Source organism: Salibacter halophilus (genome assembly GCF_008806325.1).
Lineage (GTDB): Bacteria > Bacteroidota > Bacteroidia > Flavobacteriales_G > Salibacteraceae > Salibacter > Salibacter halophilus.
The window spans coordinates 230687-288357 of record NZ_WACR01000005.1 but is presented as its reverse complement, the minus strand read 5'-3'; the positions used below and the strand labels follow the sequence as shown (position 1 = coordinate 288357).

The following is a 57671-nucleotide window of genomic DNA, read 5'->3' as shown; positions in this document are numbered from 1 at the left end:
GTGACGAGCAAGTTACGAAGTCGGATCTGACCAAAGAGGAAGTAACAAAAGGGTTGAAAGAAGCACTTGGCAAAGGAGCTGAGTTTGCAGTAAGAAGTGCTTCACGAAAAGGAGGTTTTAATCAGAACCCATTGATCAGAATTCCATTCCCTGAAGAAGCGAAAGCCGCGAAAGATGTAGCCCTCAAAGCCGGACTTGATGATCAGGTTGAAAAGTTTGAAACAACCATGAACAGAGCTGCTGAAAAAGCATCAGCTGAGGCAGTCGACATTTTGAAGGAAGCAGTTGTGAACATGACGGTAGAAGATGCATTTGCTATTTTAAATGGCACTGATACTGCGGCTACTCATTACCTCAGAACTCAAACGATGAGCCAGCTTACCGAGCGTTTTAAACCGATTGTTTCAAAATCAATTGACGAAGTGAATTTGACGAAATACTGGGAACCGATTATTTCCACTTACAATAAAAATCCGTTCAAGAAGGAAAAGGTAAACCCAGATCTCGATGCTTATGTTACACAAAAGGCGCTCGATGGATTGTTTACTATGATCAAGAAAGAAGAAAAGAATATTCGAATCAATCCTAAAGCGAGAGCGACTGAGATACTTCAAAAAGTGTTTGGTTCATAAAATTGAATGTGTAATGGCCGGTAATACATTTGGTAAATTGTTTAAGCTCACCACATTTGGTGAGTCACATGGTGAGGCGATTGGCGGAATAATTGACGGTTGTCCGGCCGGGGTTGAACTCGATTTTGAAGCAATTCAAACGGAGCTCGACAGGAGAAAGCCAGGCCAAAGTAAAATCACAACTCAGCGAAAAGAAAGCGATACAGTTCAGTTTCTATCAGGCATATTTGAAGGTAAAACAACTGGTACTCCCATCGGGTTTATAATTCCCAACAGCGATGCACGAAGCAAGGATTACGATCATCTGAAGGATGTTTATCGTCCTTCACATGCCGATTACACTTACGACAAAAAATACGGGCATCGCGATTATCGCGGTGGCGGACGCAGCTCTGCCCGAGAAACAGCTACTCGCGTTCTCGCAGGAGCTATAGCTCAGCAAGTTCTCGCTTCTCAAAAAATTTCGATCAATGCCTACGTTTCGCAAGTCGGCTCTGACCGATGCGAAAAACATTATTCGAAACTCGATTTCGATAATACCTTTTCCAATATCGTTCGCTGCCCCGATGATGAAACAGCAACCCGTTTTATTGAGCAAATTGAGCAAATTAGGAATGAGGGAGACACAGTGGGTGGTGTAGTGACTTGCGTGATTGAAAATACTCCGGTTGGACTGGGAGATCCGGTTTTTGATAAACTCCATGCTGATCTCGGTAAAGCAATGCTCTCGATCAATGCGGTGAAGGGATTTGAGTACGGATCGGGATTTGAAGCGGTGACAATGCGCGGATCTCAAAACAACGATATTTTTGAGAATAACGAAGGTGAAATAAAAACCAAAAGCAACAACAGTGGCGGCATACAGGGCGGAATATCAAACGGTGAAGATATCTACTTCAATGTTGCTTTTAAACCGGTGGCCACGCTCATGAGCAATCAGCAGAGTGTTGACAAAAAAGGCGCCAGTGCTGAGGTTGAAGGTAAAGGTCGCCACGATCCTTGTGTCGTTCCGCGTGCGGTTCCAATTGTGCGCGCAATGGCTGCAATTGTTATCTTAGATGCGTTTTTAATGACTAAAACGACTGAAGTTTGAAAAGACTACTCCTTTATATCGCAATAATGTTGGCTTTTTTATCACGTTCAGAGCCAGTTACAGCGCAGTCTGATACGTTTTTCAAAACATACGGTACCGGCTCGTTTGATGAGGGTAACGATCTGATTCAAACCCAAAACGGAGATTTTGTAATCGTAGGCGCAACCGGTGTAAAAGGAGATGAATCATTTGGTGATATCTATGTCATCAGAACCGATACCGGGGGAAATGTCATTTGGACATCAGTCATTGGAACCGGAGAAAACGACAAAGCCCATGCCGTAACAGAAGCTCCCAATGGTGATCTTTTGATAGCCGGAGTTTCTTATGGCTTCATTGGCGGATATGACGGAATGGTAGCCCGGATTGATTCTCAGGGAAATTTACTTTGGATTCGTGTGTATGGTGGATCTGAATGGGATTTTTGTTATGACATAGGGAATGCGTTTAATAGCAATGGATTTATAGTTGCCGGATCTCGTGGAAATGAAACCACCGGCTTTAGTGACGGTTGGATTTTCAGGATTGACGATAACGGAGATATTCAGGAAAACCAGGTTATTGGAGGACCGGATAACGATGGCTTTAACGGTATGGATATTTTGCAGGGCTACTATGTTTTCGCAGGTTTTTCAGAACCGGAACCCAACAATCCTGATTACTGGGTGCACTTCACCAATTTTGAGTTGAGCGAAATTTACAGTGAAACCTGGGGATCAGACAGTGCTGAAAGATTCAATGACGTAGCAATAACCGGATCACTTACGAATAGAAATGTGACCGCTGTAGGCTCGTATCAAAGCGACCAAAAGCTCAACCCTGTTTCGTTTAATCTAGATCAAACCGGGGTGAGGGTTTGGAGTGATACAGTTTTTGGAGCAGACGAGGATGAATGGTTGGGGGTAAAAGATGGGATTGGTCCTGATATATTCATGTATGGATACTCTTATTCGAGTATCGGAGCTGGTAAAGAAGATATTTTATTAATGGTAAGGGATGATTTCAATAACATATCTGAACTAGAAACAACAGGAGGTGACAATTTAGATATAGCCAGGGGTGGTGTAGTTGTTGATTCTAATTTAGTTTTAGCGGGTGTTACAAAAAGTTTTAATGCAGAAGTAGAAGATGTTTTTCTCTTGAATTTAGACAGAAACTTCACTCAACTAACATTAACTGATGATTATAGAGATACAACTTATAATTATGTTACTGGTGTCGATGAACAGGATTTAAAGTATAATAAAAATCATATTAAAGTTTATCCTAACCCACTTTCAAATGGGCAGCTATCGATTGATATAGGTGATCAATATAAACAGTCAGTTAGTTTTAGAATCCTTTCTATTAATGGAGACGAAGTCCTAAATGGAGAATTGTCAAGTGGTTTAAATCAATTTGTTGTATCAGAGCTTAACCCTGGAGTTTACATGATATTGATAGAATCAGATAGGATGAATACTAAAAAAACCACAATCAAGAAACTAGTGATTAATTGATGGTTAAAAAATCTATACATTTCTATCTTGGCTTAATAATCCTACTCGCTTTAATGGTATTCAGCTTTCTTTTTGATAAAGAGCGAGTCAATTTTTTAGATACTTCATTTTTAATATTTCAAATTCTACAGGATGGAGCTAACTTTTTTGATCTGAGATTTGTTTCTTATTTTAATTTTATTCCAAGCCTTATCGGTGGACTTTTGGAGTTAGATTTAAAACTCATTCTTTTAGGTCAATCGATTTGGTTTGCTGGTTTTCATCTTGTGATATTTTTACTGATAAGTCTTGGATTGAAAAAGCCAATAATAGCTTTTGCTCAATCATTCGCCTTAGTTATATCTACCACAGTATCATTTTACTATCCTGTTTCTGAGGTCTTTCCAATGGTTTCACTGTTGTTCCTGTTCATTGCTCTAGTTGAATCCTCTGGAGTTGTGAAGTATCATATTTTTTGGATTATTTTCATTTCTACACTGATTGGAACATCTCATCCCATTTTCATTTTATTTTTTCCAGTAGTATTGGGTGCTATGCTTATTAAAAAAGCTTCGCGACAACGTGTCTTGCAGGTAGTTTTAGGATTGATTATATCAATTGGAGCATATTATATGCTTGGTGTGAATAGCTATGATGAATCTCGGGTTGACAAGTTATTTGGAAAATTAAATGTAACAGGATCTGAGTTCATCGACTCTTATCCAGTATATTACTTCTGGCACCATGTCTATGACTTTACTAATAATTACATGCCTGTATTAGTCTTATTTATCCTGTTAACAGTTGTATTAGCTTTTCAAAAAAAGTTTATTTCATCAATTTATTTCTTCGTTGCCGGTATTGTGGTGTTTGTGATTACCTGTTTTTCAGAGTTTGAAGGGAATAGTGGAGTAGTAATGGATAAAGCCTTTATGACGCTTGGAATTATTCCAGCTTTGATGTTCATTCATGTTGAACAAAAGAGACTTTTTGTAATCAAGAATCCTAAGCTGATAGTGACTATTATGATATTTCTTTTTGCCGGCTGGAAGGTCAGAGATATTTCGATGGCTTCTAAATATGTAGTAAAACGGTACTATGGAATAAAGAATCAGCTTTTAAAAAAACAATCAACTCCTCACCAAAAATTTGTAGCTACTGCAGAGGATTTGAAGCAAATTCCTCACCTGGGTGTTACCTGGAATCTGGGAGTTGAATCACTTTTTATTACAACAATGGAAAAAGAATTCGATGGTAATATTACACTTATCAAACAGGAGGATTACTTTGATAAACAGCTCATTGGAAAAGACAGTGTTTTTATCGGGCCGCCTTTTTGGGGAGAAATAGAAGATAATAAACTCAATCCAACTTACTTTGAGTTAGAAGGTGTCTATCAAAAATTTTAATTTGCAACCGCTAAAGAAAATCGACTGCAATGCTAAAGACTTTTAAATCATTACCACTTCATATCAAAATCATTATCGGGTTGGCACTCGGTACTATTTGGGCATTTGTTTCAAGCTATGCCGGATTGAGTGAATTTACGATGAACTGGATTGCTCCGTGGGGTGATATATTCATCAATCTCCTCAAACTCATTGCAGTTCCGCTTGTACTTTTTTCAATAATTCAGGGAATTACAGGACTGAGTGACACAACAAGCCTCGGCCGGATGGGGCTCAAAACAATCGGGTTGTACTTATTGACTACTATGTCGGCAATTGCAGTTGGGTTGATCATTGTCAATACGGTTAAGCCGGGTACTTTTTTAGATGAGGAGCAGCGAATTGTCAATCGGTTGAGCTATGAGATGTGGGCTGTCGATAATGATGTTGCGATTAAAGATGGAAAATCATTTCTTACAAACCCGGAGTACGAAGAATACGCTGATGCTGCACGCTCTAAGAATCAGGATGATACTAAAAATAGTGATTTAGATATTTCTAATAAATTAGAGACAGCCAAGGAGACTCAGGGACAAGGACCACTTCAGTTTGTGGTGGATATGGTTCCGAGTAATATTTTTCTCTCTTTCAATAACAGCCTGATGTTGCAGGTGATTTTCTTCGCCATATTTTTCGGGCTTACAGTGGTTTCGCTTCCCCGTGAAAAAGTAGAAACGGTTATCAATTTTGTTGATGGTTCCAGCGAAGTTTTTATCAAAATGGTTGACATCGTGATGAAGGGAGCTCCGTTTTTTGTTTTTGCTCTGCTAGCCGGTAAACTGTCAGAACTCGCGGGAAATAATCCCTCAAGGGTGCTTGAAATATTTAAGTCCCTCGGTTGGTACAGCTTGGCAGTAGTAGGTGGATTAGCCTTTATGGCATTTGTACTGTATCCTTTTATCATGATCGTGCTCGTAAAAAAACTCAGTTATAAAACATTCTTCAGAGCCATAAGTCCGGCTCAGTTTCTCGCATTTTCGAGTTCGTCATCAGCCGCAACTTTACCGGTAACGATGGAATGTGTTCACGAAAATTTAAAAGTGAGAGAAGAGGTGAGTAGCTTTGTGCTTCCAATTGGTGCAACTGTCAACATGGATGGTACGAGTCTTTACCAGGCTGTAGCCGTTATTTTCCTCGCTCAGTTTCACTTTGTGGATTTAGATTTTGTTCAACAACTCACGATAATCCTTACAGCAACTTTAGCTTCAATTGGATCGGCTGCTGTACCCAGTGCCGGCTTAATAATGCTTATTATTGTATTAGAATCGGTAGGGTTAAATCCTGCGTGGATTGCTATTATTTTCCCTGTCGATCGTATTTTAGATATGTGCAGAACCGTTGTCAACGTTACAGGTGATGCAACTGTAACGAGCATCGTTGCTGCATCTGAAGAAAAACTTGACTATAACGAATCAACTAATAGTACACCGTCATGAAAAAAAATCTGAAAATATTAGGGATCATCATTGCATTGCTAATCGTACTCGTATTGGCTCTTCCTTTCCTTTTTAAGGGAAAGATTTTTGATATGGTTCAGGAAGAGGCTAACAAAAATCTCAATGCTGAGGTGAAAATTGAATCGTTGGATCTGAGCATAATTGAGAACTTTCCAAATTTCTCACTCACTATTTCAAATACATCAGTTAAAGGTGTTGAGGAGTTTGAAGGTGTAACGCTGGCTGATGTAGGCGAAGTTTACGCGTCAGTTGATGTGATGAGCGTGATTAGCGGTGACCAATTAAAGATAAACTCTTTTGGAATAGAAAATGCAGATTTCCACGTTATCGTGACGAAAGATGGAAAAGCAAACTGGGATGTGATGAAAACATCTGACACCGCTACGGAAACTGAAGAGCCGGCTGATTCAGGCTCTGACCAACAGACAGGAACTGAAGAAAGCGGAACGTTTAACATTAATGTGAATGAGTATTATTTGCGCAATATCAATGTCATTTACGATGATCGCGAAGGTGATATGTATGCGAAAATTGATAGTTTGACTCACGAGGGAAAAGGTGATTTTGATCTGGAACAATTCCTCTTTGAAACAAAGACGACTATTAAGTCTATCACGTATGCGATGGACGGAACGGAATATATGAAGGATGTAAGTGCTGAGGCTATTTTCAATTTTGAAATGGATATGCCGAACAGCAAATACACTTTCAAGGAAAACAGCGTTTCACTCAATGATTTGACACTCGGTTTTGATGGATGGGTTCAAATGCCTGAAGATGATATCGATATGGATTTATCATTTGAGTCGAAGGAGACGAGTTTTAAGAGTTTGCTATCACTTGTCCCCAATGCTTATACTGCCGATTTCAAGGATGTTGAAACAAGCGGAACTTTAAGTCTTGTGGGTAACGCAAAAGGGAGTTATTCTTCATCTGAGGAGTCGATGTCGTTACCGGGTTTTGACGCTGAGTTGATCGTGAATAACGCACGTTTCCAGTATCCTGATCTTCCAAAATCTGCCGAGAATATAGAAATTGATGTAAGAGCCTCAAATCCGGGTGGATCTGAAGATAACACCGTTGTAGACGTAAACCGTTTTCATGTTGAACTGGCTGAAAATCCAATCGATTTGAGCTTACACCTCAAAACACCAATCAGTGATCCTGACGTGAAAGGAGACTTTAAAGCACAAGTTGATATGGCATCAATCCAGGATGTGATTCCAACTGAGGAAGGCGAAAAATACACCGGAACCATTACGAGCGACATTCACTTTGACGGTAAAATGTCGGCTATTGAAGAGGAACGTTATGGCGATTTTAAAGCTGAAGGAAAGTTGATTGTTCTCGATTTCCTATACAGCAGTCCGGCATTTAGCTATCCTGTTAAGTTGCAAAAGATGTACATGGATTTTTCTCCTCAATATGTTGATCTCACCACATTTGAGGCGATGGCCGGTAAAACTGATATTTCAGCAAAAGGAAAAATCGATAACATGCTCGGTTACTACTTTAACGATGAGGTTTTGACCGGAAATTTCAACCTCTTTTCAAATTACATGAATATCACCGAACTCATGGATGAGGAAGAAGGATCTGAAAGTGAAGAAACTGAGGAAACGGAAGAATCACAGTCAGAACCAGCCGACACAGCGTCAATGGAAGTGATTCCGGTTCCAGGCAATATCGATTTCACGCTGGATGCCAAGATAAAGGAACTCATCTACGATAACATCAACATGAAAAATGTGAAAGGTGAAGTTGTTATCGCAAATGAAGCTATTGATATGACTGATTTGTACATGGAACTTCTCGATGGAAATATGACCATGTCAGGTTCTTATGCTACAACTAATCCTAAAAGTCCGGATATTGATTTTGCAATGGATATATCACGATTCGATTTAGAGAAGACTGCAGCTACATTCAACACGTTTGAGAAACTGGCTCCGATCATTGAGTCGGCTAAAGGAAAATTCTCGACTGAAATGACGATGAAAGGGAAGTTGTTAGAGAATATGGATGTGGACCTTAACAGTTTAAATGGTGGAGGTAAACTCAAAACACATAAAGTTACCATTGACAACAAAACACTTGAGAAACTCGACAAAGCATTGAAATCAGATAAATTTAATCCGCTTGAGGCTAGCGACCTCAACATCAGCTTTACGTTTAAAGATGGCAAAGTGACAACTGAGCCGTTTGAACTTGAAGCAGGAGGTATCAACAATACAATCTCAGGTTATACCACTTTTGAACAAAAAATGGATTACACAATTGACTCTGAAGTTCCTTCGTCAATACTCGGTGGAAAAGTGAATGAGCTTGCCGGAGATTTGATGGGGAAACTGAAAAACTCAGGCGTTGATTTAGGATCTGGCTTGCCTGAAACGATTGAAGTGAGTTTTAAAATTACCGGTGATGTGACTGATCCTGAAGTTAAGCCAAACTTCAAAGGAGGGAAAGGCGCAGCTTCATCAGTAAAAGAACAGGCTAAAGAGAAAATCAAAGAAGAGATCGAAAAGAAAAAAGAAGAAGTTAAAGAGGATGTGAAAGAACGCGCTAATGAAATCATGAAAGATGCGCGAGAAAAAGCTGATCAAATAAGAACTGAAGCTAAAAAGCAAGCTGACAAGGTTAGGGCAGAAGGTAAAAACGCTGCTCAGCGAATTAGAGAAGAAGCTGCTAAAAAAGCTCAAGATTTAATTGATGAAGCGAGTAACCCTCTTGCTAAAGCCGGAGCTAAGAAAGCTGCTGAAAAAATTAATGATGAAGCAGATAAAAAGGCAAAGAAGACAGAACAGGAAGCGAATAAACGTGCGCAACAAATAGAAGATGAGGCAGATAAACGCGCACAACAAGTTATTGATAAAGCTCAGCAACAAGTAGATGAATTGTAGTAGATTTTCTAAAATATGTTTGAATAAGAGTAGGGCTCTGGCCCTACTTTTTCTGTTTTATGGATTGGCGTCTTTTGCTCAGGAAACAGATTGTGGTACTGAGGACAGGAAAGCTGAAAAATATTACGAAAAAGGAACTGACCGTAAAAACAGTAAAGGTGAGCGCATAGAATACCTGATAAAAGCGTTAGAAAGAGATCCCGATTATCCTGAAGCTAATTTTGCGATGGCTTATATACGCATTCGCGATAATGTTAGGAGAGGGAAACCTTTTGATAAAGCAAAACCAAAATTGATCAAAGCTGTAGAGGGATGTCCTACAGTCCATGCAGCAGCATTTTTTTACCTCGCAGAGTTGGAAATGCTCGATGGAAATTACGGTGAGGCCTCAAGGCATTACAAGCAGTTTCTCGATTTCAACGAAGAGGGAGATGATAAATACGACATGCATCACGATGAGCAACTCGTCAAAGCTCGTGAGCAGTATCAGCTCGCTAGATTTTTCGAGAGCGAATACAACAACCCCAAGTCATTTGATCCTGAGGTTGTAAAACCAGTAAGTACAAATGAAAGTGATGAGTATTTGCCACTCATTAGTCCCGATAATGAATTGATGCTCTTCACGAGGAGAGACAAATTGAAACAAAACCCTCGTGGAACAGCAGTTAAATCAGCGCGTGTCGATTACATTGAGCGTTTCAGCTCAGCTAAATTGAAAAACAGCAAACTGCTCGATCAGGGGTCGCCATTGCCACCACCATTCAACGAAGAGAAAGAACAAAACTACGGTGGAGCAGCAGTGACAATCAATAACAAAGAGATTTTCATTACAATTTGTACACCAGGGCGAAACTACGTCAATTGCGATATTTACACTGCAGAAAAAGTTTATGGAGTCAATCCGCGAACGAAAGAAAAAGAATGGTACTGGGACGAGCTCAAACCACTCGATGAAACCGTGAATACACCAAAAGGGTGGGAGGCACAACCCACACTTTCCAGAGATGGTAAAACACTCATTTTTGCCAGTCTGCGTGAAGGTTCAAAAGGTATAGACCTCTATCAGAGTAAGCGTCAACCTGATGGCTCGTGGGGTCAGGCTATGAACCTCGGGTTGCCACTCAACACTGAGGCAAATGAGAAAACCCCATTTTTTCATGCAGATAGCCGAACACTCTACTTCTCCTCAACAGGTCATTTGAATTTTGGCGGATACGATGTATTCTACAGCAAGCTAAACGATGATGGCTCATGGTCAGAACCGATAAACCTCGGTTACCCGATCAATACAGAAAGTGACGAACACGGCTATGTGGTGAGCACAGATGGAAAACGTGTTTATTACGCAGCTAAAGAATTTGAAGGACAGGTTCAGGAAAAAGTCAACATCTACAGTTTTAAGCTCTACGAGGAAGCACGACCTGAGAAAGTTGTCGTGATGAAAGGTTCGGTAAGGAATAAAAACGGGAAAGTTCCTGAAAATGCTGAGGTTAACGTTCGTAATTCGGTTACAGAAGAAGTTGAAAAATTTGAGGTCGACTCGATCGATGGAAATTATACAGCAATCGTTACCATGGAGGAAGATGCCGATTATGTTTTCAATATTGAGGGAAAAGATGTGGCGTTCAACAACTACACCATAAGCGGTGATATCGATACAAGCTATATGGATGTTGACATGGAAGTTGATGAGGTTTCGCTCGATAAGCCCTACAGAATTGACAATATTACATTCAAGACAAATTCAGCATCGTTGTCTGGTAATTCAAAATCAACACTAGATGCCTTTGCTCATTATCTCGATCAAAATCCCACGATGAAAGTCTCAATTGAAGGTCATACCGATAATGTGGGTGATCCTGAGAGTAACCTCACTTTGTCAACAGAACGGGCTTTTACTGTGATGGAGTATCTTCAGAGCCAGGGGATTTCATCTGACAGACTTTCGTTTAAAGGATGGGGGGCTAAAAAGCCACTCGCTTCAAACTCCACAGAAAAAGGTAGAGCTAAAAACAGGCGAACAGAGTTTGTCATAAAATCGAAATAAATTACTCAGGCGGTTGAGTTTTAAACGGCACCTTGAGTGACCACTTGTATCGGATTGACAGGGTTCTGACCAAAACGATGAGCAATACACTGAAAATGGCATTGACTTCATGACTCATTTCAGTAATGAAATTCAATAAAATATACAGGACACCGCCAGATATACTGGCAAATGCGTAAATCTCTTCGCGCAATAAAAGCGGTTTCTCGCTACTCAGGATATCGCGAATAACACCACCAAAACAAGCTGTAATAACCCCAAGTAAAAGCCCAATTACCGGGCTCAAGCCAAATTCCAGCCCTTTTTCAATTCCTAAAATTGTAAAAAGTCCCAAACCAATTGCGTCAAAGAAGAAAACCCACCATCTCAGTTTGTCCATAAACCGGTAAAACAAATACGTGAGGATAACCGTGACCGTGATTGTTGAGATCAATGTAAAGTCACTCAGCCATTCAACAGGCAGGTTCCCGATGAAAATATCTCTAATCGTTCCACCCCCAATGGCTGTCACAAAACCGAGTACAAAAAGGCCAAACAAATCGTACTGTTTGCGAATAGCACGAGTTGTACCGGATGAGGCAAAGGCGATTGTCCCCAAAATTTCGATGATATTAAACCATGTCAATTCCACACTGCAATATTCGAGGAAAAAAAATTGTGCAACAAACCTTGTCGGGATCAGTTACATTTGAAATGAATATTTAAATATCAAAAAATGAAAGTTCCATATACGCTCGTAGCTGTTGCTGTAGATAAAAAATTGGGTTTTAGAGGCAATATTTCAGCAGTTGTATCACTGTCAGAACCACTCGAAGAGCAAACTTTACAACGTATTGCGAATGATTTGAATCAGCCGGCAACAACATTTCTATGGGAAGAAAAAGAGAAAATGAGAGTGAGATGGTTTGCTCCGGATGCTGAAATAGGACTTTGTGGTCATGGTTCGCTCGCAGCTTTTTCTGTTCTGAACCAGGAGCAGGAACTCAGCTCGTCAATTGATACTATTAAAGGGAAGCCTTTATCAGATAATAGAGTTGAGATAGAGTTGTCAGCTATTCCAGTAGAGAAAAAGCTGGAAGTTCCTTCGGTTCTGACTGAAGGACTTGGAGTAGAAGTGCTTGAATACTATGAAACAAAAAACAAGAATATTGTTGTCGTTAAAAATGAAAATGTTCTTCGCAAAATGAAGCCAAATTTTCAAAAACTGAGGGAAAGTGAAACTTTTGGCTATACTGTTACCACCAAAGGAGATGAAGTTGACTTTGTAAGCAGAACTCTTGTTCCCCATGTTCAACAACTCGAAGATCACGCTACTGGAAGCTCTCATGCAGTGTTAGCACCATTTTGGAGTAAACGGCTGAACAAAGAATTATTGAATTCATGGCAGTTGAGTCCAAGAGGAGGCGCATTTGAATTGTCAATACCTGGAGATAAACTCAGGTTGACATGCACGAATAGCATATTGGGAAAAGGAGAGATCGAAGTGTAGATTCTAATACCCAAAAAACAACAATTAACGAGTGTAAATAATACACGTATTATTGTTTAGTGTTTGGTATTCAGCCAAGTAGTAACTGGTACAATTTTCTCGATATATAGTTTAAAATTGTACAGTTATGAAAAGATTAATGATCATTTTAACAGCGTTTTGTTTTATTTCTAATATTCAAACTACTCAAGCACAAGAAGTCTCTGGAGGTATCAAAGGCGGTTTAAATATGAGTAATCTATACATCGATAATGTTGACGATGAAAATATGAGAATTGGTTATCATGCAGGTTTTTATGGTCAAATCCATATTGACGATAAGTTTCTCATTCAGCCTGAGTTGCTTTTTTCTACAAAAGGTGCTCATGCCTATTACAATGGAATCTTTAACCAGGATGTGAGATTCAATTTGAATTACATCGACCTGCCTGTTCTCGCATCAGTAGAACTGGGAGAGTTTTTGGTTTTGCAAGCTGGTGGATATGCCTCTTATTTGATATCAGCCAATACAGACTACAGCAATAGTATAGTAAGTGGATTTCAGGAATTAGATAGAGATAATTTTCATTCTGTTGATTATGGATTAGTTGCAGGAGTTGCAGCTAATTTTGAACCCATTCAAATAGGAGTAAGATACAGTAGAGGCCTAAGTGAAATTGCACAAAGTAATGTTGCAGAGATTCAGCTAGGTGACTCAAAAAACTCAGTTGCTCAACTCTACATTGCTTTTGGTATAACCTGAGTTCGATTATTATTTATAGATTCAAATATTCAAAGAAGCCACTAGACAAGGCTTTTTTGTGAAAATTTAGCGGGCTAAATTGAGCAAAAGAAACGCAGTATTAGTGACTTCTTTGGAAACACCACATATAAACAGCCATTTTCTTCCTAAAAAACTCGTCAATATAGCCCGCTATACTTTCCTTGCTTTTAGTCGAAACTCACTATTTATATGTGGTTTGAATCCTAAACTATAAAGCGAACTCAGGTGTATAGGAAATGAAGAGGATTAAAAGTTTATTACAAACTAAAAAAGCCGATCAAAACACTTTGATCGGCTTTTTAGTTTGAACTCTATTACAACTTCTTACATCTTAGTGATTTTGAAGTTTGTTAGTTCTTCATTGTCAAGTTTTACGTTGATAATATACATTCCACTTTCAACCTTGTTGAGGTTAACAGGAATAATCTGATGACCTGCATTAGCACCAACTTGTTGTTGATCTAATAACTGACCAGAAAGACTGTAAACTTCAACAGTCATTTCTCCGCCCTTCTTAAGGTTTACATCAAGATTTACGTTATCACGAGTTGGATTTGGGTAGATAGAAATATCTCCTTCAACTCTATCACTGATACCAGTGTTTGCATCAATGAAAATTAGATCAGCATTTACACATCCATCAGCGCTTTCAACCTGTACAGAGAATTCACCGGGAACATCTTCCCAGGTAATAGTCTTAGTTGTATCTGTACTACCATCAAACCATAGATAGTTTCCTGCGTCACCTGCATCAAGCGTTATAGTGTATCCAGGAGCTAACATTGTATCATTTCCAAGATCAACTTCAGGACTAGCATTCTCAACAACTGTAATTGTATCAGAATTCACACAGTTTTGAGTACTGGTCACTTCAACCCAGTAAGTTCCATTAGAATTTACCAGTAGAGTTTGATCGTCAGATCCATCATTCCACCAGAAGTCAGCCGTTGGATTGTCAGCATCTAAAGTGATATTGAAATCTTCAGAATCACAATAAGATGTATCATTTCCGAGGTTTACAACTGGTAATGGATCCTCAATGATATCCATTGTATCAGCATTAGTACAACCATTAATGTCAGTAACCTCAACCCAATACGTACCAGCTGTAGTAGCTGTGAATGTTTGGTTTGTTGAGTTATCCTGCCATAGATAGCCTGTAGCTAATGGATTTCCTGCGTTAAGTGTGTATGCAATAGTTTGATCTGCGCAATAGTCAGAATCTGCAGGTAGGACAACATTTGGTATTTGATGTTCTACAACATATACACCATCTGTTGCTGAACAGTTATTACTATCTGTAACAGTTACAGAATAGATTCCAGCAGTGTCTAAGGTGTAAAATTGAGAAGTAGAACTATCTGACCAAAGATAACTAGCAGTTGGGTTTTGAGCGTTTAACGTAAGGTTGATACTTTCATCTGCACAGTAGCTTGTGTCAGGACCTAAATCAAGGTTGATAAATGGATATTCAACAACATTAACTGTATCATCAACAATACAACCGTTATTTAACGTCTTTTCAAGCCAAAAAGTACCAGCAGTATCAATTGTATCAATTTGTGCTGAAGAACCTGTTGACCAGTTAAAGCTTGAACCTGGACCAGCATCAATTTCCCATGAAATTCCATCGTTAGCACAATATGTAGTATCGTTACCTAAATCTAAGCTAAATGTAGAACAAGGAACACAAGCATTCACTTCAATTAAATCAAGTGACATATCAGCTTCATACGTCCCAACACTAGTGTATGTGAATTGTAGATAGATCGTTTGTCCAATGTATGAACTTAAGTCAATACCTACACTTTGCCATGGAGCAAAACTGCTGTTTTGCAATTGGCCAGACCATGAGAATTCATTTGTGTATGGGCCACCTGGAGATGTAGCTACACTTACATCAAGAGTTCCCATATCACTACCGTAAGCATGCATCCAAAATGAAAGTTCAGCATCGTTCACTGCATTGGTTAAATCAATAGCAGGTGCAAAAATTGAGTTAACAGTACCGCTTCCACCAGAGCCTTCAAAATGAATGTAGCTGCTACCACTGTAAGCTCCTGAAGGACCTGTATTAGATGATGATGTACTTCCTGTATTGTATTGCCATTGACCTGTGGATGAGCCAATATCACCTGTCCATTGTCCCTGAGAGTTCATTTCATCAGAAAACATTACTGTAGCATTACCTGTAGTACAGGAAATTCCCTGAGCAGGTTGAATATCAGTTTGGAAGAAATGAGGTCCGTCCCACAATGAAGTATCGTTAGGACCACATATTTCACGAACGTAAAAATCATAACCCGTAGCAGGGTTTAATTGTGAAATAGTAGTATTAGTTCCTGTAACGGGATCTCCAGAACCGGGCAAAGGATTACCAGAAGGAACAGCAACAACCTCATAGTTATTAGCTCCACCTGTCCAAGAAAAGTCAGCTGAAGAAAAGGAAATATTAGTGATGCTAATATTGTCTGGCGCTGGACAAGTTGGAGTTTCTCTAATCTCAATATCATCTAATAAGATATCATTATAAAAGGTAAATCCTGATGCGTTTCCTATTACTGTAAATCTTACCTGAACATTACCAGAGATAGTAAATGTTGATAAATCAACTGTTACTTCATGCCATGCAGGTCCTAAATCTGATTGATTAGTATACACATTAGACCAACTTGTACCGTCATGAAATTCAACCTCAAGCGTGTTGTAGCCTGTAGAGTTCGTGTTATGACTAAATACATAAAAACGTAGTTGAGGAACATTTAATGTAGACACATCAATCATCGGTGATGTCAAAGTACTAATATCATTAGCGCCACTGTTAGACGATCCGTCCATCCATGCATAATTTCCTCCATTGCCAGTGTGATCACCTGCACTTCCTGAAGCATAACCGGAGTTTGTTGAATAATCCCATGATGTAGAACCACTTTCACTCCAGCATGTTGGGGTTGAGCTTCCGTCAAATGATTCAATTACCGGTGCAGTTTGTGTACATTGGGAAATTAAATCATTACCAATGAACATAGAGGCAGACAGAAAAGTACTATATAGAATACCTTTCTTCACCTTTTTGAAGAAGTTGTAACTTGTTCTCATACACAATTAAATTTTAGAATTTTTGCTAATCTATGAAAGATTTTATTGAATATTATAATTCTGTTTTACACTAGTTAGACGGAATATCTTTTTGTTTAGTTGCAACATAGAAATATTAAAATTGTTTTAAATAAAAAAGGAGCCATGATTCCATGGCTCCTTTTAAAAGAATAATATATCACTCAATTACATCTTTGTGATGTTAAAGTTTGCAATTCTTTCGTTATTTAACTTTAAGTTAATAATATACATTCCACTTTCAACTCTTGAAAGATCAACAGGTACAACTTGATGACCTGCAGTAGCACCAACTTGTTGTTGTTGTAATAATTGACCTGATAAGCTATAAACTTCGATCGTCATTTCACCACTTTCTTTGAGGTTCATGTCGATATTAGCATTATCTCTTGTTGGATTTGGATAAACCTTGATATCACCATTTACAACTTCTTCAATTCCTGTATTAGCATCTATGTAGATGAAGTCTGCATTAATACAACCATCATCACTGATTACCTGTACAGAAAACTCACCTGGAATATCTCCCCATGAAACTGTTCTGGTAGTATCAGTACTGCCATCATTCCAAAGATAATTTCCAGCATTACCGGCATGTAAGGTAATTGTGTAACCTGGTGAAAGAACAGTGTCATTACCAAGGTCAACTTCCGGACTCTGGTTTTCGATAACAACAAGTGTATCAGAATTCACACAGTTTTGAGTACTGGTCACTTCAACCCAATAGGTTCCATTAGAATTTACCAGTAGTGTTTGATCGTCAGATCCATCATTCCACCAGAAGTCTGCCGTTGGATTGTCAGCATCTAAAGTGATATTGAAATCTTCAGAATCACAATAAGATGTATCATTTCCGAGGTTTACAACTGGTAATGGATCCTCAATAATCTCCATTGTGTCAGCATTAGTACAACCATTCATGTCAGTAACCTCAACCCAATACGTACCAGCTGTAGTAGCTGTAAATGTTTGGTTTGTTGAATTATCCTGCCATAGGTAGCCTGTAGCTAATGGATTTCCTGCGTTAAGTGTGTAAGCAATTGTTTGATCTGCACAATAGTCAGAATCAGCAGGTAATACAACATTCGGAATTTGGTGTTCAACAACATAAACACCATCAGAAGTAGAACAACCATTTGTATCTGTAACTGTAACAGTATAGATACCGGCTGTATCTACAGTGTAGAATTGGGATGTTGTACTATCAGTCCATAAAAATGATGCAGTTGGGTTTTGTGCATTTAATGAAAGGTTAATGCTTTCATCAGCACAATAGCTTGTATCTGGACCAAGATCTAAATTGATAAATGGGGTTGTGAACAACTCAATAGTATCAGAAACAGGGCAACCTGCAACATCTTTTGTTACTGAATAAGATCCAGCAGTATCAACAGTTATAGATTGTGTTGTTTCATTTGTACTCCACATATAACTATCAGCTGCACCGGCATCAAGCGGTAAAGAGATACCCTGATTAGCACAGTAAGTAGTATCATTACCTAAATCAACTGAAAGATAAGAGCAGTCAAAGCAAGCGTTCACACGTACCTGATCAATAGCGATATCACTTGTAAATGACGAACCTGATGTGTAAGAGAATCTCACATAAATATCCTGCCCAACATAAGAGCTCAAATCAACACCAATGTGTTGCCACGGATCTGTTTCATCAGTTTGAAATTGACCACTCCATGTAAATTCTGTCGTGTAAGGACCAGATTGAGAAGTAGCAATATCTACATCTAGAGTTCCAATTTGAGCACCATAAGCGTGCATCCAAAAAGTCAATTCTGCGTCACCACCAAAATTACTCAACTCAATGAGAGGCGAAGTTAAGTCAGTAGTTGAATTGTAGAAACCTGATGTTTCAACGTAGGCATAACTAAAGCCGCTTTGAGCTCCACTTGGACCTGTATTACTTGAACCGGTAGTACCACTGTTTGTATTCCATTCTGCAGGTGAGTTAGTCCAGTTTGTCAAAGAGTTAAACTCTTCTTCAAAAAGCAGTGAATCATAACCTACAGTACAATTAGTTCCTTGTGGAAACTGAATTGCTGTTTGGAAGAAGTGCGGACCTGACCATGCAGAATTCCCGGCTGGACCTCCACATACTTCTAGCACATAAAAATCATAGCTTGAAGCAGCTGACAATCCAGTAGAAATTGTTACTGATGAAGATGTAACTGCTGTACCAGAAGTTGGTGCAGGGCTACCTGCCGGAACAACAGCATATTCAAAATTACTTCCGTTACCTGTCCAAGAAACTGTTGCAGATGTTGAAGTTATGTTTGAAAATGTAATGTTAGATGGAGCCGGACATTGAGGACAGGAAGCATTAGAAGAATATGCTATACCTGTACTTGGTCCTGATGGAGAAGCGTAAAGCGTTCCGCCACTAGCGTCAAACAGTGAAAATGATACTTCACTATTAAATGATCCACCACCTAAATAGTCAAGAGTAATAGGAAGCCCAGTAGATACAGTTATATTAATTGAAGTGAATGAACCTGAACCAAGAGTGTAAGTTTGACTATTACTACCGGTAGTCACTTCAATATCGTTTCCATTCCATCCATCTCCAAAAGAATCGTATAATTCTAAAGTGTATGTACATGTCGGACATCCAGAAACGTTTTGTGAATAAGCAATTCCTGTGCTTGGTCCACTTGGAGAGGTATATAAAGTTGTTCCTGCATCGTCAAGTAATGCAAATGATACTTCACTATTAAAGCTTCCACCACCTAAGTAGTCCAATGAAAATGGCATTCCATTGTAAACAGGGACCATGATTGTATCAAAACTACCTGATCCCAATGTTACTGTTTGATTATTTGAGCCCCAGTTGATTTCTAAATCGTTACCGTTCCATCCGTCACCGAATGAATCATAGAGCTCCACTGTATAATAGCATTGGCTAAAACCTACAGCAGACAAGAACAGAAGAGCTGAAAGAACAGTTCCTTTTAACAAGGAAGATATTCCCAGCCTTTCTCGATTAAAGTAATTTTTTCTTCTCATAAACATTATTTTAGGATTTGTTAACGCTGCAAATTATTAAAATAAAACTATACACCAAAATAAAATTTTACGAAAAGAATATATTCAGAATTAAAACAGATAATTGTTGAATTTAAAAAAATAAAAAAGAGTTGTATCTAAGTGTCTGAGAAATAAAAATCTATAAGGCTATTGTTGTTTTTAATGCCACTATTTGAAATATAATTTGGCGTAATTCGTTGTGGGGAATATTTATATGTTTTTTTGGCTACAATTATTCTAACCCAAATTTTATTCCAGCAAAATAAGTACGAGGTCTGGAAGGCCCATATACATATCCTGCATCACGATTAGGACCTTTATCAAAATCATTTTGATAGGAGTTTAATATGTTTTGCACTCCGGCAAAGAATATAAGGTGTGTGTTTTCTTTATCACTAAAATGAAGATCATAGGAGAGTTTTAGGTTTATTTCTGTGAAATCAGGTGTTTTTTCCAGTATGGTGTACTCGTTTGACGGGTTGATAATATGCGGGGTAAGCATCGAACCAGTGTACACACCGCTAACTGATCCAGTGAAAGATTGGGTGATGTTGTAACTGGCTGATAGGAAGCCGTACACGCTTGGTGTTCTCAGGATCTGACCAGTTGTTACTGCTTCTTGTGTTTGATCACTTGATGTTGGGTCCCAAATAACTTCCTGACTTTTATATGTTGCTTCCTGAATAGTTGCACCAGTTTGGATTGAGAATTTATCGGCTAATGCAACATTGGCTTCTATGTTTGAGCCATAAACGTAGGCTCCATTCCCGTTTCTTTTTGTGACAATTGCTACTCCGTTTGGCAATTCTCTTTGGTTAGTGGTTATAAATTGGTTTTTTAGATCAGTTACAAAACCTTCTAAAACAAAATTTGCCTGGAGGTTATCTTTAAAAATGGTGTAATTCAAACTCGCTGTATAACTGTTTGATTTTTCTGTTGCGAGGTTAGGGGAGATTCTAGTGAATCGGGCTGCGCCTCCTACTGTTTCAATGTGGAGGTCTTCATCAAATGCTTGTGGAGCTCTGTATCCCTGCGCATAGCTCAAACGAAGTTTAAAGTTTTCGAGAAAGTCATATTTTACGGATAACCTAGGAACCAGGACATTGAGGTTTTCGGTATTGTCAAGAAGGTATCCATTGAAATTGTAATCTCCATTTATATTGATAATATCGTATCTGGCACCGGCAAGGATTGCGAGTTTTGATATTGGGTTGTACTGGATCTGACCGTAATTACCAATTGTTCCAACTGTTTGATTAATTTCGCGGTTGTAGCCAGGCATATTATCTTCTACATTGTTGTATTGATATTCAGATCCGGCTATAATCATCCATTGATCATTTGGATCGAATGTGTACTGGGCGCCTCCAACGGCTGCAATATCGTTGCTGTTCCCGTATGCATTTATTGCCAGGAGATCACTTTCAGTTAGCGTGTCATTATTACCGATTACTCTGCCTCCAGCTCCATAATAGCTATCTCTGTTGGTTAGCTGACCACTTCCATAAATTGATATTTTGTGCTCGTAGCTCTTTGAAAATCGTTCATAAGATAAACCGCCTCCAATGATATTGTGATCGAGTTTTTCAGCTACATCTGCCTGATGTGGCATTAAGTCAAAGTCATTTCCTCCTCTTCTGTATTCTCTAATACTGAATAGGTTAGCTTTTATTCGTGTTTCAGAGGTTGGTTTGTAATAAGCGTCAAATCCAAATGTTGTGTTTTCAATCTCGGTTATTTCAGAGAAACCATCTCCATTTGCGTCCCAGTGATCTCTACTGCGATCCATTGCGTAAAGACTTATGCCTTTTTTATAGTCTTCACTGACTATGGTGCCGTTAGCGTGAAATGTTCTATCGGCAGATTCACCATTGATTAAACCGTAATTTGTACCAACTTCAAAGGTGTTTTCATAAGGGTCTTTTGTTATGATGTTGACTGTTCCGGCAATTGCATTTCCACCATAAAGAGCACTTCCGCCTCCGCGAACAACTTCAATTTTTTCAACCATGTTTGAGGGAATCATATCGAGTCCGTATACTCCGGTCAGAGCCGAAAAAATGGGGCGTCCATTTATCAGTATTTGGGAGTATGCGCCATCCAGTCCGTTCATTCGTAGTTGGGTAAAGCCACAGTTTTGACAATTGTTTTCAAGTCGTAATCCCGGAGAAAAACTGAGTCCTTCAGAGATACTTAGCGATTGGGTGTTTTCGAGGACTTTGGAGTCGATTTGGTTGACGATTACTGGTGCTTCATAAACTGGGACTTCTGATCGTGTAGCGGTTACCGATACTTCATTGAGTCCTAAAAGATCTCTTTGGAGTTGAAAGTTTACTTCAATAGGAGAGTTGTTGATTTGAATTTCTTTTTCAACCTTTTTATATCCCATGAAACTAGCCGCGAGAGTCCATTTTCCTTTCTCGAGTTTCAGATTGAAATTTCCGTTTTCATCGGCTGTTGTTCCCTTGTTAGTTTTTACTACCTGAATGGAAGATAAGGGTAGCGGTTCGCCCTTTGTATTGCTAATTTGTCCATTGATCGTGATCTGACCGAAACAGTTAAATTGACTTGTCAATAGTAATACTGCAACAATTATATAAGATCTCATTACTTACCAAATTCTAATTCTACGCAAAGGTAAAATTAAAATTAGATAGAGCTAAAAATAAAAATAAATAAGACTAAATACGCTTTTTTAGCCAAAAAAAGCCGGTCGATTTGACCGGCTTAAAATGGTTTTGAGAAGAAAATTACTCTACTAACCACATTGAATTATTGATATTGTCCCCGCCCGGAGGTACAGCAGCCTCAAAGTTTTCACCGTTCAGGCTTTGTTCACTACCTGGGTAGAGGAAACGATTAGGTAATTCATCATTGTTGACATTACCAGCTGGAGGTGAGAGGAATGAAAACTCATCCCAGTTTCCATTTTCTTCAAATAAAAACCTGCGAACAAGGAAATAAGGTTCGTGGCCTGCGAAGAAAGTTGAGAACCACAATTGCTCGCGTATTTTATCAAGTCGATCTTCTGGTAAGGTCAACAAACCTAGATCAATACCTGATGTTGTGTAAAAATCTGAAAAATCAGAATAATTAGAATCAGCATCGAAGTCAACATTGTAAAAGTCAAATGTACTTTCTATACCGGCTCTGTAGTGCGTTTCTTCAGTTGCAGCACTTATGAGCCCTTTGTTAGCAGCCTCAGCGAGTAGGAGTTCCTGCTCTGCGTGGGTCATGATTACACCTTTTGCGTTTTGAGGAGACTCCTGGTAAAAGTATCTGTCACTTAGATTGCTGCCAGAAATGCTACCCACTTCAGCATCACTGCCATTAGGCTTACCACCTGCAACAGGATTTGCGGCTACTGCTGATAGCCTTGGATCGTTGTATTGATTGAATACTGTGTCTAACTGGCTTCCTAAATTTACAGCATCAATATCACCTTGTTTCATGTTGTAAAGTGGATATTGATTGGGAGATGAAGATAAGTAAGAAAGAGCAGCATTTTCTCCAATCGTAAAAAGTGGTCCGTCAGCTACTATATTTTGTAGTCTTGATGCCGCATCATTGAGTTGGTTTGAAGCTGTCATGATCAATCTTACTCGAAGTGCATTAGAAAGCTTCTTCCACATCGTCATGTTTCCTTCAAACAGAATATCGCCATTTACAGTTTGGCTTTCATCAATAATAGTACCGGCATATTCAAGTCTGGAAAGCAAACCATTTGCACCGGTATAAATTTCGCTTTGAGATTCATAACCGGGAAAAAAGTTTCCGTTTTCACCATCGATAGCTTCAGTATAAGGAATGTTACCATAAGCATTGGTGAGTGTAGCGTAAATATAGCTCTGCATTATGATGGCTATAGCTTCCTGATTTGCATTTCCTTCTTCCTTGGCTAATTGCTCAAGTCGTTCTGCATTCCTGAGTGTGTTGTAGAGTCCTTCCCAGGTATTTGGCCAAGACCCCCAGTTGTAAATATCAACTTCTACACGAAGGGTTTTAGCTGTCAATTGAGCTGCATTGTTACCTACCAGATAAGCACCATCAGTGTGAACATTGACAGCGTCACGAATAACAGCCGGGAGAACTACTTGCGGCTCAACTTCTTCAGGTTGATTTGGGTTTTCGTTAACCTCTGTGAGTGATCGCTCGCAACTGGTGAAGGCTAATGCTCCACCAATTAAAGCGAAAGATATATATTTCGATAAATTCATAATTTTCTCGTTTTAAGATTCTTAAAAGTTTGCACTTACTCTAAATCCGTAACTTCTTACAGATGGCAATGAAGTACTTTCAAAACCCTGGATAATTCTACCGTTCCTGATTGAATAAGTTTCAGGATCAATGCTTGGAACTTTTGACCAAAGTAACAGGTTACGACCGTATACACCTACAGTTAAACCGTTTACCCAATCAGCTTTAAGTTGCTCAGGCTTAAAAGTGTAGCTCAAGCTAACCTGACGAAGTTTAAAGTATGTAGCATCATATGTTGCGGCTTCAATGTTATCTCTTCTAAAGCCGTTACCGTAATAAGCGTAAAAGTAGTCACGAGTAGAAACTCTCTCAGTATTTTGAACATACTCACCGTTGTCGTTAAGTGTTACGCCATCACCTATAAAGCTTCCGCTATCGATTTGATTCCAAACAGGGTAGCCGTATTGATCATATTCTAAGTCGTACTCTTCACGACCTTCAAGTGGATCAAGACCGTTTGGATCATCTTCATTTGTGATAGAACCACCTGTGTTTAACATTGCGTGAGTCCTGGAATAAATTTTTCCTCCAATTCTACCGTCAACTAAAACATTCAAATTCCATTGCTTGTACTTGAAGTTTTGGTTGATTGAAAGGAGGAGATCTGGTTGGAAAGTACCGTTAGAAACTTTTTCAGTAGTCAGAACCGGAAGTCCGTCTTCGTGAATGATTTCACCATCGTGGCGTTTAAATCCAAGTCCTACCATTTGTCCTAATAGTTCACCAGGTCTCGCTTCAAATGAGAGGCCAAGGCCGTTATCAGCCGGGTACATGTTTGGTACAATTTGATAATTGTCAATACCATCAGCCAATTCAACAACAGTGGCTCTGTTGCGAGATGTATTCACATCAATACCCCATGTGAAATCCTTTGTTCTAACAGGTTCACCATGAAGAACGATTTCAAATCCTTTGTTTTCGATTTCACCGGCATTGGTGAGTCTTGAAGTATAACCAGAAGACGTGGCAACCGGTACATTCAGGATCTGATCAGTAGAATTCATTTGATAAACTGTCGCGTCTAAGCCTAAGCGGCCTTCAAAAAGTCTAATGTCAACACCAGCTTCATATGAAGTAGTACGCTCAGGTTTTAAATTTGGGTTATTGAGGTTAGGATTAACCGTAGCAATTGCGCTGCTTCCCCATGGAGAACCGTACTGGTAAGTGTTGCGAAGGTTGTATGGATCAGTATCACCACCAACCTGTGCGTATGCTGCTCTCAGTTTAAGGAAGCTGATTTCTTTTGGCAATGTTAAGGCTTCGTTGAGAACACCACTCAAGGACACTGAAGGATAGAAGAATGAATTGTTTTCTTCCGGTAGAGTACTCGACCAATCGTTACGTCCTGTAATATCTAAGAAAAGGAAATTTTGGTAACTCAAGTTCGCAACTCCAAATACTGAGTTGATTTGTTTGTCGTAAACAAATTGATCAGCAATAACATTTCCTCTTGCGTTAGACAGGTTGTAAATTCCAGGAATCAACAATTGAGGAGCTCTCGTTCTGTTGATACGTGTTTGCTGTTGCATGATATTACCACCCAATTTAACACCAAAGTTGAAAGCTCTGTCGTAGTCTAGATCATCGTAAGATAGTAACAGTTCATTGTTGGTCTCAGTAAATGTGAGAATATCTTCTCTGTAGCTACCGTTCAGAACCTGCTTAGTTGAGAACGCTCTTCTGAATTGGCGTCTTTCATTGTTGATGTCAGCTCCTGACCGAAAACGGATATTAAGCTTGTCTGTGATGTCGAAAGACATTCTCGCATTTCCGTAAACTCTGTGGTTTTGAAAACTGTTTGTGTTTTCTTCTACTACTAACCAGGGATTATTTGACCACAGTTCTTCAAAGTTTTCTTGTTGGCGATCTTCCTGTCCGGGTTTCCAGTAATCTGTCAATTCATCAGTGTGAACTGTTCTGGGGAACCATAGCCAGTTGTACATTACAGATGAAGATTCATCATATCCAGCGTTTGGAACGTTATCTGAGTTACTGTTTGCGTAAGAAACATCAACACCAACATGGAATCTGTCATCAAACATGTGTTGATCACCACCAACATCAATGTAGTGACGTTGCAACCCTGTATTTGGAAGGATACCTCTATTTTCTTTGTTGGTATATCCAAATCTGAAATTTCCTTTTTCCTGATTATTGCTAATACTAAATGAGCTAACCTGGTCAACACCTAATCTGTAGAAGTCGCGAATGTTGTCCTCTTCAGCTTCAAATGGCTGTAGAGTACCTCTTTCATCTGGGTCCTGGTTGTATTGTTTGATCATTTGGCCATTTGTTCTGGGGCCCCAGTTTTCACCAAATGCATCGTAAAAGTCATAAGATTGTGTGTTCCCTGTATTACCTTGTTCTACAGTTGCACTTGTATAATTAGCGCCATCTAAGTAGCTGTATTTACCATATCCGCCAAACCCATATTCGTTTTGGTAATTTGGCAGCTTAAGTACAGAGCTAAAAGTTGTATTACTGGTAACATTCACATTCCAGCCTTCTTGCTCAGAGCCGTCTTTTGTAGTTATGAGAATAACTCCGTTTGAGGCGCGTGTTCCGTATAGTGCTGCTGCTGCAGGACCTTTAAGTACTGACATACTTTCGATATTATCAGGATTGATAACTTGAGCAGCATTACCAAAGTCAATTGTTGATGATCCATTAAGACCATCTCCAGAACTGAACATGCCATTTGTAATAGGAACACCATTTACTACGAATAGTGCCTGATTATTTCCTGTCAATGATGTTTGTCCTCGAATAACAACATTTGCTGAAGCTGTTGGTCCGTTTGCACTTCCCACAATATTAACCCCAGCTGAGCGTCCTGCTAACTGATTGACGACATTATCTGTTTTAACTTCACTAATGTCTTTTCCGTCAACTTTTTGCACTGAGTAACCAAGTGACTTCTCTTCTCTTTTAACACCAAGAGCTGTAACAACAACTTCATCGAGTTCTACACTTGATGACATTGTTACATTGATTTCAGTTCTTCCTTTAAGTTGAACAGTTTTAGTTTTGAAACCAACAAATGAAAACTTCAGGGCTTTTGCTTCATCTGATACTTCTAGTTCAAAAGTACCATCCATCCCTGTTGTAGTTCCGTTTGTTGTTCCTTTTTCAACAACATTTGCGCTGAATACAGGATTCCCCTTATCATCAACGACTTTCCCTGTAATTGTTTTTTGTGCAAATGCAGCACCTGTTATCAATGCAAAAAGCACTGTGAACGAGAAGGCCATAGAAGCTTTTCGCCAACAGTGGCTCATTGATACACTCCGTAGCTTTTGTCTCATAAGTATTTCTTTAAGGATTTTTAACAGAAGCAAATTAAATAGTTTCTATACAAACTAAAAAGGCCTGCGAATTGGTTTTTATTAAAAATTCAGATGAATTGAATCGAGTATTGAAAGAAATAACTCTGAAAAACAGCTTTTTTATTTAAAAAATGATGGTAGATTCTATTTTTTAGAAATAAAGTTTCTAATGAAACTAATAAGCTTGTGTGTAAAAAATCCCCTTTGGTTATGTGGTTGATTTGCCCATTATTTTGTTTTTGAGTTGTTTATCATTTAGGAATGATTTTTTCTTGATTAAGGAAAATAATAATCATGGATAGGAAGACGGATAATATGAGTAATTCAACGACAAAACAGATTTCTCTTTATCTCGACCCTGAGTCAAACAAAGGAAAACAAACTTTAGCTTATGCTCAGTCTGAAGGGCTGAATATTAAAGCAATAGACTTTACCAAAACTACATTAACACCTACTCAAATAAATAGGGTGTTGGAAGGTAGTGGTTACGAAATGAGAGACCTCATTGACTTGTCAAAATTGAGTGAGGTGAAATTTCCTCTTGAGGAAGCGTCTCCACAGGATTGGGTGAAGTTTTTAAAAGCGAATCCCTGCTCTTTGAGGTTCCCAATTGCTTTTAAAGATGATAAAGTTGTAATTGTTAAGACTCCAATGCATCTAGTTGATTTGTAAATTATTGTTGGTATGATTCGTTTACTTTTAATTGAGGATGAAAACGATTCAGCACAGTTGATTTTATCGTTTTTCAAGAGAAAAGGTCTCGATGTGCAAAGAGCTTCTAAACTTGAAGAAGCCAGAGAACTGTTAGAAATCTTTTCCCCAGACTTTGTTTTGTTAGATTTAAATCTGCCTGACGGCTCGGGCTTTGAATTCATTCCTTATTTAAAAGATAGGTTTCCTGATTGTGAGGTTGTTATCAATAGCGCTTATGATACCGATGAAGAGAAAAATAAAGCTAAATCTTTAGGTGTTGCTTCATTCATTTCAAAGCCCCTCAATTTTTCCAGACTTTCAGATGCGTTAGGTGTGTAGTTTTTTTTCTACACTTTGTACATTTGGACCATGGAAAAGATATTGATTGCTGATGACGATCCAGATATTGGATTGTTATTAAAGAGGTTTTTAGAACGTAACGATTTTAATGTATCTGTATCTGAGACTGGGTTAGAAGCTCTTAAAGCAGTCACTGCAGACAAACCAGATCTCGTTTTACTCGATTTTCGATTACCTGATTTTGACGGTGAAGAGGTACTTAAAAAGATAAAGGAAAAGCATCAGGATGTTCAGGTGATTATCATAACCGGTTATGGAGATGTTAAAACAGCTATCAAAACAATTAAAAGAGGAGCCTTTGATTATGTGACAAAACCTATTCAACCTGAAGAGATTTTGATGCGTATCAAAGAAGCTCTCAAAAACAAATCTTCTAATAATAACGATGTTACTTCAGCTCAAAAGGTCAAGTCTGCGAGTAAAACGAATACCCAAAAAGAACCCAAAAAGCAGGCTAAATCTGGATCTGACCGAAAAACGATTTATGTAGTGGGTGACAGCCCGCAAGCTCAGCAAGTTACAAAGCATATAGATTTGGTTGCGCCTACTGATATGTCGGTAATTATTACCGGTGAAACGGGATCGGGAAAGGAGTACGCTGCAAGGAGAATTCATTTTAAAAGCAATCGATCTAATAATCCATTCGTTGCTGTTGACTGCGGTGCACTTCCTGAGAACCTATCGGGGAGTTCGCTTTTTGGTCACGAAAAGGGGGCTTTCACGGGAGCTTTACAAAAAAAGTTAGGATCATTTGAACGTGCTCATACAGGAACTCTTTTTCTTGATGAGGTTGGAAATCTTTCTTATGATAATCAGGTTAAGTTACTGAGGGTTTTAGAAGAGCGCAAAGTAACACGTTTAGGATCTGAAAAACCGGTTGATGTAGATGTTAGGGTGTTGGTTGCCACAAATGAGGATTTATCAAAATCAGTTGAAAAAGGGGAGTTTAGAGAAGATTTATACCACAGATTGAATGAGTTTAAAATTGAAATTCCTCCATTGCGTAAACGTCAGGAGGATTTAGAATCATTTCTCAATCTGTTCATTGAAAAGGCGAATAATGATCTTGAAAAGTCGATAAAAGGAGTAAGTGCAAAAGCACTGGATCAACTAAAAAAGTACCCCTGGCACGGAAATTTACGCGAGCTCAAAAATACAGTGAAGCGTGCTGTGCTATTAGAAAATGAAGATAGAATTACACTCAATTCATTACCTGATGAAATGTGGAACCAGGAATGGGAAAACGATAATGAAGACCAATCTCCTGTAACTTTAAAGGAGGCGGTTGCCGTTGCTGAAAGAAAAGCTATCGTAAGAGCTATTAAAAGAGTGAACGGAAATAAATCAGAGGCTGCCAAGATCCTTGGAGTAGATCGCAAAACACTCTACAACAAAATGAGTCAGCTCGATTTAACACTATAATGAGTATGAAAGATAAGGATAGAGACGTTTTTTTTGAAGCATATAAACACCTGCCAATTCCTGTTCTGGTTCACAGAGATCAAAAAATTGAAGTTGTCAACCAATCTTTTGCTGATGTCTTTGGCTATGGAGTTGATGAACTGCAAAACCTGTCAATTAAAAACTTAATAAAATCGAATAGAGGTTCTGTTAGTTATGGTCAGAACCAAAAGCTAATTACCATAAAGCCAAAATCAGGTAGGCAAGTATGGTGTACAATGCGTGAGAGCAAACTCGATAACTCTACAATATCTGTTATCACTCCCACAACAAGAGAAGAAGTAAACCTCGAAACTGTAAAGGAAAAAGAGAAACAATTGCGTTCACTTGCTGAGCATATTCCCAAAACATTCTTTGTGCTTTTTCAAAACACGATGGATATTGCTGTTTCTCAGGGTCCCGGATTAAAAGCGTTTGATTGCTCAAGGACTAAGTTAGAAGGTAAACAGTTGAGCGAAATATTACCACCGAATAAACTTTCAGAGATAGAAGGTTACCTCAAGCGAACATGGGAGGGAGAGGAAGTCAAGCTTTACAAAAAAATCAAAAACGTCCAGTTTAAGATCGAGTTCATACCAGTTCTCGATGACAATGGAAGAGTGTTATCCTCATTGATGATTTCACAGGACGTTACAAGTGAACTTGAAGCAGACAAAGAAAATTTAAGAGATGAAAAGATGTTACTTACTTCAAGGATATCAAGAAGTATTGCACATGAAGTGAGGAATCCGCTCACCAATATTGATTTGGCTCTCGATCATTTAAAGGAGAATGAAAAATCAATTTCTGAAGAGGCAGATTTGTATTTCGATATCATCAGTAGAAACTCAAAAAGAATCAACAACCTCATCAACGAAATTCTTCAATCTACCAAGCCAACTTCTATTCAGTTGAAGGAAGTCGTTACGAATGATCTCATCAAAGCTGTTGAGGAATCTACTAAGGATCGGTTTGAATTGACGAATGTCAAATTTCACAAGCGTAATTCATTACGCGATAAAACTGTTTGTATTGACTACCACAAAATGGTTATGGCTCTCACCAATATAGTGATCAACGCTACAGAAGCAGTTCCAACAAATAGTGGTGAAGTTTGGTTGAGCATTTGGGAAAATGAAGGGAATGCTGTAGTGAGTATCCGTGATAACGGGAAAGGAATGAATGAGGAAGAACTCGAACGAATATACGATCCGTTTCAAACAGGTAAGCGTGGCGGAATGGGCCTGGGACTTACCAGTTCCCTGAACATAATAAAAGCCCACGACTCCAGGATTCACGTTAAAAGTAAACCTGGAGAAGGGACTACATTTTATTGTTACCTCAAATTAGATTCGTGTTAACGAAACATCTTAGCAACTGCCGGAACAATCTTTAAGGCTTTGGATAGGAAAGGGACGAATGAGGAATTTTTTAACTCTGGTTTTGCTTCCAGCAAATTCGATATTAATCCCCTTATCAATTTAAATCCATCAAATCGATTAGAAGATATTCCGTATTTCTGTTCTACTCTTGCATACACTAAATCTCGTCTCAGTTTAAGTTGCTGTTCTTTGAGCTTTAGTAATTGCTCTTTTTCGTGAATCATAATTTCTAAATCATGATAATCACGAATTTGCGATAATTGAGCATTTATTTTTTCTTCTTGATGATCCATCTCAATAACAATCTTCTAAAAGGTTTAATAACTAATGCTTCGTTGAAGATTACTCCAATAATGGTCAGAACCAGAATAATACCGGTTACAATAAAAAAACCAATAGAGTAATTATCAAACACTGAGCCCAAATAAAAGGCTAACCCAAAGCCTGAAAAAATTAGAATTCCCAAACAAACTAAAGCTAAAAAGAAGGCCGCCATTAAGCGAGCCCCCGTATTAGATGCGAGATCGATAGTCTTCAATTGAAGAAGATCATATCGAAGCTTCGCATATTCAGTAGCTTCAGATTTCAAGGAATTCAAATCCTCTTTAATATCTTCCATCATTGATTATGATTTTACTTCAGCTTCTTTTTTTGCTGTTTCGTTAGCAGAATTGGTAGCATTTTTGGCCATCTCTGCAGTTTTATCTTTTAGTGAATCAAGCTCCTTTACCAAATCATCAACTTTATGACTGATTTGATCACGAGTTTCTTTACCACTTTGAGGAGCTAGTAAAATACCTGCTGTAAATCCTACTGCTAATCCTGCAATTCCTGAAATTAAAATATCTGTTGATCTACTCATAATGTTTAAATCTTTTAATGGTTAAAAATACAAATTCAATTTATACTAAGGAAGTTTCATGCCATACCTATATATATGACATACATATGGGGATGACAAAATAAGTGTTTCTTTTTTCACACGATAATTCTAGAAGGTGTGTAATAAATACCACGGTATTTTGAGATTGTTACTTTGTTAATTTAACTTGATATGCCTTTAAGTGTCTGTAAATGATGTTAATGTATTGTTTTTATTGAATTTGTGGAATAGTTCTTTCACTTAATGGGGCGAATTTAAAAGAGAATGATTTATGAGTACGAAGAGTAAAACAGTAGAATTAGAAGAGATGAATGTTGATAGTCCAAGTCCAATGACTTTGAAAGTAAATACTGGAATGTCTAAAGAACATAGAAGTGAAATTGCTAACGCAATGGGTAAAGTATTAGCCGATACATACTGCTTAATGTTAATGACCCAAAATTATCACTGGAATGTTCAGGGTTCTTTATTCAGAGATATACATTTAATGACTGAAGAACATTATGAAGACATTTTTGATGCAGTTGATGAAATTGCAGAAAGAATTAGAGCATTAGGATTTAAGTCGCCAGGTACAATGTCAGAATTTAATGACATGACATCTGTAAATATTCCAAACAGTAACCTAAGTCAGATGGAGATGGTGGCAGATTTATTAGAAGCTCATGAAACGGTAACACGTTCATTGAGAAAAGCATTAGAACCGGCTGATAACGCCAGCGATGAAGCAACAATTGATCTTATTACTGAAAGACTTGATTTCCACGAAAAAACTTCATGGATGTTGAGAAGTATGCTTGAAAAGTAATTAATAGAATTTTAAAGAACGGAGGATTTATGGTAAGTGAAGAGACAAAGAAGGGAAGAGGACGTAAAGTAAGAAAATCTTTAAGCGTGCTATTTGGTACGGTAATACTATCAGCAGTAATTGCCAGTCTAGGTTTAATGGTAGAAGAAGAAGCTGATATTATACCAGAACAAACTGAACAGGCAACGCTCAGCACAAAATCTGATATCAATAAATCGATCGATGACAAAATCAATGCTATCGACACCAAAGTTGCTGATATTGATGAAAAAATGAATGTTGCTGGAGAAACTGAGCTCGAAAAGTTAGAAGTTAAACGAGCTAAGTTGATCGAATACAAAGATTTACTTGTGACAGAAAAAGATCAGTTACGTTCTCACGACAAGGAGGATCTTACCATAACCAGGAAAAATCTCGAATCATTAGATAAATCGTACAGAACTTATTTGAGTTCTGACCAAAAATAAAATAACTGTATGTCAAATAATCAATACAACACGCTAGTTGAAGCTATTCAAGAACTCAACAAAAGAGGATACAAAGATGAATTGAAAATTCACGAAGATCTTACTGTTGAAGACAATAACACAAGAATAGATAGTGATGAATTGCAAATAGATGAACATCATAGATTTGAGGGAATGACAAATCCGGCAGATATGTCTGTGGTATATGCAATCTCAAATCAAAACAAAAAGCTAGGTGTTGTTGTTGATACTTATAACCCAAAGGAAGAGACAGCAGTTAGCAAGCTTATACAAAAGCTTGAAGAAAAATAAATTTCATAGTTCAGTTGATTTAGGGTTAGGTTTAGTGAGGCCTCGTCAAAAATGGCGAGGCTTTTTTTATACTGAGCTTTTACCAAGGTATCTCACGATCAGAACCAACATTCCGATGCCCACAGGGAACAAAATCCATGATGGTATTCCGAATGCTGCGGGGAGCGTTCCAAAAAATATTGCCACACCACCAACACTCAATGCATATGGAAGCTGAGTCCTAACGTGATCAATATGATGACAATCAGCAGAGAGTGAACTCAAAATGGTTGTATCTGATATCGGTGAACAATGATCGCCCAATACTGATCCAGCTAAAATACACGAAACAACATTATAGAAAAGAGGCATTATTTCTCCATGCTCAAATCCTGCACTGGCAGCAATTTGGTAAGTTGCCGGTAAAAGGAGCGGATACAAAATAGCCATTGTTCCCCAGGAAGAGCCGGTTGAAAAAGCCACAAGAGCAGCTAACAAAAACGTAATAGACGGAATAAAAACCGGTGATAATTCTGGTGACCACAATTGCTTTAAAAAGGCTGCTGTATGCATGTCCTGAGTGATTTGGGCTAAACTCCACGCCAGCGTCAAAATCATCATCGCTGTGATCATGCTTTTGTAACCTCCCACAACAGAGTCCATAACTTCCTGTAAGGATAAAAGGCGCTGTCCTATAGTCATGAGAATCGATACAACAAGCCCGGTTAGTGAGGACCAAAGCAATGAAGTGTAACTGTCACTTTGCCCAATTATGTATGACAACTTTCTAGTTAACCCCAAACTTTCATCTTGCCAAATTTGAGAATCCCACCCTGTGTAAAACAACCCGATGATGGTTCCCAACACAATAATCAGAACCGGAATTATCGCATTTATGGGTCGCATCGGGATTCCTTCTTTTCGTTCAAACTCCTCGAGTTCAGAGTTCGCCATATTGGAGCTTTCGCTTAATACCTCACCTGTCTTGCGTGCTTTGTTTTCGGCTTTGAGCATGGGACCAAAATCACGCTGGAACAAGATGAGCATCAACACAAATACGAGAGTGAAAATCGGGTAAAAGGAATAGCTCAACGAATTGAGAAATATACTGTAAGCTCCTTCGCTCAGTTGCGGAATTGTATTCACACCATCCTGAATATATCCCAGCTCAGCTCCAATCCATGTTGTGACAAAAGCTACTGCCGCAATTGGTGCTGCTGTTGAATCTACGAGATATGCCAGCTTTTCGCGACTCACTTTTAGCTTGTCGGTCACGGCTCGCATCGTATTTCCCACAACCAATGTATTGGCATAGTCATCAAAGAATATTGAAATTCCCAGGATATATGTTGCTAGTTGTCCGCCTTTTGCTGTTTTGGCTTTTTTTGAGATCCTGTTCACAACTCCCTGCATTCCGCCATTTTTAGAAATGACAGTTACAACAGCTCCAATTGTCATGGAAAACAAAATCACCGCTAAGTGATCCCATGAGTTTAGAGCGCCAATAACATATTCATCAAAAATGGAGAGAAACCCTGATCCAATTCCGGCCAAACCGTCATTGTGGTAACCGATGATAGCTGTACCGGTAAAAATCCCCAGGAAAAGCGAGGTGAGTACTTCGCGAAAAATCAGTGCCATTAGAATAGCGAGTAGAGGAGGAACAATACTCAGCCAAAGCGAAATAGGGTTGATAGGGGATGTTTTAGTTGTAGTGCCTGCCTGAACTGATAATTGTTCGTCATCAGAGGAGAACTTGTGTTCTACAACAGCGGTTTTTTCATTTGAATTGATAGTGTATTTAGATCCGTTGATCAGAACCGTATTTGAAGTGGGTAAGTCATCAAAATGCAGACTGATTTCAGTAGGAACACCTTCAATAATCACCTCCGGTTTTTCTACGGAGAAATCTGGCTGGCTAAAGGCTCTGACCGTAATAAAAAGAAGAATGAGGACATTCAAAATTTTTCGCATGGCGATAAAAGTAAGAACTTTTGGAAATTGTGGTATTAAACACAGCGTTTTGAGCAGATTCATTATTCTTGCACAGCCAAACCAATTTTAAAACCATTCGTAATAAAACGTATGCAAAAAGATAAAGAGGCGTTTTACAAGGATTTGAAAAAGAAGCTCAAGAAGCAACACAAGTTTCCTTCAGTTTATATGTTCAAGTTTATCGTTCCTAACGATAATAAGCTTCACGCTCAGGTTGAAGCGCTTTTTGGATCTGAGGCTCAAATAGCTATACGAGAAAGTAGAAATGGCAATTTTGTGAGTGTTACAGCAAAAGAAATGATGCTGAGTGCTGACAAAGTTATAGAGCGTTACCGCGAAGCTGAGTCTATCGAAGGGATTATTTCACTTTAATTACACTTCAACTTCAACAAAATAACCGCTTTGGTTACGGATATTGGTAACGAACTTATTGTCCAAAATTAAATACTGACCTTTAATTCCGGTAAGCGTTCCGCTGATTGTTGGCTCTTTATCGAATTTCACGCTTTTTACTTTATCAGGTGATTCGAGCAATGGATATTCTATCGAGATAATATCATTTTCATCGTAGAAAAAATCAGACATTTCATCAGGGATGAACTTCCTTGCTTTTTCTTTTTCTTCGAGCAGATCAACGTCTTTGATATCACCTTTTAGCATCCTTTGCCAGGATGTTTTATCGGCAAAGTGTTCTTTTAGAGCCACTTCAATAACTCCGGCTTCGTAGCGGTTTGTCGTTTTGGCTAATATGATTCCGGCTCTGGCACCCTGATCGATCCATCTGGTTGGGATCTGAGTTTCTCGTGTTATACCAACTTTTAATCCGCTCGATACCGCGAGGTAAACGAAGTGAGGCTGTACGTGATGTTTTTGTTCCCACTCGGGATCGCGGCCTTCACCCAAATGTCCCCGGCAGCGTTCAGGATGAATGATGCATTCTGATGCCTGTGGAGCATCCCTAAAACAAGGGAAACAAAAGCCCTGTCCAAATGTTTTCTTGATTTTCCTCCCACAATTGACACAGTTGATTTGTCCGGTGAAATGCAGGTTGATTTTTTCGCCAAGAGCCCCGTTGAGGTCTCCTTTTTCATCATTTAGTTCAAGAGTGTAATGCGCCTTTCCATCGAGAAGTTTGACAGGCATTTTGTGAAGATTTCCGCTCAATTCCATTTGTGCTTAGTTTTGCGTCATGGAGTTTACACTACAAGACGATTATATCGAGTTGATAAAAGTTTTAAAAATTGTCAATTTAGTCGCATCAGGCGGTGAAGCAAAGCTTGTTGTAGCTGACGGACTGGTAACTGTTAACGGTGAAGTTGAACTTCGCAAAAGAAGGAAATTACGCAAGGGTGACGTAATCAACTTCGAGGGCGAGGAAGTTACCATTGTTTAAATTTCTTACTTATCGCTTTTGGAACAGCATCTTTGTGAACCATTACAGCAATTGATTTCAGCTTCATGTAAGGAATCGAAATGTACTGGTATCCATCAACACCAGCATCAGTTCCCCAACTGTTTTTCACGAGGTAAAAGATATCTCCATTTTGATTGTGGCTGCGGCCTACGATATGCATGAGGTGATCATCAGTAGTATTGTAGTTTTCAAATTCTTGCTGACGGTATTCCTGAGTAATTTCTTTTTCTTCCTGCACACTGTCAAAAAATACATCTCTGTCAGATCTCGATAGTGAGCTGTAATCTGTTTCCGGGATAATTGCCACGCCTTCTTTTGTCGACCACGTTTTTTCGCTCACATCAGCATCCCATGCCAGTGAATAACCATTTTCAAGGGCGTGATCGATCAGCTGAATGAACTCGTCTAACTTGACGTTGTAATAACTTCCATTTGACCAGTTATCGGGAACTTCAAGAATGAATTGCTCATAAAATGGGTGATGGTTAAATGAAGTGAAAGTCACATAATCCTCAGTGTTGATTTTTAACTCATCAGCGAGTTCTTTTGGTGAGTAAGAATTACCGTTGTAATCTATTTCGGTCGGAGCCGAGCCTAAATATGTATCCAACGAAGCTGTGTATGCATCCAGCCAAACAGGAGTGAGTTCGCCATTTGGATTCTGAACGATAGCATCTAAAATATTACTCAAAACTTTTTCCATTTCACTGTGATTGTGAGTCTCGGTGCCGTAATTCAATCCGTCATAAGCACTTTGCGGTACAACACCGTACTGCTCTACAGATTTCATTACATCATGACTCAGGCTACCCTGACTGAACTGAGTTTTACCCTGTCTCAATACATAGTTCTTAGCTTTTTCAATATAAATATTGCGCACCTGGTACATTTCGCTCAAGTCAACTGGTTTTCCATTGATTCGTTCAACTTCAGATTCAAGGAAGGAAGTCGTGGAATAACTCCAGCAAGTTCCGGTTATATCCTGGCTGATGACTTCAGTAGATTCAATTTTAATGTCATCGTTAAAAAGGTATCCTTCATCTGGTTTTTTCTCCTGTGCCTGAACAGTTGAAAGAAATAAAAAGGCAGAAATGCTAACTATTAAATATGTGCGCATGATTATTGTAATTTGGTTCAAATGATTTTCAAATCTACAACAGCAAAATGTTTTTGAGAATAAAATTGACACTTTCAGCAATTGTCTTGCTATTACTTTCAGGATGTGTTGAAAACAAAAACACATTAGAGAGTGAGACTTCAGCTATAAAGCAATTAGCTTACGAAATTAATTACCAGCTTGTTCAGGAGTCAAAGCGCCTAAAAAGCCTTGTAGATGAAGGTGTGAATGATAAAGGAGAGGATTATTCTGTCAATGAGTTATTCTCTTATTTTAATATAAACGGAGATTTGAATTATCCATCAAATTGGGATGCAGTACCGCAAAAATTGGGTAGAGAAAACTTGAGAAACACTTATGAAAAGTCAAAACTAACTTCGAGCTTGATGGTTGTTTCTCCACAAAAAGGGGTGCTAATTTATCCCAAATTGAATAGGGTTTTCCAAAAAATAGAAAAGGGATGTATTGCTCATATATTGAATGAAGCCAATAATAGCAAGGAAACACCCTCTGGTAATTGGGTCACAACTCCGTATTGGTCACCTGTTGAATCAGGCTGGTTGATGTCATGCATTGTGCCTTCAAATGACATGTATCTTCAATTGAATATACCTGTTCAAACTATAAAGGAAAAGTATCTTGATAAACAATCAGGGTATTATTTTATCATGGACTCTGAAGGCAGGTTAATTTCGTTAAGAGAGAATACTGAGACAATAATTGCAGTTGATACTGAGACTCAAAAAATGATTAAAAATTCATTCGAGTTTCCTGAATCTCGAAATATTTACAGAAGTAAAAACCAGGGCTTTAAAGAAGCTTGCAGGAAAATACTGACAGATGGAGAAAAAAAGGTACGTTTTAATTGGAATGGATCTGACTATATGCTGCTCAACGCTGAAATATCAGAATTAAAATGGCAGCTTGTGCAGGTCATTAAGCTTTGATCGTTAACTTTAAAATGAAATTGATGTATTTTCACTAACTCTTAAATTGACACATGAACTTAACCAAAAAAGATATTGGAGTTATCCTTACCATCGTTTTGCTGTTAATAGCAATGGTGGGAGGTTCGTTGTTTATATTCAATTTGTTGTTGAAAGACAGGGTTGAGAATGAGCAAAATTATTTGTCAAGAGAGTCACAAATATGTGCTGAGCAAATTGAGCGTTCCTTCAACCAGTTTCGGTACGATGTTGAGTTTCTTTTCTCTAATTCTGAAAATAATTTTTTCGGTCAGAGCCAATTGTCAACCTCAGAGCTCGCGGATATAAAATCATTGATGGTTGAGCACCGTGATCTTATCAAGTCAATGACAATCAGTAGTGAAGGTGGCAGTAGGCGAGTAAAGTGGTATGGGAAAGGAACATTTGAAGTACAGCAAATTGATACGACTTTACAATTTGAAGATTCTGCTAATCAGCTCAAGTTTATCAACGGCTACAATAATGCGTTCCTAACTACTGAAAATGGTGCTGTTATCTTCGAGTTGAAAACCAACGAATTCGTCAACGATCAATTTAGAAGATACTTCAGCTCTTTAGACTCCTATAAATCATTACTCGATGCTAGTGGTGTCATCGCGTCAGATAATCCCGGAGGAAACAGGCTTTTTACAACTAACAATATACTTGAAACTCCATTAAAAGAAGCCTTTGAAGCAGAGGTTGCTACTTCGTTAGAAGTTGATTTAAAAATCAACGAAAATGGTGAACAAGAATCTTTTGTAACAGCTTTTTATCCCGTAAATATTTATGGTGAGTCAATAGGCCTTGTATTTGCCATGCCTAAAAGTGTAGTGGTAGATTCTATCAGGCAAAATCTATTCTTTGTGATAGCTGTAAACCTATTAGTAATTGTACTAGTAGTATTTGTTTTTAGTAGAAGTATTCAGCAATTGAGGAAATCTGCTCAGGAACTGAGAGAGAATAGACAAAACCTCGAAAAACTAATCGATCAACAAAAGCTTCTTTTTGAATATTCAAGAGATTTCACATATCGTCATAATGCCGATTACGAGTATGATTACGTAAGTGAAAATGTTCAAAAAGTGCTCGGTTACACACCTGAAGAGTTTGAGAAATCTGAATACCGACTATTCACGCAAAATCCATTGAATCGAACTGCACACGAAACAACATCAAAAGTTCTTCAGGGTGTAGACGATGGCAATCTTTTTTATGCTGAGGTTCGCGATAAAAACGGAAACCCCATTACGCTTGAGGTTAAAGAAAAACCTTATAAAGATGACGAGGGTAATGTTGTTGGGGTTATAGGAATAGCTAAAGATGTGACGGATAAGTTCATGAGTGAACAAAAGTTCCGCATCCTGTTTGAATACTCTTCAGATCCACACCTCATTTTCAACAGTGATGGAATATTAGATTGTAATGAAGCAGCCTTACAGATGCTCAATATCAGTAGAAAAGACGACTTCATAGGGAAACTACCGTGGGAGTTTTCCAAGGATCGCCAACCTGATGGAAGACGATCTGAATACAAGGCTGATGAGATGCTCAATGCCGCTCTTGAAAAAGGAAAACACACTTTCGATTGGACTTACAGGAAAACCAGTGGGCAGGAAGTGCCAACTGAAGTTACCTACACAGCTGTAACCCTTAATAATGAACAGGTCATTTTGGCGGTGTGGCACGATCTAACTGAGCGAAAACGAGTAGAACAGGCTCTGATCGATGCAAAACAAAGAGCTGAGGAACTCGCAAGATCAAAACAACAGTTCCTATCCAGTATGAGTCACGAAATTCGTACTCCTCTCAATGCAGTGATTGGCTACACAAGTTTCCTACTTGAAGAAGACCCAAAAGACGATCAAATAGATAAGTTAAAATCTCTCAAGTTCAGTGCAGATAACTTGCTTGCATTGGTTAATGATATCCTCGATCACAGTAAAATTGAATCAGGAAAGATTTCATTCTCCAATGAGCCCCTGCAACTTAAAGATATTGTGAGTCAGGTTGGTGAAATGATGCGTGAAAAAACTGATGAAAAAGGTGTTGAACTGGCGATCGAAATTGATTCAAGAGTGCCGGTAAAGGTGCTGGGAGATGAAAACCGACTCAATCAAATACTCATCAACATTGTGGGGAATGCCGTAAAATTCACTGATGAAGGAAAAGTTGAAATGAGGGTGTCTCAAATTAGTGAAACACGTGATCATCATGAAATTGAGTTTAAAATAACCGATACGGGTATTGGAATACCGGAAGATAAAAAAGAAGCAATTTTTAATGCTTTTGAACAGGCTGATTCTAGTATTCTAAATACCTATGGTGGAACTGGTTTAGGACTGTCGATAACCAAAAACCTTGTAGAAATGCAGGGAGGGAGCATCAAAGCTGAAAGTGAGCAAGGCAAAGGATCAGAGTTTACTGTTATCCTGAGTTTTGAAAAATGTTTAGAGACTGAAAAAATTGAAGACGATTCCACAGGACAGCAACATGAAGGGAGAAAGAATCAATCAGGAAAAGATGATCTCAAAGGATATCACATTCTTTTAGTTGAAGATAATCCAATAAATCAAAAAATTGCAGCTCAGTTCTTAAACAAATGGGGAGCAAAAGTTACAGTTAGCGAAAACGGAAAAGATGCGCTTGATGTAATAACCTCCAAAGACTTTGATCTTATCCTAATGGATTTGCAAATGCCTGAGATGGATGGCTATGAAGCTACTAAAGCGATAAGGTCAATTGATGAAGAATATTTCAAAAACATTCCTGTTGTAGCCTTAACAGCTGATGCATTCAATGAAGTGAGAGATAATGTACTGGAGGTTGGGATGAATGACTACGTAACTAAACCAATCAACCCTGAAGAATTCCTCAAAGTAATGACACGCTATCTTAAAGAGGAAGCCAAAACTTAGGCTCTAGGGTGAAAATTGAAAATGGCATCTTGTAAGTCGCTTTGGTCGAGGTGGGTGTAGATTTCGGTTGTCGTAATGGATTCGTGCCCCAGCATTTCCTGCACAGCTCTCAAATCTGCACCACGTTGTACTAATTCTGTAGCAAAGCTGTGACGCAAAGTGTGCGGACTAATCTTCTTTTTAATTCCGGCTGCTTTGGCTAAATCACGAACGATGTAGAAAATCATCATTCGCGTAAGTCCTTTTCCGCGTCTGTTTAAAAACAAAATATCTTCGTGGCCGGGCTTTATATCCTGGTGAACACGAACTTCATTAATGTAGAGTTTGATCTGTTTTGTTGCATGTTTACCTACAGGAACAAGTCGTTGTTTATTTCCCTTTCCCACAATTCTCAAAAAACCATCATCAAATGCACAGTCGCTCAGTCTCAGTGAAATAAGTTCTGATACGCGTAAACCACATCCGTACAAAACCTCAATTATCGCGCGGTTTCGTTCTCCCTCAGGAGAGCTGCGGTCAACAGCGTTGATCATCTTTTCAACTTCATAATCGGCAAGAGTATCTGGAAATTTCCTGCCAACTTTTGCTGATTCTATCAACTCAGCCGGATTGTGATCCATGTAGTTTTCCAGCACCAAAAACTTGAAAAACGCCTTAATGCCCGATAGAATTCGGTTCTGACTGTTAGCGCTCAAACCAATTTCGCCAATCCACTGCAGGAAATTCGATAGATCATCCTCAGTATAATTCTCCAGCTTTTTCGATTGATTTTCACTTTCATTGAACAATTCCAGCTTATCAATATCGCGCAAATAATTGAGCACTGTGTTTTCAGCCATCGAACGTTCTAGCTGTAAATACGACTTGAAATCCTGTATGTACGGTTTCCAATTACTCATTTTTATCGGTCAGATCCACTAAAAGCCGGATACGAATCCTCGAGATGGAATAAAGAGCCAAGTACCCGAACCATCCATCTGAGCGTACCTACTTGAAAACGGTGTAGCCCCGCAGGATATTTACCGGTGAATAAAACGATAAAGAAAGCGATCAAAACACCAATTAATGAAAGAATGTAACCCAGGAACCACACGATAATATGTGGAATAAAGATGTAGAACAACCCGAAAATCGTTCTTAAAAGTGTTTTCTTTCTGTCTGGATCGTATTTATCAAAGTCTAAAGTTAAATAGGGATCATTTTGTTTAATACCGAAATTTGGATAACCATCATTCATGTTGAAAACCCTCAGGTGGAGCCTGGCAGCCCAATGGAGGTAAGAAGTCAAAAATGAATGAGAATCTTGAGGATATTCACCAGATCGCAAAATAGTAAAGGTCGCTTTGAGATAGTGAAAAAACGCAGCTACAGAAACAAAAGCGAGAACAATGACATGTGGTACTGCAATGTAGAGAGGACCAAGAATTGATCTTGCCAGTAATTCTAATCTGCTGTAACGTTGTTGATGTTTGACTTCAAGTCGCATAGGATACGCTCTTTCTTTATTTTACACAAATATCATCAGGGTATTGACAGGCTTAACGCGATAGTAAAATAAGTTGTTTACTTTATATTGTGAAAATGTTGGCTGTTCATTGTTTTCCAAAACTTTCCTAATTCAGTGCATTTCCTTTAAATTCGCATCAGAATTTCTCGACATAAATTCAATTAAACTCAAGAAATAATGGCTTACGATTTAGTAGTTTTAGGAAGTGGTCCTGGCGGTTATGTAGCTGCCATTCGCGGCTCTCAGTTAGGAATGAAAGTGGCGGTTGTTGAAAAAGAATCGCTCGGTGGAATTTGCCTTAACTGGGGCTGTATTCCAACGAAATCTTTACTCAAAACAGCAAATGTTTACGAATACATGAAGCATGCTGATGAGTACGGATTGTCAGGAAAAGAATTTGATAAAGATTTTAGCAAAGTAATTTCCCGCAGTCGTGGCGTAGCAGATAAGATGAGTAACGGTGTTCAGTTCTTGATGAAGAAGAACAAGATTGACGTTATCATGGGCTATGGAAAACTCAAGGGAAAAAATAAAATAGAAGTAGAGAAGGAAGACGGTAAAAAGGAAACTGTAGAAGGTAAAAACATTATTATCGCTACAGGTGCTAGAGCTCGTGAGCTACCAAACCTTCCTATCGATGGTAAAAAAATCATCGAGTACCGCAAGGCGATGTCTCTCGAAAAGCAGCCTAAGAAAATGGTTGTTGTAGGATCAGGTGCAATCGGATCTGAGTTTTCTTATTTCTACCAGTCTATGGGAACTGAAGTAACGCTTGTTGAATACATGCCACGCATTGTTCCTGTTGAAGATGAAGAAGTATCAAAACAACTCGAGCGCTCATTCAAGAAAATGGGTATGAAAGTGATGACAAACTCATCAGTTGAGAGTGTTGATACTAAAGGCAAAAACTGCAAGGTTAAAGTTAAAACTAAGAAAGGCGAAGAAACTATTGAGGCTGATATAGTACTTTCAGCTGTTGGTATTCAGGCTAATATTGAAAACATTGGTCTTGAAGATGTTGGCGTTGCAACTGACAACGGAAAAGTTGTAGTCAATGATTTCTACCAAACGAATATTCCAAATGTTTGGGCTATCGGTGACTGTGCTCCTGGCCCAGCACTTGCACACGTTGCTTCACACGAAGGAATCATCGCTGTAGAAAAAATGGCAGAGATGAATCCAGAGCCGATGGATTATGGAAATGTACCCGGTTGTACTTATTGCTTCCCTGAAGTAGCATCAGTTGGAATGACTGAAAAAGATGCAAAAGAAGCCGGATACGATCTTAAAGTTGGTAAATTCCCATTCTCAGCATCTGGTAAAGCATCAGCTGCTGGTCATAATGATGGATTTGTGAAGTTGATCTTTGATGCAAAATACGGTGAACTTCTAGGAGGTCACATGATTGGTTATAACGTAACTGAAATGGTTGCTGAGCTCGTTTCAATTCGCAAGCTTGAAACAACAGGTCATGAGATCATCAAAACTGTTCACCCACACCCAACAATGAGTGAAGCTATCATGGAAGCTGCAGCAGCGGCTTATGATGAGGTGATTCACATCTAAGATTTCATCGTTATATAGTCATAGCATTGAACCCGGTCGATTTCGATCGGGTTTTTTTATGCTTTTTCTGATTCTTTATTCTCTTCGTATTCCTCGATGTTTGTGCCGCACTCTGGGCAAAAATGAGCATCAATTGGGGTGTACGAATTATGACATTTTGGGCAGGTTTTAAAGTCATTCTTTTTTTGGGCTTTATTCATTTCAACAGAAACAATCCCGGTTGGCACTGCAATTATCGCATAACCGAGAATCATAACTATCGATGCAATAAACTGCCCCAATGCAGTTTGAGGTGAAATGTCACCATAGCCAACTGTCGTTAAGGTTACAATTGCCCAGTAGATACTTTTTGGGATGCTGTTAAAACCGTGTTCAGGCCCTTCAACCATATATAAAACTGTCCCGATAATCGTTACAATGGCTGTTACGCTTACCATGAAAACAGTTATTTTGTATCGGCTGTTTTTCATGGCTAAAGAGAGCGTTTGTGCTTCACCGATGAATCGAGTCAGCTTCAATATCCTGAAAACCCTGATGAGTCGAAGGGCTCTGATCGTGAGTAGATAAGATGAGCCTGCAAAAAAGAATGCAATGTATGTGGGAATAATAGCCAACAAATCAATTACTCCCATGAAACTAAGTGCGTATTTGCCGGGCCTGGTTGTAATGATGAGTCTGAGAATGTATTCAATTGTGAAAAAACCTGTAAGAATCCATTCGATCATCAATAAGGTTGAACCGTATTTTATTTTAATGAAACTAACCGTTTCAAGCATAACTGTAAGTACACTGAAAAGGATGAGGATCAGTAAAATAATATCGAACAGTTTTCCTCCGGGAGTGTCTGCTTCATAAATAACAGTGAACCACTTTCTACGCCAACCGCTTTTTGGTTTGTATCTAGTACTCCTGCTGCTCATCGTTTGTGATGTTTAAGAATGCAAATTGCAAGATATTAGCTCCCATTTTTAGAGCTTCTCTGTGAACCTGTGGAGGATCGTTGTGTACTGTTGGGTTTTCCCATCCGTCACCGAGGTCAGATTCAAATGTGTAATAGCAAACAAGCCTGCCTTCATGAAAAATTCCAAAAGCCTGTGGCGGTTTGCCATCGTGTTCGTGGACTTTGGGAACTCCATCAGATAATTCAAAATGTTGATGATAAATCGGGTGGGAGGCAGGTAACGGAACAAATTCTTTTTCCGGAAATACTTTTTTGATTTCTCTTCTTATGTAAGGATCCATTCCGTAATTATCATCGATGTGTAAAAAGCCTCCACCCAGCATGTAGCTCCGTAGATTGTTGGCTTCCTGGCTATTGAGGATGATGTTTCCGTGCCCGGTCATGTGAACGAATGGATATTCAAATATTTTAGGACTACCTACTTCTACAATAGCCTGTTCAGGATCAATGTTCAGATCCAGCTCCCTGTTCGTAAAATCGATGAGGTTTGGAAGAGAGGTTTTGAGATTTGCATACCAGTCACCTCCGCCACGATATTTAGCTACAGCTATTTGGAAAGACTGGCTCTGACCGTAAAGAACTCCTAATAAAAAAAGTAAACCCAAAAACAATCTTTTCATACTCAACTGGCATTTAAGTGTGCCGCATTGCAGGCAAAAACGGCTGCTGTCTCTGTTCGCAAACGGGATCTCCCCAAACTGAGAGGCGTAAAGTTAGCATTTTGAGCCAAACTGACTTCCTCCTGTGTGAAATCTCCCTCAGGTCCAATTACAATTGTTAATCGATCAGGAGTTTGGATATTTTTAATATCGGTTTTTTCCCCATCATAACAATGTGCGATGAACTTATTTACTTCCTGTGATGTGTTTTCGATGAAATCTGAAAATGCTATTAGTTCATTGATTTTAGGTAACGTGAATTTGTGAGATTGCTTCATGGCAGATTGTAAAATCCTCTCACAGCGATCCATTTTGATGCGTTTTCGTTCGCTGTTTTCTGTAAGGATAGGCGTTATTTCATCGATTCCCAATTCGGTGGCTTTTTCTAAGAACCACTCAAAACGATCGATGTTTTTGGTAGGAGCAATTGCGATATGGAGGTAAAAATTCCAGTTTTTTTCTATTCGGTCAGAGCCGTATATAGAGAACGTACATTTCCTAAAGTTGGCGTCTTCAATCCGGGCAGAGTAGCAGATTCCTTTGCCATCAGTGATATTGACTTCATCACCGGCTTTCATCCTAAGCGATTTCACTACATGCCTGCTATCCTCGGGAGAGAGGAAACCACGGTTGTCAGTTATATTTTGAGAAAAGAATAAACGCATTACCTGGTTTTTGTACGAAGTAATAAAAAAGGGGCTACTAATAAGCAGCCCCTCATTGTATAAAGCGGTATTTCCTTAAGCGTTTTGATTCACTTTAGGAGCTCCAGCCATGATTTCATCATTGGCGTAATCAGAGAATTTCTCAAAGTTATTCACGAACTTTTGAGCCAGAATGTTAGCTTTTTTGTCGTAATCATCTTTGTCTTCCCATGTTTCGCGAGCGTCTAAAACTTCTGTTGGCACACCGGGAGATTCAACAGGATATTTCAATCCAAAAACTGGATGCTCTTTGTAGTCGACATCTTCGAGTTCACCGTTTAATGCAGCAGTGATCATTCCGCGTGTGTACTTGAGTTTTATTCTTGAACCGGTTCCGTATTCGCCACCGCTCCAGCCGGTGTTTATGAGCCAAACATTTACTCCAGCTTCCTGCATTTTTTTACTGAGCATTTCAGCGTATACAGTTGGATGAAGCGGCATAAATGGTGCTCCAAAACAGGCTGAGAAAGTTGTTTGAGGTTCAGTGATACCTGCTTCAGTTCCGGCAACTTTTGCTGTGTAACCAGAAATGAAATGGAAAGCGGCCTGACCGGGAGTAAGTTTCGATATTGGAGGGAGTACACCAAAAGCATCACATGTTAAGAAGAAGATGTTCTTTGGGTTCTGACCACGAGATGGCTGCTGAATATTATTGATATGATAAATAGGGTATGACACACGTGTGTTTTCAGTAACTGAACTATCAGAGAAATCAACTTCATTAGTGTCTCCTTTAAAACGAACATTCTCTAAAAGTGCTCCCGGCTTAATAGCATTCCAAATATCTGGTTCATTTTCAGCAGAGAGATCAATAGTTTTAGCGTAGCATCCGCCTTCGAAATTGAAAACGGTGTTGTCTTCACTCCAGCCGTGCTCATCATCACCAATTAGCTGGCGGTTAGGATCAGCTGAAAGTGTTGTTTTACCTGTTCCTGAAAGACCAAAGAAAATAGCTGTATCGCCTTGTTGTCCAACATTGGCTGAACAGTGCATTGATAGCGTGTTCTTTTGGTGCGGAAGGATAAAGTTGAGTGCACTGAAAATTCCTTTTTTGATTTCACCTGTGTATCCAGTACCGCCAATCAACGCGATTTTGCGTTTGAAATTGAGGATTGCAAAGTTTTCCTGGCGTGTTCCATCAACTTCAGGATCGGCCAAAAACCCAGGAGCACAAACTACATTCCACTCTGGGTCAAATGATTTTATTTCATTTTCAGTTGGGCGAAGAAACATGTTGTGAGCAAAGAGGTTAGACCACGGATATTCCGTTACTACTCTCAAGTCCATTCTGTAATCAGGGTGATCACATACATAGCTGTCACGAACAAAAATTTCTTTCTCACTCAGGTAGTCTACAACTTTATCGTAGAGCTTATCAAACTTATCAGATTCGAAAGGGATATTGATGTCTCCCCACCAAATAGCGTCTTTCGTGATGTCGTCTTTAACGATAAAACGATCTTTAGGTGAACGACCTGTGAACTTTCCTGTATCAACAGTAATGGCTCCAGTACTCGTTTCTTTAGCCATTTCTTTATCAATGGAAATGTTTGCCAGTTCCTCAGAAGTTAAATTCCAGTGAGCAGTTGCTCCTTTGATTCCGAGTGATTCTACTGTAGCATTTTCTGCTTTCAGTCCTTTTTCAGCCATAATTGATATTTGATGATTGCGATTGTTTTAATTTTCGTCAATACAAATCACTGTATTTTTTGAGTTTGTAAACACGAATTAATTATTTGATTTCTTTTTTCCTCTCATTGGAGCTATGATTAAATACGCCCAGCCAATGATCAGTGATACTCCACCAATTGGAGTAATAGGCCCCAGCATAGCTAGTTCAGGGGTGTCGATTAAATTCCTTATTGAAAGTAAATAAATAGAACCACTGAATAGAATTGTACCTATTAGCCAAAACCAAAACACCGTTTTCACAGCACCGTCTCCCATTTTGCCTCGTAGAGCAGTCAAAGCTAAAAAAGCAATTGAATGGTATATGTGATAATCGTTACCGGTTGTAAAACTATTTAGATTTTTTGGCGTCAGTGATTCGCTGAGAGCGTGAGCTCCCATTGCGCCAAGTGATATGGCAACAGCTCCAGAGATTCCGGCAGCTATTATGAGCGTTTTTGAATGCATAACCCAATTAAAAAGGCTGCTATTAGCAGCCATTTTTTCGTTAAAACAAAGGTAAATATTCTTGAAAAGATCTTCTTTATATCAAGGTTCTTTTATCAACAGTTATTAACAATTTCATCTTCTATTACCGGTATGTTTTTGAATATACCGTTTGATATCTGCCACAGTTTGTGAATATTGAAACTCTGAATATAACTCGCTAAAGTTCTCGCGATCATACAGGTAGCTGTATGCAAACTCTGCTAATTCTTCCTTTTCATGTTCTTCTTCAACAAGAGCTAATATTGGTTTGAATTGATCAACTGTTAAACATCGCGATGAAACAAAAGATCTAATTTTGAAAAGCATGGGAGCTTCAATTTCCTGTCCTTTGAGATTGTTCAATAAATCTTCGTGTACACTTTCATCAACAGGCCATGCACAGCCTAGCTTACCTTCATAATCAGGCATGTGGTAATAACTTTCGCTGAACTCACTTACATCAGATGGTTTGAGTGTTTCATAGAGCTCTAATCGATGTTGCTTTTTTAATGTATCTATTTTGACCTTGTAAATGCTGTTTTTACCAGATTTAGGCTTGACAGTTTCTTTCAATATTGGTTGGGTAATGTCTCTAAACTCAATTCTTATTTGGTAATCGGTCAGAACCAGGTCGTGGGCCTCAACTTTTGAAGTGGGTATCTTATTGATTTGCTCGCCATTGAGGTAAAGGTAAAAGGGGTGCTCAATGTTAGACTGAACGGTAATAGTTGTCGGTTGTGCGGATCCGACCATTACCGAAAAAATAAAGATTATTAGCGTTGTTGATAATTTGTGAAGGCGATTCATCAAAATTTATATTTAAGTTGTTTGCTTTGTTATGAACGAATAGTAAAAATCAAAACATAAATATGCGTAATATTTTAGTTATAGGTGCAGGAAGGTCTACTTCTTCGCTCATTAAGTACTTACTTGATAACGCCAAAGAACAGGATTGGTTCGTGAAACTTGTCGATATCGACATCAACATGGCCAAAGATAAAGTGGGTAACCACCCTAATGCTGAGGCTGCTGAGCTCAATATTGAGAATGATATTCAGCGTGTTTCCATGATCAGTGAAGCTGATATTGTCGTGAGTATGCTACCGGCATTTATGCACACTAAAGTTGCCAAGGACTGTGTGGCACTGAAAAAGAATATGGTGACGGCTAGCTACATCTCTGATGAAATGAGGGAGTTGAACGATGAAGCGGAAAAAGCAGGTGTTTTAATAATGAATGAAATTGGAGTTGATCCCGGTATCGATCACATGTCTGCCATGAAAGTGATTGACGAGATCAGAGAAGATGGTGGTGAAATGGTTCAGTTTGAATCATTCACTGGCGGACTCGTAGCTCCTGAAAGTGACAATAATCCATGGAATTATAAATTTACATGGAACCCTAGAAATGTAGTTCTTGCCGGTGCAGGTGGAGCTGTGAAGTTTATTCAGGAAGGAAAATACAAGTACATTCCTTATCATCAATTATTTAGAAGAACTGAGATTATTGAAGTTCCCAACTACGGCAATTTTGAAGGATATGCGAATCGTGATTCGTTGAAATATCGTGAAATTTACGGACTCGATGACATCCCAACACTTTTTAGAGGAACTTTCAGAAGACCCGGTTTTTGTCGCGCATGGGATGTTTTTGTGAAGCTGGGTGCTACTGATGACAGTTATCAGCTAGAGGACTCTGAGGATATGACTTACCGTGAGTTTATCAACTTATTCCTGGCTTACAATCCACACGATTCAGTAGAGTTGAAATTGATGCACTATTTACGTATCGATCACGATGATGATATCATGCATAAACTCGAATGGCTGGGTATTTTTGAAGATGAAAAAATCGGGATTAAAAATGCCACTCCTGCTCAGGTACTTCAAAAACTTCTCGGTTCAAAATGGCAACTTGAACCACAGGATAAAGACATGATCGCTATGCATCACATCTTTGGTTACATGAAGAACGGTGAACGCAAGCAGATGGAATCGAGCATGGTGAAAATAGGTGCTGATCAAACTTACACTGCTATGGCTCAAACTGTTGGCTATCCGGTAGGAATAGCAGTAAAGTTGATTCTCAACAACAAAATCGATCTTAAAGGTGTCCATCTCCCAATTGACAAAAAGGTTTATACACCTGTTTTAAAAGAGCTGGAACAATACGATATCACATTCCTCGAAAGAGAGGTTCCTTACAAAGAAGGCTAAACAAACAGAGATAGGAGAGGGAGCAATCCTTCTCCTTTTTATAAAAATGGGTGAAACGAGTTGGTCAGATCCTTATACTGCTCGTGAAAACTCCCATCCTCGTTTTTCAAAATCAATTCATCTTCGAGATGACTTGTCTTTTTTTGAAACGAAAAGCGTGCTAATATTCGCTTTGGATTACTCTTTTCCTGATCTTTTACTTTCGTGAGCCGATCGAGAGAAAAACCACATTTTTCACTGGTTTTTAGTACATCATCAAGTCTTTGAATGGGTAAAATCATTTGAATATCTCCTTTTTCGGTCAGAACCGAAGCCGATTTTTCAAAGAATGCATCAAGCGGCATTAAATCATCGTGCCTGGCATTTGATAGCTTTTCACTTTTCGTGCTGTTTGAAAAATAGGGAGGATTGGAAATGATGTGATCGATTTTATCTCTGAAGTGTGATTTGAGAAAATCTTCATTAATACATGACAAACGATCACGGAATTTGCTGTTAGCGAAATTGAAATTCGCCAGTTCTGCTGAATCGGGATGGATTTCTAAAGCTTTGATTACAGCATCCGGAAAGCGTTGAGCCAGCATGAGCGAAATAATTCCGGTGCCGGTTCCAATGTCAAGAATTCGGTTCTGACCAATAGTGGCCCAGGAACCCAATAAAACAGAATCTGTTCCAATCTTAAATGTGTTGAGATTTTGTTTTACACTAAACTTTTTAAAATGGAACATCTAGTCGTTCAAATAGAGATCGAGCAATCCTTCAGGCGGATTTAGTGTGATTGTTTTGTGCTCCCGATCCACATTTTCAATGAAATCATCAACACACGGAATCATGATTTCTTGTTTTTTGTCATTCTTTATGACAAACACAGCGTTGCCGGCACTTTCAATGATGTTTTCAATAGTACCAATGGCTGCTTGATCAGTTGAGGCAACAGCTGAAAAGCCAATTATTTCGTGGAAATAGAATTTGTTGCCGGATAGAGGAGGAAGGATTTTGAGCGGGAGGAACAGGAGTGAACCAACTAGGCTAGCAGCATCATCCTGATTATCGATTCCTTCAAATTTTGCTCTCGCTGTTCCGCGATTAGAGAGTTGATATTCTTCCAAAAAAAAAGGAACCAGTTTGTCGTTAATTTCGACAAAGACTGATTCCAATTTTGAGTAATTATCAGGAAAATCAGTGTCTAAATGAAGTGTAACCGCTCCGTCAAAGCCGTGCTTTTTAGCAACCCATCCGAGTTGGAAGCAGTCACTCTTATTCATCGACTTATTCTGATTTTTCGTCTTTTTTCTCTTCTTCTTTAGCTTCTGCTTCAGGCTTTTCTTCAGTTTTAGCCTCTTCAGCAGGTTTTTCTTTTGCTTTAGCTTCCTGTGCAGGAGCCTCTTCAGAACCTTCTTCAGCAGGCGCTTCTTCAGTTGCAGCTTCATCTTCCTGCTCTTCAGCAGCAACTTCAGCGTTGCGAGCTTCAATTTCAGCTCTGCGTTTTTCGTTGCGCTCAGCTTCAGCTTTCAGTGCTTCAGCTTTACGTTTTTCAGCTTCTTTCTGAACTCCTTCAGTTTGCTTAGCGATTTTCGCTTGCTTTTCTTCGAGCCATTTCTCGAATTTAGCATCAGCTTGATCTTGTGTTAGAGCTCCTTTTTTGACACCACGGTTGAGGTGATCTCTCATAAGGACTCCTTTGTAAGAAAGGATAGCACGACAAGTATCACTTGGTTGTGCACCTTTTTCAATCCATTTAAGTGCTTTGTCAAAATCGAGGTCGATCAAAGCTGGATTTCTTGTTGGATCATAAGATCCGATTCTTTCGATCAGGCGACCATCTCTTTTAGAGCGTTGATCAGCTGTTACGATGTGATAAAATGGACGGGCTTTTCTACCGTACCTTTGAAGTCTAATTCTTACTGACATATTTGTAAAATTATTGGTTGGAGTGCGAAACCCCGGTTAATAATAAAATTTGGAGTGCAAATATCTGACTTTCTTTTAAACTGAGAAGATTACAACAACTTTTTTTGATGAAAATAAAAATGGCCCCAACCTTATGAGATAAATATGCGTGAATATTGTTGATTAGGATTTAGGGTTAGTTACATTAAAAAAGCGGAAAGGTACCCCCATACCTTTCCGCTACTAATCGAAAAACTTGGAACCATTGCTTCCCAGCATAGAAACTGGTCGGCTATTGTGATGATAAAAGTAAAAAGTTTTTTGGAACTACAAAACCAATTCACCAAATTTTATTTGCTTTTGGGTGTGGAGTTTGAAATATAAGGCTATCACAAAACTTACTTTTCTTTATTTTTAGCATTTAGTTTCTAATTTTTGTTAAATTGGGCTTGAATTAATCAACCCCTAATTTAACAAGTATGAAAAAGTTAACCTTTAATCTATTTTCTTTATTACTATTCAGTTCGTTTTGGATAGCTGAATTAAAGGCCCAGAGTTATGATTTTGATAATTTAACTTTGGGTTCTTCCGGGACATTGACAAATGGATGGACTTGCTCACCATCTTTAGCTGGGCAATATAGATGGGAGGTAGGTTCAGGATTTTCTTCTGGCACTTCTACAGGACCTTCTACAGCTTTCAACGGATCAAATTATATGTTTGTGGCTTCAGTAAATGCACCTGGCCCAACTGTTACGAATACAGCTACACTTGAAAGTCCCTCTGAAGATTTAACATCATTTACTAATCCTGGATTTGGTTTTTGGTACTACGGTAACGGAGCATCTTATTACGATGTTGTTGTTGAAGTGAATACAGGAGGAGCAACCTGGACACCGATTGACACAATTCACTTGCCTTCTCACATCAACCGAAATCAAAGGTGGAAATATAAAAGATTAGATTTATCGAGTTACAACACGGCTAATACAAAAGTTCGCTTTTCTGCTGATTCATATCAGACAGGTCGAGGTGATTTTGCTGTGGACAACTGTACTTTCGTAGAAATGCCTTCTGAAGATGCTGGTCTTGATGGGGTGACAGCTTCCAGACCTTATTATCAAATTCCTATTCAACAAGCAGACTCAATCAATTTTATTGGGAATATTACGAATTATGGTACTGGATCAACTTCAGTTGGAGCAACAGCTAGCTTTACTTCAGCTACAGGTAGTTTTTCTAGTTCATCTAATTCTACTATAGCCGGAGGTAACTCATCGAGTATTACAACTTCTGCATTTTATCCATCAGGTACTGGTAATTATGATGTAGAGTTCTTACTCAATACTGCCGCATCTGATACATTTCAAAATAATGATACCCTCAATTATCAATTTAATGTTACTGATTCAGTTTACTCTTTAGAGAGAGGAAACTTCTCAGGAGGTATTGGTTTTACAGGTGGAACAGGTAGATTCGGTCAAACATTTGAAATATACAATACGGATACGCTAACTTCAGTTGATATTCGGTTAGAAACACCTCAAATGGGAGATACTATTCGATTCTATTTGTATGATGTGTTGGGTAGCACTCCGTCAACACTTATTGATTCAAGTGATATTTTTGTTATTCCATCTTCTTCTCCGGGGTGGTACACCGTTGAATTTACCTGTAATAAGGAGTTGACTCCAGGTCAATATTTTTTCGCGGTTGATCAACGTAACACTAATAATCTCGGTTTTGGGTTTACTCAAGAAGGGTATGTTCCAAATATTTGTTACTACAAAGTTCCTGCTGGTAGCTGGACACCATTTGAAAGTTCAGGCTTTCAGGTTGTATTAGGTATTAGACCAGTATTTGGAAATGCAACTACAAATCAGTTTACAGTCGATTTAGGTCCAGATTCAACATACTGCCCAACTGAAGCGCTCAACTGGAACTTAGACGCATATGTATATGGCGGTAACTATTCTTGGAATAATAATTCAACTACTCAAAGTATTACTGTAGATACATCAGGTACTTATGCTGTGACAGTTTCTAAATGCGGTGTTTCATTATCTGATACTGTAGAAGTGATAGAATTACCAACTGCAGATGTTGAATTAGGTGCCGATACAGGATATTGTGTTGGAGAAGCTTCAGGTTTTAGTATTCCTGTTAATCTTAATACTCCTGGAGCCACTTATAGTTGGGCTAATGGAGCACAGGGGGGAACATTCACGATTGATTCAGCGGGAACCTATACTGTATATGGTGATTTGAATGGTTGTGTTGATACTGGTATAATCAACGTAATTGAAGTACCATATCTTACAGAGCCATCATTTGGTGGAGATACTGCATTTTGCGGTGAAAATGCAAATATTGGATTTACGCTCAATGCTCAAAATCCATCAGCAGACTTCAACTGGCACGATGGATCTTCAAATCAAACCTTCTTTGTTAACGACTCCGGAACTTACAGTGTAACCGTTTCTCAGGATGGTTTCTGTCCAGATTCCTTCACGAGGACTTTAAATGTAATCAAGCAGCCATTTCCTGATATTTCGCTTTCAGATACATTTTGGTGCACAGGAAGTGATCCAATTGTTTTGAGTCCGGGTGTTGGTTTTGATGACTACAATTGGTCAAATGGTGAGTCTACTGAAACTATTGCAGTTAACTCTCAAAACACTTACAATGTAACTGTAACAGATATATACGGTTGTAGCTCTACAGCATCTGCACAGGTGGAGGTTAGGCAGGGTATCAATATCAATCTTGGTCAGGATATAGATACTAATACTACTGTTACTATTGGAGCGAGCGGTAGCTTCTCCAATATCATTTGGTCAACGAATGAAACTTCACCTACGATTGATGTTGATGAATCTGGAACTTACTGGGTTGTAGTGACTGCTAATAATGGTTGTACTGCAACTGACACGATCAATATCACTATTGAAGATGAAACTGGTATTTCAGATATCGGCAAAGGATCACTCAACTTGTATCCTAATCCGGCACGTGATGCTTTCACTCTTGAAGCAATCGACTTGGAGGGAGTGTGGAACGTTAGGCTGAATGATATGAATGGACGCGAGGTTCTGACCGAAAATAGAACTATTACAGGTTCTCAAACAAATACGTTTAACGTGTCTGATCTCACTCCAGGAATGTATTTCCTCAGCCTTCAAAATGGACAGGATGTAAGAGTTATGAAGATAATGATAGAATAATACAGATTGATACATCTGTTGATTATGAAAGCCGCTTCATTTTTGGAGCGGCTTTTTTGTTTGAGTGACGTTGCTTAACAATACTTAACAAGATGAATATTATGTGTTTTGCATCGCCTTTTGTGAATTGTACCTATGCATCATAACTAAACTTGAGATTAAATCTCGTTAGAAAATAATATATTATGATAGTACCAAAAAAGACACTCGGAACATTATTCGTTTCATTATTAGTTGCAGGAACAAGTTATGGTCAGCTCGATCGTCAACACCAACAACAAAGACAGCAACAGCAACAGCAACAACAGAAAAGAATGCAGATGCCACAACAGCGTCAGGCACCGGATATTGATGTTTCTGATGCTGAGTTTGCAAAGTTTGCTGATGCTTTTCAGGAAGTGCAGTCTATCAATGGAGAGGCTCAGGAAGATATGAAAGGTGTTATTCAGGAGAATGGAATGAAAACCAAGAGGTTTACTCAAATCCAAAAAGCTAAAAGAAATCCTCAACAAAGCGCTAATGTAACTCCGGCTGAGAAGAAGAAAATGACAAAAATAAACGGAGAACTAAAGAGCGTAAGAAAAGATGCGGAGAAGGAAATGCGCGCTAAAATTGAAGAAGTAGGTCTTACGCCAAAGCGCTATCAAGAAATTATGATGGCTGTTCGTCAGGACCCTGAAATGCAACAGAAACTCAAATCAATGATGATTTCTGAAGGATAATAACTCAATTTTTGATTAGGAATTAGAAAGTCTCACTGAAATTATCGGTGAGGCTTTTTTTTACCTCAAATTATTCAGCTTGTTTCTCAATTTTTTGAATGTAATTAAGAACTGGATAGTAAAATAAAGTAATACCGCTGCAGCCGGAATTCGCATATATTCCCAAATAATAAAACTCTCTGTGAACTCTGTGTAGATTGCAGCAATGGCAACAAGAATAAGTAAAAGGGCGGGGATCATGTGCTTTTTAAAAAGTTCTTTATTGGTCAAACCCGAAATGAAGTTC

At 38.7% G+C, this 57671-nt stretch carries 48 protein-coding genes (2 of these 48 running past the window's edge); 24 read left to right on the top strand and 24 right to left on the bottom strand.

The window, feature by feature from the left end; translation table 11 throughout:
* The 7 genes in view from F3059_RS07530 to F3059_RS07500 are tightly spaced (at most 29 nt apart) and all read left to right on the top strand, a layout consistent with a single transcriptional unit that may run on beyond the window.
* Positions 1-632, top strand: the 3' portion of a protein-coding gene (locus tag F3059_RS07530) for a DUF4197 domain-containing protein (protein ID WP_170265119.1). It extends 103 nt beyond the left edge of the window; 632 of the gene's 735 nt are visible here — the last part of the coding sequence; its start codon lies beyond the left edge, outside the window; it ends in the stop codon at positions 630-632.
* 13 nt (positions 633-645) lie between these two features.
* Positions 646-1725, top strand: coding sequence for a chorismate synthase (aroC, locus tag F3059_RS07525; protein WP_151167811.1), 1080 nt, complete (start codon positions 646-648; stop codon positions 1723-1725).
* Entirely contained in the window at positions 1722-3224 is a 1503-nt protein-coding gene (locus tag F3059_RS07520; protein WP_151167808.1) for a T9SS type A sorting domain-containing protein, read from the top strand. Before aroC ends, F3059_RS07520 begins: the two co-directional genes overlap by 4 nt.
* Entirely contained in the window at positions 3221-4612 is a 1392-nt protein-coding gene (locus F3059_RS07515; RefSeq protein WP_151167806.1) for a hypothetical protein, read from the top strand. The genes F3059_RS07520 and F3059_RS07515 overlap by 4 nt, the downstream gene beginning before the upstream one ends.
* Before the next feature lie 29 nt (positions 4613-4641).
* Positions 4642-6087: a dicarboxylate/amino acid:cation symporter gene (locus F3059_RS07510; protein ID WP_151167804.1), complete on the top strand. Its 1446-nt coding sequence runs from the start codon at positions 4642-4644 to the stop codon at positions 6085-6087.
* Entirely contained in the window at positions 6084-9008 is a 2925-nt protein-coding gene (locus F3059_RS07505; RefSeq protein ID WP_151167802.1) for an AsmA family protein, read from the top strand. The genes F3059_RS07510 and F3059_RS07505 overlap by 4 nt, the downstream gene beginning before the upstream one ends.
* Positions 9009-9027: 19 nt before the next feature.
* Positions 9028-11055 (top strand): OmpA family protein, encoded by a 2028-nt coding sequence (locus F3059_RS07500; protein ID WP_170265117.1) that lies wholly within the window; start codon positions 9028-9030, stop codon positions 11053-11055.
* Between the two features lies 1 nt (position 11056).
* Here the strand turns inward: F3059_RS07500 and F3059_RS07495 are convergent, their stop codons facing one another.
* On the bottom strand, positions 11057-11686 hold the full coding sequence (locus F3059_RS07495; RefSeq protein WP_151167799.1) for a trimeric intracellular cation channel family protein: 630 nt from the start codon (positions 11684-11686) through the stop codon (positions 11057-11059).
* An 84-nt stretch (positions 11687-11770) separates the two neighbouring features.
* Here F3059_RS07495 and F3059_RS07490 point away from each other — a divergent pair, with 84 nt between their 5' ends.
* Together F3059_RS07490 and F3059_RS07485 are read left to right on the top strand one after the other, a co-directional pair.
* Positions 11771-12544 (top strand): PhzF family phenazine biosynthesis protein, encoded by a 774-nt coding sequence (locus tag F3059_RS07490; protein WP_151167797.1) that lies wholly within the window; start codon positions 11771-11773, stop codon positions 12542-12544.
* A 127-nt stretch (positions 12545-12671) separates the two neighbouring features.
* The gene (locus F3059_RS07485) at positions 12672-13286 is read left to right on the top strand and encodes a porin family protein (protein WP_151167795.1); all 615 of its coding nucleotides are present in this window, start codon (positions 12672-12674) and stop codon (positions 13284-13286) included.
* Positions 13287-13631: 345 nt separating this feature from the next.
* Here the strand turns inward: F3059_RS07485 and F3059_RS07480 are convergent, their stop codons facing one another.
* The 5 genes from F3059_RS07480 to F3059_RS07460 form a co-directional block, all read right to left on the bottom strand.
* Positions 13632-16406 (bottom strand): T9SS type A sorting domain-containing protein, encoded by a 2775-nt coding sequence (locus F3059_RS07480; RefSeq protein WP_151167794.1) that lies wholly within the window; start codon positions 16404-16406, stop codon positions 13632-13634.
* Between the two features lie 186 nt (positions 16407-16592).
* The gene (locus F3059_RS07475; RefSeq protein ID WP_170265116.1) at positions 16593-19442 is read right to left on the bottom strand and encodes a T9SS-dependent choice-of-anchor J family protein; all 2850 of its coding nucleotides are present in this window, start codon (positions 19440-19442) and stop codon (positions 16593-16595) included.
* Positions 19443-19695: 253 nt separating this feature from the next.
* Positions 19696-22071 (bottom strand): TonB-dependent receptor, encoded by a 2376-nt coding sequence (locus F3059_RS07470; RefSeq protein WP_151167789.1) that lies wholly within the window; start codon positions 22069-22071, stop codon positions 19696-19698.
* A gap of 142 nt (positions 22072-22213) precedes the next feature.
* Complete coding sequence (locus F3059_RS07465; RefSeq protein WP_151167787.1) at positions 22214-23680, bottom strand: SusD/RagB family nutrient-binding outer membrane lipoprotein; 1467 nt, start codon at positions 23678-23680, stop codon at positions 22214-22216.
* A gap of 21 nt (positions 23681-23701) precedes the next feature.
* Complete coding sequence (locus F3059_RS07460; RefSeq protein WP_151167785.1) at positions 23702-27025, bottom strand: SusC/RagA family TonB-linked outer membrane protein; 3324 nt, start codon at positions 27023-27025, stop codon at positions 23702-23704.
* A 315-nt stretch (positions 27026-27340) separates the two neighbouring features.
* Between F3059_RS07460 and F3059_RS07455 the strand changes: the two genes are divergently transcribed.
* The 4 genes from F3059_RS07455 to F3059_RS07440 are packed head-to-tail and all read left to right on the top strand — an operon-like array spanning position 27341 to position 30900.
* Complete coding sequence (locus tag F3059_RS07455; RefSeq protein WP_151167783.1) at positions 27341-27718, top strand: arsenate reductase family protein; 378 nt, start codon at positions 27341-27343, stop codon at positions 27716-27718.
* A 12-nt stretch (positions 27719-27730) separates the two neighbouring features.
* The gene (locus F3059_RS07450) at positions 27731-28078 is read left to right on the top strand and encodes a response regulator (RefSeq protein WP_151167781.1); all 348 of its coding nucleotides are present in this window, start codon (positions 27731-27733) and stop codon (positions 28076-28078) included.
* A 30-nt stretch (positions 28079-28108) separates the two neighbouring features.
* Positions 28109-29521, top strand: coding sequence for a sigma-54-dependent transcriptional regulator (locus F3059_RS07445; RefSeq protein ID WP_151167779.1), 1413 nt, complete (start codon positions 28109-28111; stop codon positions 29519-29521).
* A gap of 5 nt (positions 29522-29526) precedes the next feature.
* Positions 29527-30900, top strand: coding sequence for an ATP-binding protein (locus F3059_RS07440; protein WP_170265114.1), 1374 nt, complete (start codon positions 29527-29529; stop codon positions 30898-30900).
* Here the strand turns inward: F3059_RS07440 and F3059_RS07435 are convergent.
* From F3059_RS07435 to F3059_RS07425, 3 genes are read right to left on the bottom strand one after another with little or no spacing between them, the layout of a single operon-like run.
* Entirely contained in the window at positions 30897-31214 is a 318-nt protein-coding gene (locus F3059_RS07435; protein WP_151167775.1) for a hypothetical protein, read from the bottom strand. The two genes, F3059_RS07440 and F3059_RS07435, sit on opposite strands and share 4 nt — an antisense overlap.
* Positions 31190-31543, bottom strand: coding sequence for a hypothetical protein (locus F3059_RS07430; RefSeq protein WP_151167773.1), 354 nt, complete (start codon positions 31541-31543; stop codon positions 31190-31192). The genes F3059_RS07435 and F3059_RS07430 overlap by 25 nt, the downstream gene beginning before the upstream one ends.
* Positions 31544-31546: 3 nt before the next feature.
* The gene (locus F3059_RS07425) at positions 31547-31783 is read right to left on the bottom strand and encodes a YtxH domain-containing protein (protein WP_151167771.1); all 237 of its coding nucleotides are present in this window, start codon (positions 31781-31783) and stop codon (positions 31547-31549) included.
* Positions 31784-32075: 292 nt separating this feature from the next.
* Here F3059_RS07425 and F3059_RS07420 point away from each other — a divergent pair, with 292 nt between their 5' ends.
* Genes F3059_RS07420 through F3059_RS07410 form a run of 3 tightly spaced genes read left to right on the top strand, consistent with a single transcriptional unit; the run spans position 32076 to position 33391 of the window.
* Positions 32076-32612, top strand: a complete 537-nt coding sequence (locus F3059_RS07420; protein WP_223274567.1) for a Dps family protein — start codon at positions 32076-32078, stop codon at positions 32610-32612.
* Positions 32613-32641: 29 nt separating this feature from the next.
* A complete protein-coding gene (locus F3059_RS07415; protein ID WP_151167769.1) occupies positions 32642-33079 on the top strand; it encodes a hypothetical protein in 438 nt (145 codons plus the stop codon).
* Positions 33080-33088: 9 nt separating this feature from the next.
* Positions 33089-33391 (top strand): phosphoribosylpyrophosphate synthetase, encoded by a 303-nt coding sequence (locus tag F3059_RS07410; protein ID WP_151167767.1) that lies wholly within the window; start codon positions 33089-33091, stop codon positions 33389-33391.
* Between the two features lie 66 nt (positions 33392-33457).
* On the opposite strand, the gene F3059_RS07405 is transcribed toward F3059_RS07410, so the two are convergent.
* Positions 33458-35344, bottom strand: a complete 1887-nt coding sequence (locus F3059_RS07405) for a Na+/H+ antiporter NhaC family protein (RefSeq protein WP_170265112.1) — start codon at positions 35342-35344, stop codon at positions 33458-33460.
* 111 nt (positions 35345-35455) lie between these two features.
* Between F3059_RS07405 and F3059_RS07400 the strand changes: the two genes are divergently transcribed.
* Entirely contained in the window at positions 35456-35737 is a 282-nt protein-coding gene (locus F3059_RS07400) for a DUF493 family protein (RefSeq protein ID WP_151167763.1), read from the top strand.
* On the opposite strand, the gene F3059_RS07395 is transcribed toward F3059_RS07400, so the two are convergent.
* Positions 35738-36535, bottom strand: coding sequence for a DUF2797 domain-containing protein (locus F3059_RS07395; RefSeq protein ID WP_223274566.1), 798 nt, complete (start codon positions 36533-36535; stop codon positions 35738-35740).
* A 19-nt stretch (positions 36536-36554) separates the two neighbouring features.
* On the opposite strand from F3059_RS07395, the gene F3059_RS07390 reads away from it, so the two are divergent.
* Positions 36555-36758, top strand: coding sequence for an RNA-binding S4 domain-containing protein (locus F3059_RS07390; RefSeq protein WP_151167761.1), 204 nt, complete (start codon positions 36555-36557; stop codon positions 36756-36758).
* On the opposite strand, the gene F3059_RS07385 is transcribed toward F3059_RS07390, so the two are convergent.
* Positions 36745-37896, bottom strand: coding sequence for a C1 family peptidase (locus F3059_RS07385; RefSeq protein ID WP_151167759.1), 1152 nt, complete (start codon positions 37894-37896; stop codon positions 36745-36747). The genes F3059_RS07390 and F3059_RS07385 overlap by 14 nt on opposite strands.
* Positions 37897-37943: 47 nt before the next feature.
* On the opposite strand from F3059_RS07385, the gene F3059_RS07380 reads away from it, so the two are divergent.
* Positions 37944-38843 carry a cache domain-containing protein gene (locus F3059_RS07380; RefSeq protein WP_151167757.1) on the top strand — a complete coding sequence of 300 codons (900 nt, stop codon included), beginning with the start codon at positions 37944-37946 and terminating at the stop codon, positions 38841-38843.
* Positions 38844-38896: 53 nt separating this feature from the next.
* Positions 38897-41779, top strand: coding sequence for a PAS domain-containing hybrid sensor histidine kinase/response regulator (locus tag F3059_RS07375; protein WP_151167755.1), 2883 nt, complete (start codon positions 38897-38899; stop codon positions 41777-41779).
* Here F3059_RS07375 and xerD read toward each other — a convergent pair.
* Positions 41776-42678, bottom strand: coding sequence for a site-specific tyrosine recombinase XerD (gene xerD / locus F3059_RS07370; protein WP_151167753.1), 903 nt, complete (start codon positions 42676-42678; stop codon positions 41776-41778). The two genes, F3059_RS07375 and xerD, sit on opposite strands and share 4 nt — an antisense overlap.
* 2 nt (positions 42679-42680) lie before the next feature.
* Positions 42681-43265: a DUF4389 domain-containing protein gene (locus F3059_RS07365; RefSeq protein WP_151167751.1), complete on the bottom strand. Its 585-nt coding sequence runs from the start codon at positions 43263-43265 to the stop codon at positions 42681-42683.
* A gap of 198 nt (positions 43266-43463) precedes the next feature.
* Between F3059_RS07365 and lpdA the strand changes: the two genes are divergently transcribed.
* A complete protein-coding gene (lpdA, locus tag F3059_RS07360) occupies positions 43464-44852 on the top strand; it encodes a dihydrolipoyl dehydrogenase (protein WP_151167749.1) in 1389 nt (462 codons plus the stop codon).
* Positions 44853-44908: 56 nt separating this feature from the next.
* Here the strand turns inward: lpdA and F3059_RS07355 are convergent, their stop codons facing one another.
* The 6 genes from F3059_RS07355 to F3059_RS07330 all read right to left on the bottom strand — a co-directional run bounded on the left by F3059_RS07355 (position 44909) and on the right by F3059_RS07330 (position 50086).
* Positions 44909-45772: an ion transporter gene (locus F3059_RS07355; RefSeq protein ID WP_151167747.1), complete on the bottom strand. Its 864-nt coding sequence runs from the start codon at positions 45770-45772 to the stop codon at positions 44909-44911.
* Complete coding sequence (locus tag F3059_RS07350; RefSeq protein WP_151167745.1) at positions 45753-46433, bottom strand: DUF4159 domain-containing protein; 681 nt, start codon at positions 46431-46433, stop codon at positions 45753-45755. Before F3059_RS07350 ends, F3059_RS07355 begins: the two co-directional genes overlap by 20 nt.
* A 2-nt stretch (positions 46434-46435) precedes the next feature.
* On the bottom strand, positions 46436-47137 hold the full coding sequence (locus tag F3059_RS07345) for a 16S rRNA (uracil(1498)-N(3))-methyltransferase (protein WP_151167743.1): 702 nt from the start codon (positions 47135-47137) through the stop codon (positions 46436-46438).
* 75 nt (positions 47138-47212) lie between these two features.
* Positions 47213-48826: a phosphoenolpyruvate carboxykinase (ATP) gene (gene pckA / locus F3059_RS07340; RefSeq protein WP_151167741.1), complete on the bottom strand. Its 1614-nt coding sequence runs from the start codon at positions 48824-48826 to the stop codon at positions 47213-47215.
* A gap of 78 nt (positions 48827-48904) precedes the next feature.
* Positions 48905-49312, bottom strand: coding sequence for a DUF423 domain-containing protein (locus F3059_RS07335; protein ID WP_170265110.1), 408 nt, complete (start codon positions 49310-49312; stop codon positions 48905-48907).
* A 114-nt stretch (positions 49313-49426) separates the two neighbouring features.
* Positions 49427-50086 (bottom strand): DUF4476 domain-containing protein, encoded by a 660-nt coding sequence (locus tag F3059_RS07330; protein ID WP_170265109.1) that lies wholly within the window; start codon positions 50084-50086, stop codon positions 49427-49429.
* A 116-nt stretch (positions 50087-50202) separates the two neighbouring features.
* Here F3059_RS07330 and F3059_RS07325 point away from each other — a divergent pair, with 116 nt between their 5' ends.
* A complete protein-coding gene (locus tag F3059_RS07325) occupies positions 50203-51549 on the top strand; it encodes a saccharopine dehydrogenase family protein (RefSeq protein WP_151167735.1) in 1347 nt (448 codons plus the stop codon).
* Between the two features lie 38 nt (positions 51550-51587).
* Here the strand turns inward: F3059_RS07325 and F3059_RS07320 are convergent, their stop codons facing one another.
* Genes F3059_RS07320 through F3059_RS07310 form a run of 3 tightly spaced genes read right to left on the bottom strand, consistent with a single transcriptional unit; the run spans position 51588 to position 53460 of the window.
* A complete protein-coding gene (locus F3059_RS07320; protein WP_151167733.1) occupies positions 51588-52277 on the bottom strand; it encodes a tRNA1(Val) (adenine(37)-N6)-methyltransferase in 690 nt (229 codons plus the stop codon).
* Positions 52278-52814, bottom strand: coding sequence for a ribosome maturation factor RimM (gene rimM, locus F3059_RS07315; RefSeq protein ID WP_151167730.1), 537 nt, complete (start codon positions 52812-52814; stop codon positions 52278-52280).
* Between the two features lie 4 nt (positions 52815-52818).
* Positions 52819-53460, bottom strand: a complete 642-nt coding sequence (locus tag F3059_RS07310; protein ID WP_151167728.1) for a 30S ribosomal protein S16 — start codon at positions 53458-53460, stop codon at positions 52819-52821.
* Positions 53461-53918: 458 nt separating this feature from the next.
* Between F3059_RS07310 and F3059_RS07305 the strand changes: the two genes are divergently transcribed.
* On the top strand, positions 53919-56663 hold the full coding sequence (locus F3059_RS07305) for a T9SS type A sorting domain-containing protein (protein WP_151167727.1): 2745 nt from the start codon (positions 53919-53921) through the stop codon (positions 56661-56663).
* A gap of 185 nt (positions 56664-56848) precedes the next feature.
* Positions 56849-57385 (top strand): DUF4168 domain-containing protein, encoded by a 537-nt coding sequence (locus F3059_RS07300; protein WP_151167725.1) that lies wholly within the window; start codon positions 56849-56851, stop codon positions 57383-57385.
* 60 nt (positions 57386-57445) lie between these two features.
* Here the strand turns inward: F3059_RS07300 and F3059_RS07295 are convergent, their stop codons facing one another.
* Positions 57446-57671, bottom strand: partial view of a hypothetical protein gene (locus F3059_RS07295; RefSeq protein WP_151167723.1) — the 3' portion only. The gene runs 335 nt beyond the window's last position; 226 of the gene's 561 nt are visible here — the last part of the coding sequence; its start codon lies off the right edge, out of view — the gene reads right to left on this strand; it ends in the stop codon at positions 57446-57448.

Coding starts and splice junctions, on each gene's coding strand:
- F3059_RS07390 (WP_151167761.1), top strand. CDS start 36,555: ATGGAGTTTACACTACAAGACGATTATATCGAGTTGATAAAAGTTTTA.
- F3059_RS07460 (WP_151167785.1), bottom strand. CDS start 27,025: ATGAGACAAAAGCTACGGAGTGTATCAATGAGCCACTGTTGGCGAAAA.
- xerD (WP_151167753.1), bottom strand. CDS start 42,678: ATGAGTAATTGGAAACCGTACATACAGGATTTCAAGTCGTATTTACAG.
- aroC (WP_151167811.1), top strand. CDS start 646: ATGGCCGGTAATACATTTGGTAAATTGTTTAAGCTCACCACATTTGGT.
- F3059_RS07450 (WP_151167781.1), top strand. CDS start 27,731: ATGATTCGTTTACTTTTAATTGAGGATGAAAACGATTCAGCACAGTTG.
- F3059_RS07510 (WP_151167804.1), top strand. CDS start 4,642: ATGCTAAAGACTTTTAAATCATTACCACTTCATATCAAAATCATTATC.
- rimM (WP_151167730.1), bottom strand. CDS start 52,814: ATGAATAAGAGTGACTGCTTCCAACTCGGATGGGTTGCTAAAAAGCAC.
- F3059_RS07490 (WP_151167797.1), top strand. CDS start 11,771: ATGAAAGTTCCATATACGCTCGTAGCTGTTGCTGTAGATAAAAAATTG.
- F3059_RS07505 (WP_151167802.1), top strand. CDS start 6,084: ATGAAAAAAAATCTGAAAATATTAGGGATCATCATTGCATTGCTAATC.
- F3059_RS07350 (WP_151167745.1), bottom strand. CDS start 46,433: ATGAAAAGATTGTTTTTGGGTTTACTTTTTTTATTAGGAGTTCTTTAC.
- F3059_RS07470 (WP_151167789.1), bottom strand. CDS start 22,071: ATGAGATCTTATATAATTGTTGCAGTATTACTATTGACAAGTCAATTT.
- F3059_RS07480 (WP_151167794.1), bottom strand. CDS start 16,406: ATGAGAACAAGTTACAACTTCTTCAAAAAGGTGAAGAAAGGTATTCTA.
- F3059_RS07305 (WP_151167727.1), top strand. CDS start 53,919: ATGAAAAAGTTAACCTTTAATCTATTTTCTTTATTACTATTCAGTTCG.
- F3059_RS07330 (WP_170265109.1), bottom strand. CDS start 50,086: ATGGTCGGATCCGCACAACCGACAACTATTACCGTTCAGTCTAACATT.
- F3059_RS07435 (WP_151167775.1), bottom strand. CDS start 31,214: ATGGATCATCAAGAAGAAAAAATAAATGCTCAATTATCGCAAATTCGT.
- F3059_RS07365 (WP_151167751.1), bottom strand. CDS start 43,265: ATGCGACTTGAAGTCAAACATCAACAACGTTACAGCAGATTAGAATTA.
- F3059_RS07335 (WP_170265110.1), bottom strand. CDS start 49,312: ATGCATTCAAAAACGCTCATAATAGCTGCCGGAATCTCTGGAGCTGTT.
- F3059_RS07465 (WP_151167787.1), bottom strand. CDS start 23,680: ATGAATTTATCGAAATATATATCTTTCGCTTTAATTGGTGGAGCATTA.
- pckA (WP_151167741.1), bottom strand. CDS start 48,826: ATGGCTGAAAAAGGACTGAAAGCAGAAAATGCTACAGTAGAATCACTC.
- F3059_RS07445 (WP_151167779.1), top strand. CDS start 28,109: ATGGAAAAGATATTGATTGCTGATGACGATCCAGATATTGGATTGTTA.
- F3059_RS07310 (WP_151167728.1), bottom strand. CDS start 53,460: ATGTCAGTAAGAATTAGACTTCAAAGGTACGGTAGAAAAGCCCGTCCA.
- F3059_RS07440 (WP_170265114.1), top strand. CDS start 29,527: ATGAAAGATAAGGATAGAGACGTTTTTTTTGAAGCATATAAACACCTG.
- F3059_RS07345 (WP_151167743.1), bottom strand. CDS start 47,137: ATGCGTTTATTCTTTTCTCAAAATATAACTGACAACCGTGGTTTCCTC.
- F3059_RS07485 (WP_151167795.1), top strand. CDS start 12,672: ATGAAAAGATTAATGATCATTTTAACAGCGTTTTGTTTTATTTCTAAT.
- F3059_RS07395 (WP_223274566.1), bottom strand. CDS start 36,535: ATGGAATTGAGCGGAAATCTTCACAAAATGCCTGTCAAACTTCTCGAT.
- F3059_RS07355 (WP_151167747.1), bottom strand. CDS start 45,772: ATGAGCAGCAGGAGTACTAGATACAAACCAAAAAGCGGTTGGCGTAGA.
- F3059_RS07405 (WP_170265112.1), bottom strand. CDS start 35,344: ATGCGAAAAATTTTGAATGTCCTCATTCTTCTTTTTATTACGGTCAGA.
- lpdA (WP_151167749.1), top strand. CDS start 43,464: ATGGCTTACGATTTAGTAGTTTTAGGAAGTGGTCCTGGCGGTTATGTA.
- F3059_RS07320 (WP_151167733.1), bottom strand. CDS start 52,277: ATGTTCCATTTTAAAAAGTTTAGTGTAAAACAAAATCTCAACACATTT.
- F3059_RS07380 (WP_151167757.1), top strand. CDS start 37,944: ATGTTTTTGAGAATAAAATTGACACTTTCAGCAATTGTCTTGCTATTA.
- F3059_RS07300 (WP_151167725.1), top strand. CDS start 56,849: ATGATAGTACCAAAAAAGACACTCGGAACATTATTCGTTTCATTATTA.
- F3059_RS07385 (WP_151167759.1), bottom strand. CDS start 37,896: ATGCGCACATATTTAATAGTTAGCATTTCTGCCTTTTTATTTCTTTCA.
- F3059_RS07430 (WP_151167773.1), bottom strand. CDS start 31,543: ATGATGGAAGATATTAAAGAGGATTTGAATTCCTTGAAATCTGAAGCT.
- F3059_RS07375 (WP_151167755.1), top strand. CDS start 38,897: ATGAACTTAACCAAAAAAGATATTGGAGTTATCCTTACCATCGTTTTG.
- F3059_RS07475 (WP_170265116.1), bottom strand. CDS start 19,442: ATGAGAAGAAAAAATTACTTTAATCGAGAAAGGCTGGGAATATCTTCC.
- F3059_RS07425 (WP_151167771.1), bottom strand. CDS start 31,783: ATGAGTAGATCAACAGATATTTTAATTTCAGGAATTGCAGGATTAGCA.
- F3059_RS07455 (WP_151167783.1), top strand. CDS start 27,341: ATGGATAGGAAGACGGATAATATGAGTAATTCAACGACAAAACAGATT.
- F3059_RS07415 (WP_151167769.1), top strand. CDS start 32,642: ATGGTAAGTGAAGAGACAAAGAAGGGAAGAGGACGTAAAGTAAGAAAA.
- F3059_RS07400 (WP_151167763.1), top strand. CDS start 35,456: ATGCAAAAAGATAAAGAGGCGTTTTACAAGGATTTGAAAAAGAAGCTC.
- F3059_RS07410 (WP_151167767.1), top strand. CDS start 33,089: ATGTCAAATAATCAATACAACACGCTAGTTGAAGCTATTCAAGAACTC.
- F3059_RS07420 (WP_223274567.1), top strand. CDS start 32,076: ATGAGTACGAAGAGTAAAACAGTAGAATTAGAAGAGATGAATGTTGAT.
- F3059_RS07325 (WP_151167735.1), top strand. CDS start 50,203: ATGCGTAATATTTTAGTTATAGGTGCAGGAAGGTCTACTTCTTCGCTC.